The sequence below is a fragment of the Mycetohabitans sp. B8 genome, from assembly GCF_021991875.1.
Classification (GTDB): Bacteria; Pseudomonadota; Gammaproteobacteria; order Burkholderiales; family Burkholderiaceae; genus Mycetohabitans.
The window spans coordinates 173014-229972 of sequence record NZ_JAHLKR010000019.1; the positions used below are offsets into that span (position 1 = coordinate 173014).

Below are 56959 nucleotides of genomic sequence, written 5' to 3' on the forward strand. Positions count from 1 at the left end.
GTACTTCTGGATGATCGACTTGAGCCGGTAGGAGGACAGCAGCTCGTCCTCGCCCTCGCGCAGATGCAGCGTGATCGACGTGCCGCGCTGCGCGCGTTGGATCGTCTCGACGCTGAATTCGCCGTCGCCGGTGCTTTCCCAACGCACCGCCTGATCGGCGGGCAGGCCGGCGCGGCGCGATTCCACGGTGATCCGGTCCGCGACGATGAAGCCCGAATAGAAGCCAACGCCGAATTGGCCGATCAGTGCCGCGTCCTTTTGCTGATCGCCGGACAGCTTGGCAAAGAACTCCTTGGTCCCCGAGCGCGCGATCGTGCCCAGGTGCGAGACCGCGTCGTCACGACTCATGCCAATGCCGTTGTCGTCGATCGTGATCGTGCGCGCAGCCTTGTCGTACGCGATCCGGATACGCAGGTTCGGGTCGTCTTCATACAGCCCTGCATCGGCGATTGCCTCGAAACGCAGCTTGTCCGCCGCGTCGGACGCATTCGAAATCATCTCACGCAGGAAAATTTCCTTGTTACTGTACAGCGAGTGAATCATCAGTTGCAGAAGCTGCTTGACTTCCGCCTGGAAGCTCATGGTTTCTTGCGCCACGGTCTGGGTCCTTTTAGCGAGTTGACGTCAACGGCACGAAGCCAGGTTTATCCCTGTCCGTGCACATGGGGACGGCCCGCACCGAATTCAAGACTTGCTCACGTACCGCGATAGAAACGCGAACAGCCGCGGGTCCAGGTCGCCCTGCGCCACCGGCCGCTCATAGGCCTGGACGGCGGTAAAGCACGACACACCCTTGTCCAGCACAAGCTTGCGGATCGAAGGCATGCGCATCCCAGGCCGGAACACGCGCTCGTCGATCCGGCGCCCGACCCCACATCACCCACTGCTCCACCAACGTGAGTTGCGTCGAATCAACCGGAGCAGGTATCTTATCGGACGGGTTGATGGCAATGCCTTCCATCATGAGTCTGCGAACTGTACTGCACGGCATCTCATACAGGTGCCCCGCGACAACGGCTTGATCCCAGAGGCACTCGACACCGGGATCACCCAGCGCGCACGCCTGCTGTACAGCCAGCCGAACTTCTCGAACCCAACCGGGCGGTGCTTGCCGCCGGAGCGCCGCCGCGCGCTCGCGCAATAAGGGAGCGTGCCCGGCGCACCGTGCTATGCGAACGATGTACGGCGCGACACGTTACGATTGCCGTTCGTGACTGTGCCGCCCGCACAGATCGACGAGGGCGTTGCGTGCCTGGCCACGCTGATCCGGACCCAGGCCTGATCCAGCCCGGCTGGTCTCGCCCCTTGTATTTTTCTACCCTTTGGAGTCCCCATGTCGAATATATACGATCAACTGAAGGCGCTCGGCATCGAGCTACCGGCGCTCGGCGCACCGGCGGCCGCTTACGTGATGAGTGCACAGGCAGGCAAGACGGTGTTTCTGTCCGGCCATATCGCTAAAAGAAATGGACAGGTCTGGGCCGGCAAGCTCGGTGACACGATCGGCACGGAAGAAGGACAACAGGCGGCGCGCAGCATCGCCATCGATCTGATTGCGACACTGCACGCGCACGTGGGCGACCTGAACCGCGTCAAGCGCATTGTTAAGGTCATGAGCCTGGTCAATTCGACACCGGACTTCACCGAGCAGCACTTGGTGACGAACGGGGCGTCGGAGCTATTCGTAGCGGTGTTCGGTGAACGCGGCAAGCATGCCCGCTCAGCGTTCGGCGTCGCGCAGATTCCGCTAGGTGCCTGCGTGGAAATTGAACTGATCGCCGAAGTCGAATAACGGCATCCGCGCCCCGCCCCACGGCGCGCCGTTTCTTTTCCAGTACTTGGAGCAGCCCACGACAACGCAACGATTCGAATAGGTCAATCACGAAACGGGGACAACGCGTGATCCTGACGCGCGATGGCGGGGCGCGTCAAGAATGTGGGGCGCGAACCGCGGATCGGCAGCAATGCGCTAACGGCCATAGATCGAACTTTCTAGGCACGATTCAGCCGACTTCAGACAGATTTCTTACACATCCGGAGTAGGCGTCGTAGGCGTGCCGCCATTCTTCCCGCATAATCTGCTGGCGTCACAGGCAGCATCTGGGCGTTGTGCGTAGACCCAAGGTCGAGTCGTTTTGCGCGCGGCGCTGTTTTGGTCACCATCGTTTGAGCGCCCGCGCGGCACGGCCTTTGGCGGTTCTGTATCACGCCCCGCCATCGCATTGGACACGCCCACCGCACGGGGATATTTACCTCCTATCACGGCCTGGCTCCATGACTCTTCCGCTGACTTCCTCGGCACGCGAAGCGCGTTTGCGTCGTGACGCGGCGGTGTCCAGGCAGCGCTCTGTGTGGATCATCCCGTTTCTCGGATTACTGGTGCTGCTCCTGCTGTGGGGGGTAATCTATACGCGGCTGCAAGTCGAGCGGGACAATGCCCAGCGCGAAGCCACAGCCTCGGCCGCGCTGCTGTCCGCGGCTTTCGAACAGCATACGGTCAAGGCCATTCACCAGGTCGACCAGATCACCCGCTTCGTCAAATACGAATTCGAGAAGTCGCCGCAGCGCTTTAGCTTGGCCAGCACGATCGAGAAGGGCGTGATTCAGAGCGACACACTGATCCAGGTGTCGCTGGTCGATGAGCATGGCTACCTGATCGCCAATACGGAGGATTCACGGCCCAAGCCGCTGAACCTGTCCGACCGTGAGCATTTTCAGGTCCATAAGCACGAGACGTTCGACCAGTTGTATATCAGCAAGCCGGTACTGGGTCGCGTATCGCACCAATGGACGTTGCAACTCACGCGCCGACTCAACCATCGCGACGGCTCGTTCGCGGGCGTGGTCGTAGTGTCGGAAGATCCGAGCTATTTCACCAATGACTTCTATAACAGCGCGGCAATCGGCCGCAACGGCGTGATATCGGTAATCGCTGACACCGGCGCGGTGCTGGCGCGCCGCACTGGCAACACGCTGAACGCACCCGGCGCGTTTTCCGCGACCGGCAGCTATCCGCTGTCCGAGCATGTGTCCGGCACGTACCGCGACCCAATCGATGGTGTGATGCGCATCGTATCGTACCGCCACATCGACGGCTATCCGCTCGGCGTCATGGTTGGCCTGTCGCAAAAGGAAGAGTTCGCCGACTACGAACACACCCGCAATATCTATCTGTTGATGGCCGGTTGTATTTCGATCGCGGTCCTCGGCTTCTTCGGCGTGGCCACGGGCTTGGTCCGCAAGCTGCTCGGCCGCGAGCGCGAGATGACGCACCTAGTCGAGTATGACTTGCTGACCGGCTTGCCAAACCGCTACCAGACGCTGCAGATTCTGCGCACCGAAGTCTCGCAGCCGGCAAACGTTGGCCGGCTCGCGTTGCTGTTCATCGATTTGGACAATTTCAAGACGGTTAACGATACGCTCGGGCACAACGCCGGCGACATCGTGCTGCAAATGACATCGACACGGCTCGCGCAGACGGTCGATGGCAACGGAATCCTCGCGCGCATCGGCGGCGACGAGTTCGTTGTGATCGTCAAGGAGGATCACGCTGAACCGAAGGCGGTTCAGTTGGCCGAGGCGATTGCCGGCAGTTTCATGAGGCCGTTCGACGTGCGCGGCAGCTCATTCGTGCTGCACGCTAGCATCGGCATCGCGCTGCTCTCCAGTACCCACGAAAGCGAGATCGATTTGCTGAAAAAGGCCGACCTGGCGATGTACAGCGCCAAGGATGCCGGCCGCGGATGCTATCAGTTCTATTCGCCGCAACTCGCGCACCGTGCTGACCATTTGATGAAATGGGAGCAGCAACTGCGCGTCGCGCTTGCCGAGGGACAGTTGTTCCTCGCCTACCAGCCCAAAATCGACTTGACGCGCCGCTGCATCACCGGCTTCGAGGCACTGCTGCGTTGGAACCACCCGCAGCATGGCGAGATCACCGCAAGCGAGTTCATCACAATTGCCGAGTCCACCGGCCTGGTCGTGCCGATCGGCGAATACGTAATCGACAGCGCGTGCCAGCAACTCGCGCAATGGACCTCGCTCGGCTACGACACGCTGTCGCTGGCCATCAACATCTCGGCCGTTCAGTTCTGGCGCGGCGACGTGTTTGAGACCGTGGAGCGGGCATTAGACCTCTACAATTTGCCTGCAAGGCGCATCGAACTCGAGATCACGGAAACGGCGATGATAGAGTATCCCGAAATCGTGTCGGAAAAGGTCGCCGCGCTCAAGCGGCTGGGCGTGCGCATTGCACTGGACGACTTCGGCACCGGTTATTCGTCGCTGTCCTACTTGAATCGTTTTGCCGTCGACACACTCAAGATTGACCGCTCGTTCGTTCAAGCCATTCCCGCGGACCGCAATGTCTGCGTCATGGTGTCGGCAATCGTCAATCTGGCCCGCTCACTAGGGTTGACCGTGGTCGTTGAAGGCACGGAAACTGAAGAGCAAATCGCATGGCTGTCGGGACTGGGCAACATCGAGGTACAGGGCTTCCTGTTCTCGCGCCCCGTGCCGCCCGACGAGGTGCCTGCGCTGCTCGAGCGCTTCGGAGTTTGTTCACTTCCTAAACCAGGAGGCGTCGCAGCAACGCACGCCGCGCAACCACGTGTGTCCGCTTGAATCTCGTGCCGTGCCACAGAATCGATCTCATCTTCCGTCCGTCGTCTCCCCACCGGCCACGCCGGCGCCTTCGTCTGCCACCGGCGTTGACGGCGGAGCGCATCAGCCGCAGGCGGTGCAGAATGCGCCATCCCGCCAAGAGCCATTATGGTCGCTGCTGCTGGTCATCGCCGGGCTGTCATCCGTTTCATGGGGCGGGTTGTCACTGATCGCGCAACTGGAGCGTCATTATGTCGAGCGCAAGCAACTGTTTAACCGGCTCGACTATCTGAATCTGGTCGCGCTGGCCTGGCTGATTCCCGGGCCGGTCGGCTGCAATGTCGCAGTCCAGATCGGTGCCGCCTTACGGGGCTGGCGGGGCGCGTGGATGGCCGGTCTTGGCAGCGTACTGCCCTTCGCGATCGTGATGACTGTGCTGGCGATGTTCTATCGCACGCCGACCGTGGCGTCGCTCGCGTCGCAATCGCTGGTCACGCATTTCAGCGTCGTACTGGCATCGTTGATCGGCATGACTTGGATCAAGCAAGTGCGCACCCTGGTACAACGCCCGATCGACTGGGCCACGGCTATCGTGGCCAGCCTCACGCTGCTGTTCCTACATAGCCCGGCGGTCTATGTCGCGCTGCTTGGCGCCGCGTTCCTCCTAGGTTGGCTCACGAGCTCGGCGTCCGAGCAGCAGGCGAAATCCGCATTCGTGCTGCGCCGCGCCGACTCACTGCTACTAGCCTTGCTCGCCATGCTGCTCGGACTGTATGCATTGCCACTGCCGCTGCCACTGCCATCGAGCAGCGCCATGCTGTTGCTGTGGCCACGGCTAGCCGGTGCAGGCCTTACGCTGTTCGGCGGCGGATTCTCGGCGCTGCCGGTATTGAAGACGTTGTTCGTGCCGCCGATCTTAGATATCTCCGACAGCGAATTCACGTTCGTCTTCGCACTTTCGCCGGTCTCGCCCGGTCCGTTGTTAAACGTGGTACCGTTCTTCGGGTATCTGGTTGGACACATCCCCGGCGCGCTGCTCGCCACCCTTTCGGTATTCGTGCCATCGGCAACGCTGGTGGTCATTGCGCAGCGCAACTTGAAGTTGCTCGAATCACATCCGCGTTTCAAGTCCGCGATGGGGATGTTGCGCGTGGCGACCACGGCATTTCTCATATCGGCCGTCGCCAAGATCGTCTGGCAAATACCCATGGAGCCGATCTACGCGGTCACCGCCACGTTCGCGCTCACGTGCTTCTGGCGTGCCAAGCTACCGGTCTATGCGGTGTACGCGACCGTGGCAATCATCTACACGCTGGTCCGTTGGCAAACCGCGTAACGGCCGCGGTCAGAAACGCCCGATCACGCCCAGCGCCATGGCCACCACACCGAGCGCGAGGTTGACCGCCACCAGCCGGCGCAGGGCCGCGACGACGCAGGCGCCGTCCGGCCAGTTCTGTGCTTGGACCGCGCGCCGCAGCCGCGGATACAACACGAAGCGGATGTGGCCGAACAGTAGCATCATCAGCACACCGATCGCGGCCATCGCGTGCATCGGCCCGTTCGTCTGCATGCCGCCCAGCGTCATCCACATGAATATCCCAGTGGCCAGAATCACGACGATCGCCGCCGTGACCAGCCGAAAGAACCGGCCAAACACCGAATCAAGCAACGGCAGGCGCAATTGCGGCGACACGTCGGACAACGCCGGGCGCAGGCAAAATTGCATAAACGTCATGCCACCGACCCATGTCACCACTGCGGCAATGTGCAGAAACATCGCCACCTCCAACACTTTTAACACGCTCGTTCCTCCCTGATTCTCATGCCGGCTGCCCGGGCAACACTGGGCGCATGCCCGCCACCTTGAACTTGATCGCCGGCGACTTGCCACGACGCGCACGCTTGCCGACGTAGGGCGCGAGCGCCCCGCCAACCAGTATCTGCTGCTGCGGCTTGCCGCTCCGCCCCGCGCCACTGAGCACCAGCCCCGCCTGGCCGATCGCCAGCGCCTGGAGCAACTGCTCGTTGCCGTCCAGGCCAATCAATGTCACGCCACGTCCGCCGCTGGACAACATCTTCATTTCGTCCAGCCCGAACACCAGCAAACGTGTCTCGTCCTTCGCGCCGAGTGCCAAGCATGCGACCTGCGACGCATCCGACCACACGGGCATCGGCGCGAGCGGCCGCGCGCCGGCATCGATCGTCATGAACGACTTGCCGGCCTTCACGCGGCTAATCATGTCGCCGATCCGTGCGATAAAACCGAAGCCGTTGCTCGACGCGAGCAGCAACGGCTGCTCCAGCGGTGCAGCAAAATAGTGCATCAGATGAGTGCCGGCCTCCAACTCGATCAACGACGTGACCGGAACGCCATCACCACGCCCGCCCGGCAGCGCCGCGACCGGCACCGAATATACGCGGCCATTGCTGCCCCACGCCACCAGCGTATCAGGCGTGCGGCATTGGAACGCGGCATACAAACTGTCGCCAGCCTTGAACGTGAAGCCTGCTGCCTCCAGCCCGTGTCCCTTCAGCGCACGGACCCAGCCGCGCTGCGAGACGACGACCGTCACCGGCTCGTCGACGATCCGCGCCTCGAACGTCGCGCGCTTGTCCTGCTGGATCAGCGTGCGGCGCGCATCGCCAAACTGCTTCGCATCGGCTTCAATTTCCTTGATGATCAGCCGTTTCATCGCCACTTCGCTGCCCAGCAGTTCCTCGAGCCGGGTCTTTTCGTCGCGCAGCTCGCCCAACTCCTTCTCGATCTTGATCTTTTCCAGTCGCGCCAATTGGCGCAAACGGATTTCGAGAATGTCGTCCGCCTGCCGCTGTGAGAGCCCAAAGGCCGCGATGAGCGCCGCCTTCGGTTCGTCCGACTCGCGAATGATCCGGATCACTTCGTCCAGATTCAGAAAGACGATCATCCGGCCTTCCAGGATATGGATCCGATCCTGCACCTTGGAGAGCCTGAACCGCGTACGCCTCGTCACGGTCGCGAAGCGGTAACCGATCCATTCGCGCAGGATCTCGCCTAATCCCTTTTGCCGCGGCCGGCCATCGGCGCCGATCATCACCAAGTTGATCGGCGCGCTGGATTCCAAACTCGTGTACGCGAGCAACGTATTGACGAACTCGGTCTGGTCGATGCGGCTGGACTTCGGCTCGAACACGAGCCGCACCGGCGAGTCCTTGCCAGACTCGTCGCGCACCGCGTCGAGCAGCGCGAGTAGGCTCTGCTTGGTCTGTAGTTGCTCCGGCGTCAACGTCTTCTTACCAAGCTTGACCTTCGGGTTGGTCAACTCCTCGATTTCCTCCAGCACCTTCTGCGACGACGTGCCGGGCGGCAGCTCCGTGATCACCAGTTGCCACTGCCCGCGCGCCAACTCCTCGATCTTCCAGCGCGCGCGCACCTTCAGGCTGCCACGGCCGGTTTCATATGCCGCGGAAATCTCCGCCGGACTGGAGATGACCTGGCCTCCCCCCGGAAAGTCCGGGCCCGGCATCCGCGCCATCAGCGCGGCGTGATCCAGGCTCGGGTTGCGGATCAGTTCAATCGCTGCTTGCGTGACCTCACGCAGGTTGTGCGGTGGAATCTCAGTGGCCATGCCCACCGCAATGCCCGATGCGCCGTTGAGCAGCACGAACGGCAAGCGTACCGGCAACGACTTGGGCTCCTCAAACGAGCCGTCGTAGTTTGGAATGAAGTCGACGGTGCCTTGATCGATTTCATCGAGCAGCAGCCGTGCGATCGGCGTGAGCCTCGCTTCGGTATAGCGCATCGCCGCGGCGCCGTCGCCGTCGCGCGAGCCAAAGTTGCCCTGCCCGTCGATCAGCGGGTAGCGCATCGAGAAGTCCTGCGCCAGCCGCACCAGCGCCTCATACGCGGATGAATCACCATGCGGGTGGTATTTACCGAGCACATCGCCAACCACGCGCGCCGACTTGACCGGCTTCGCGTCGGCCGCCAACCCCATTTCGTGCATCGCATACAGGATGCGACGTTGCACCGGCTTCTGGCCATCGGTCACATCGGGCAGCGCACGACTCTTGACCACCGACACCGCATAGTCGAGGTAGGCGCGCTCGGCGTAGTCGCCCAGCGTCAGGTACTCGCCGTCGGGAGGCGGCGAAAAATCCAATTCCAGTTCTTCACTCATCGGGTGACAGCCTCAAATTCAAGTCCAGCGGGCATCGCGCGCAGCGGCCCCTAGCAGCATCGCACGTCGCACCCTGCGTCAGATGTCCGCCTGCGCCTCGTTGCCCTTTTCCTCGAGCCACGCGCGGCGGGCAGCGGCTTCGCCCTTGCCCATCAGCATCGTCATGCGCCCGATGGTCGCATCGAAATCTAGCCCGCCCAGTTGCATGGGCATCAGCCGCCGGGTATCCGGGTTCATCGTCGTGTCCCACAACTGCTCGGCGTTCATCTCGCCCAGCCCCTTGAAACGCGAAATCGTCCATGCAGACTCACGTACGCCATCTTTGCGCAGCTTGTCCACTATCGCGTCAAGCTCGCCTTCGTCCAGCGCGTAGAGCTTCTGCGCCGGCTTCTTACCCCGGGCCGGCGCGTCCACGCGAAACAGCGGCGGGCGCGCTACATACACGTGGCCGCGCTCGATGAGTTGGGGAAAGTGGCGAAAGAACAGCGTGAGCAACAGCACCTGGATATGCGAGCCGTCCACGTCCGCATCCGACAGGATGCAGATCTTGCCGTAACGTAGATTCGACAGGTCGATCGCATCGTCGCTCGCGTGCGGATCGACGCCGATCGCCACCGCAATGTCGTGCACTTCATTGTTGGCGAACAGCCGGTCGCGCTCCGTCTCCCACGTGTTGAGGACCTTGCCGCGCAGCGGCAGAATCGCCTGAAACTCCTTGTCGCGCCCCATCTTCGCCGAGCCGCCCGCGGAATCGCCCTCGACCAGAAACAACTCGTTGCGCGCTATGTCAGTCGACTCGCAATCGACCAGCTTGCCGGGCAACACCGCCACGCCGGAACTCTTGCGCTTCTCGACCTTCTGGCCGGCGCGGGTGCGCGCCTGCGCCTGCTTGATCACCAATTCGGCCAGCTTGCGTCCATGCTCGACATGCTGGTTGAGCCACAACTCCAGGCTCGGTCGCACGAACGAAGAGACCAGCCGGACTGCATCCCGGCTGTTGAGTCGCTCCTTGATCTGACCTTGGAATTGCGGATCGAGCACCTTCGCTGACAGCACGAACGAGACGCGTGCAAACACGTCCTCGGCGAGCAGCTTGACGCCCTTGGGCTGCAAGTTATGCAGCTCCACAAAGCTCTTGACCGCCTGGAACAAGCCATCACGCAGCCCGGACTCGTGGGTGCCGCCCGCCGGCGTCGGAATCAGGTTCACATACGACTCACGCAGCAGCGGGCCTTCCTCGGACCATGCGACGACCCACGATGCGCCCTCGCCCTCGGCGAACGTGTCGTCGGTCGTGCGTGACGACCCGGCGTACCGCTCGCCCTCAAACAGCGGGATCAACGTATCGTAGCCGGCCAGACCCTCGAGCAGATAGCCACGCAGCCCATCCTCGTATTTCCATGACTGCCGCTCGCCGGTTTTCTCGATGATCAACACCACCTCGACGCCGGGCAGCAGCACCGCCTTGGAGCGCAACAAACGCTGCAGTTCGGACTGCGGCAGGTTAGCCGAGTCGAAGTATTTCGGGTCGGGCCATGCCGTGACGCGGGTACCGGATTTCTTGTCCATGCGGCCATTGGCCGCGCGCACGGTGAGCGCACGCACCACGTCGCCGTGTGAGAAGCTGATGTCGGCCACCTTGCCGTCCCGCCACACGGTGACATCGAGTCGCTGCGACAATGCATTGGTCACGGACACGCCCACGCCATGCAAGCCGCCGGAGAACGTATACGCGCCACCGGCAGCCTTGTCGAACTTGCCGCCCGCATGCAACCGGGTGAACACGATCTCCACCACGGGCACCCCTTCTTCAGGGTGCAGGCCGAACGGAATACCCCGCCCGTCATCCTCGACGCTGACCGAACCGTCGGTATGCAGCGTCACGACGATTTGCGCGCCAAATCCGCCCAGTGCCTCGTCCGACGCGTTGTCGATGACTTCCTGCACGATATGCAGCGGATTCTCCGTGCGCGTGTACATGCCCGGCCGTTGTTTCACCGGCTCGAGCCCCTTGAGCACCTTGATCGACGCTTCGCTGTATGCGGGACCGGATTTCTTTGTAGCCATGTTCCGATAAATTCCGCCGTTGTCCACAGTTGTTGTGGACAAACGCGTGGACAATTCGTTGAGTTCTTGAAAAAGCCCTGCCGAAACAACTCGCTCGTCACGATGCCCGCGAATCGTGCGTGCTGCCGGCAGCCGGGGTGGGAACGGGCGCTATTTTACCGGCTTGCGCTTGGCCTCCAGCATCTCCCAGCGCTCGAGCGCGGCCAACAGTTCGTCGTCGATCGCCGCATAGCGCTCGGTGAGCCGCGTGCCTTCGGCCGGATCTGTCACAAAGATCGACCCGTCTTCCAGCCGCGCACTGATGGACTGCTGCTCCGCCTCGAGCTGCGTAATCCGCTCCGGCAACGCATCCAGCTCGCGCTGCTCGTTGAACGTCAGCTTGACGCTGCGCTTGTCGTTGCGCCCCGAGGCGGCGCTGGGCGCGTCATGCAATGCACCGTCGCCTCTCGGTGCAGCCGGGATGTTCGCGGCGACCTTCGCCGGCGGCGCGGCACTGGCTTGAGCCCGTGCATCGGCGCGCGCCTTCTGCGTCTGCCAGTCCGAGAAACCGCCAACGTACTCGCGCCACTGACCGTTTCCTTCCGCCGCGATCACCGACGTAACCACGTTGTCCAGGAACGTGCGATCGTGACTCACAAGCAGCACCGTGCCGTCATAGTCGGTCAACAACTCCTCGAGCAGCTCGAGTGTCGGGATGTCCAGGTCGTTGGTCGGCTCGTCCAATACCAACACATTCGCAGGCCGTGCGAACAATCGCGCCAGCAACAGCCGATTGCGCTCGCCGCCAGACAATGACTTGACTGGCGAGCGCGCGCGTTCTGGCGAAAACAGGAAGTCGCCCAGGTAGCTCATCACATGCTTGCGGGCGCCGTTGATCTCCACCCAGTCGCTGCCCGGGCTAATCGTGTCCGCAAGGCTGCGCTCCGGGTCCAACTGCGCGCGCATTTGGTCAAAGTATGCAATCTGCAGATTCGTGCCGGTGCGCATCCGACCTTCGTCCGGTGCAATCTCGCCGAGCATGAGCTTGAGCAACGTGGTCTTGCCCGCGCCGTTCGGACCGACGAAGCCAATTTTGTCACCGCGCATCACGGTGGTCGAAAAACACGCGACGACCGTTTGCTCACCGTAGCACTTAGTCACGTCGGTGAGCTCGGCGACGATCTTGCCGGACTTGTCGGCCTGGCTCACGTCAAGGCGCACGTTGCCCTGCACATTGCGCCGCTGTGCGCGCTCATTGCGCATCTGCACGAGGCGCGCGATGCGCCCGACGCTGCGCGTGCGACGCGCCTCGACGCCCTTGCGGATCCAAATCTCCTCCTGGGCGAGCAACTTGTCAAACTTCGCGTTCTCGACGGCTTGCACTTCGAGTTGCTGCGCCTTGCGGGTCTGATAGGCCGAGAAATTGCCCGGGTATGACAACAAGCGCCCGCGATCGAGTTCGACGATACGGGTCGCGACGCGATCGAGGAACGCGCGATCGTGCGTGATGAACAACACGCTGCCGCGCAGCGACAACAACAGTTCCTCGAGCCAGCGTATCGAATCAAAATCAAGATGGTTGGTCGGCTCGTCCAGCAGTAGCACATCGGGCTGCGTCACCAGCGCGCGTGCCAGCGCAACGCGCTTGAGTAGGCCGCCAGAAAGTTGATCCACCCGCGCGTCGCCCTCCAAACCCAATTGGGCGAGCGTAGTCGCGACCCGGGTGCGCCACGCCCATCCGTCATGCGCGTCCAGCGCACCCTGCAGCGCATTCATGCGCGTTAGCAACGCGTCATGTGACGAGCCCTCGGGCGTATCGGCTAGCGCGTGCGCAACGTGGTCATACTCGTCGAGCAGCACCCGGGTATGCTCCAGCCCCGCGGCCACCGCATCGAACACGTGCATGCCGGGGTCGAAGACCGGCTCTTGTGGCACGTAGACGGTAGTGAGCGCCTGCGTGCGAGTGATCAAGCCGTCGTCGGGCTTGGTCAGACCGGCGACGATTTTCAGCAACGATGACTTGCCCGCACCGTTGCGGCCGATCAGGCCCACCCGCTCGCCCGGCTCAATCGAAAAGTCCGCGTGGTCGAGCAGCGCGACATGGCCGAACGCGAGTTGCGCGCCGGTGATAGAAAACAGCGACATCGGGTCGGGAAAAGGACAGGAAAACACCCATTGTACCGGCCAGACGCGCGCCACCGCGCATGGACCCGCATCGGTCGAATGGCCGATGCGGGTCCACGCCATGCGTTACGCTAACAGCGTGGCTTTCCGAGCAGACCGGAAAGGGCCAAAAGTTGCAGTCGTGCCTGACGTGATTGAATATAAAAATTGGGGCTGCTTGATTTGCGGATGAATCTACAAGGTTGACGATACCCATGAGGCAAAAGGGCTACCGGGGCAAAAGGGCTGCCGGATGAAGGCATCGCACCCAGCACGCGTTTTGCCCATATCCCGACGCACGGGCGCTGTCCGTTGTGTGACGTCAGCCAGGCCGACTTCGCTGTGGTGGAATACTGAGCGTGACGCCGATGCGGCCCAGGGATCGCGCTCGTGGTATCCTTACGAACCCCGGGATCTCGACGACTCGCCCCGACGCACAGCCGTGCTGCCGGTGCACGGCTTCCGATGCGCCGCCGGGTCGCGTGTCATCGATGATGGCTCCCTCTCGCCGTAGCACAATGGATAGTGCACGCGCCTCCTAAGCGTGAGATTCAGGTTCGATTCCTGACGGCGGGACCATATTGCCTCACGGCGCGACGAGATAGCGACCACTTTGCCGCCATTTGTCTGCGCGCGCCGCTCCCAGCTTAACAGTGTCCACGGCCTTGCTTCGCCTCAGCAGGTTAAGATCTCCGAAGGTTGCCTCCACGACAACCGCCGCACGCCAGCGTTGGCCCGTGTACTCGTGATCTGCGGGCGCTTTGCATGCGGCACCGCGTCGCGACGATGTGGTGCATCGCACATAAATGATCTCCATCGGACGGTAAGGTGTGGCAAGCCCACTGCGATGCGCGGGTGCGAGCGCGCCGCGCGGTCCCTGCATGTCTCGGGCCGGGCAGTGTGACGCGAACCGCCTTCTCACGCCAGCTATGACTTTTTCCGGACGTGTATCCTCGAGCACGCTGCTGACCGTTGTCGTGCCCGTCTACAACCTCGAAGACTGCATCGCGAATGCGTTGCAGTCGATACTCAAGCAACGCCATCTCGACGAGATCACGACACTGGTGATCGACGATGGTTCGACCGATCGATCCCACGAGCGCATCGACGCGATCGTGCGAGCCCATCCGCACGCCGATATCCGGGTGATCACGCAGCCCAACGGCGGATGCAGCGCGGCCCGCAATACCGGCATCGCACAAGCGCAGTCGCCGTACCTAGCCTTCCTGGATGGCGACGACGCGTGGGAACCGGACTTCTCCGACAAGATCATTCCGATCCTGCGGACAGGGCGCGCCGACGTGATCGACTACAACATTTGGATCGTGGGCCGCAACGGCAAGCAATCGGACGAGTTGACGATGATCGGCGCCCAGTGGGCTGGCGAGCATCAGGTGGACGATCGGCTGCTACTGGATGTCGCGGCTACCTACGAGATGTTCGCGTGGGCCCGTATTTACCGGCGCTCGTTGTGGGATGGCATCGCGTTCCCGCCTGCCCAACTGTATGAGGACGCCGCGGTCACGCCCTATCTGTACTTGCGTGCCCGCACGGTGCATCGGCTCAGCGAGCGCCTATACAACTACTATCGACGCTCGGGCAGCATTACGCAGGTCATGAACACGCGCAGCGTGCAGGATCTGGCCAAGAATGTCGAGCGCGCGCTGTCGCAATGCGCTGAGCCGGCGCACCGGCATTACTGGATGACGCTCACTGCGATGGGATTCGCACACGCGCGTCGGGAAGCGGCCCGAGTCGACGGCCATGCGCTGGGCGATGCGCTGCGCATTATCGACACATTGGCTCAGCATTGCCGCGCCGTCGCGCAAGTCTACCCGGAATTGACCAAACACGTGTCATTCGACGGCTATCGCGGCGCGCTGTACCGGGAGCGCGCAGTGTTCCTGGCCAAGCGCGCGATCAAGCGACTGATCGGCCGAGAGCGGCGCCCGGGGACACCCGCTGCAGCGAGCAAAAAAACCTCGGCCGCGGTACCCGCGCTGCAAGACGACCGCTAAACGCAACGCTGCGGCACCTTCACTCAATGCCGCGCATGAAACACGCTCGCGTGTTGCCGCGCCAGCTAGCGCACCGACCGCAACGCGAACAGCATGCCCGTGGCAATCGCGCATTACAGCATCGCGTGATCGCGGGAAAACGCACCCCACTTAAGCAGTGTCGGCTCCTGGACAGCCGTGACCAGAAACAAGCCATGCAGCGCCGGCTCATAGATCGGCCGCCCGCAAAACGGCGGGTAATGATGCACCATCGATGCACCATCCGCCGCCCCAGGGCCAACGCGAGCAACCCGCTTGCCACGGCGGCCACCACGATCTGTTAATCTTGGCTGTAGTGCCACATTGGGCTGTAGTGCCGCATTGGCGATCCCGCCCGTACTGCGATAGTGGCGAAACGCGCGCCCACCAAGGCGACACCACCAGCACCAGGCCGTTTTGAACAAGTCTAAACAGGTCTACATTGGCCATCCGAGCCGCGTCGTGACATGGTGAGGCCTGTAGGACTCGGCGCGCCGGCGACCGCGCCACATGGGCATCGATAAATATATTGAATTGTCACGAAGCTGTGTTATGCGCGGCCGCGCCCTTGGTCAGGCAATTGTCGGCGTACGGGTCGCCGCGGCCAAATCCATTAATATTGTCGGTTTCGCCGTTACCTTCCCCTCATATCGTCATGACCGTGCATCGCGAACCGCTCAGTGTGATCATCATCACGCTCAATGAGGCCCACGACATCGAAGCATGTCTGGCGTCCGTGCGCGGCCTGGCCGATGAGATCGTCGTGGTCGACGCCGGCAGCACCGATGCGACGGTGCGGATCTGTGAGCGCTTCGGCGCAAGGGTCGTCACAGCAGACTGGCCGGGATTCGGCCCTCAGAAGAATCGGGCACTTGCGCTCGCTACCCGGCCGTGGGTACTGTCGCTGGATGCCGACGAGCGCGTGACACCGCAGTTAAGGGAATCGATCGAAGCGGTACTGGCCGGGCGCGGCCCGTCCGGCTGTACGGGGTACGCGATGTCCCGCCGCTCGCAATTCCGAGGCCACTGGGTCCATCACTCGGGCTGGTCGCCGGATTGGGTGGTCCGGTTGTTCCGCCGCGAAGCGGCTAGATTTTCGGACGATGCCGTACACGAGCGGCCCATCGTCGAAGGCCCCACCGGACGCCTCAACGGCCGGTTGCTGCACTATAGCTATCGCTCTGGCGAAGAGGTAGCGGACAAGACACTGGCCTACGCTCGCGCCGGCGCCCAGATGTTGCGCGCACGCACGCGCCGCATCAGCGCATTGGCCCCCCTCGCGCACGGCGGCTTTGCTTTTATACGCACGTTCATGTTGCGTGCTGGATTCCTCGATGGGTTGACGGGGCTGAGCATCGCGCGGATGAATGCGCGGGCGACGTTCCTGAAGTACCACTATGCGCGGCACGCAGACTCGTCAGCGCGCGGCGTCAGCGACACTGGCGGCTCTGGCGACACCTGGCGGGGACTGCGCATCGGTTTGTCGTGCCAGGCGTTGCGCCACGCCGGCGGCTTCGAGCGCTACGCGCGCGACATTATTGGCGCAATGGCAGCGCGGGGCGTTTGTCCCGTCGTCTTCGCCCGAAAATTCGATAAAACGCTACCCGAGTACAGACTCGTCGATGCGCAAGCCATCCGGGTCAATTGGCTGCCGCGCGCGCTGCGCGATGCGGCGTTCTCCTGGCGGCTGCGCGCGCGCCGGACACGCAGTCAGGTGGATCTCGTGATCGCGTGCAATCGGGTCGACTCAGCCGACATCGTCGTATGCGGCGGCACGCATCCGGGCGCATTGCACCATGGTCGCAACAAACCAAAGTGGAACGACGGCTGGCAAACCGCGCTGGAGCGCCGCACTTATCACAACGCGAGCGTGGTCGTCGCCCACTCCAGAATGATGGCGCAAGAAGTGCAGCAGTATTTCGGCATCGCGCCGGACAAGATCCGTGTCATCTATCCGCCGGTGCGCAGCGACTGCTTCGCGCCGATGGCGCCGGCACAGCGCGATGCGATGCGGGCGCAGCTCGGCATCCCCGACGGACACGCCGCATTTGTGTTCGTGGCCAACACCGGCAAAGGATTCGAACTGCTGCGCGCGTACTTCGAGGCGAGCGCTGAGCCGGTCTGCCTGTTGGTCACAGGCCGCCCGGTCGCCAGCCCATCGCCGCGGATCCGCTCGCTCGGCTATCGCAAGGACATGCAATGCGTGTTTGGCGCGGCCGACTTCACGATCGTGCCGGCACCCTATGAACCGTTCGGGCTAGTGGGCATCGAATCGATCCTGTGCGGCACGCCGGTGCTCACCGCCAGCAACGTCGGCTGCGCCGAAGTCATTCGCGACGACGCGCAATGGCGCTTCTCGCACCTGGACGCGGGCAGTTTTGCCACGGCGGTCGAACAGGCGCTCACGCGCTGGCGCGCCGGCACCGCGCGGCTCACCCGGCCCAGCGAGCACCTGCTGTACGACCACGACGTGGCCTCTCATACCACACACTTGCTGGCGCTAGCTTCGGAGTTCGCCGGCCGCCGCGCGTAGCGCCGCATCTCGTCGCACAGCGCGCGGCGCCCCCTAGCACGCCACGCGTGATGCTACACTCGCTGGTCTAGCGCGAACGCTGCGACACGCGCGATGCACGGCAATGCCATGCGGCCGCCGTCACGTCGCTGCATCGCGCGTGGTCAACCTACCGGAGCAACGTCCATGGCTGAATTTCGCATTTGGTCCGATCGGTTCTCGCATAATGGATTCATGCCCAAGCAGCAGGAATACGACGACCGCTCGTTTGGCGTCGATGGCGGCAACATGTCGCCCGCGCTGCAATGGGCCGGCCCGCCCGCCGACACGAAGAGCTTCGCGCTAACCGTGTACGATCCGGACGCGCCGACCGGCAGCGGTTTCTGGCATTGGGTTCTCGTCAATATTCCGGCGCATGTGCGCTCGCTGCCGGATAGCGCCGGCAAGGCCGATGGCAGTCTGCTGCCAGCCGGTGCGCTGCAGCTACGCAACGACTATGGCACGGTGGGCTTTGGCGGCGCGGCGCCACCACGTGGCGATAAGCCGCATCGGTACGTGTTCCGCGTCCACGCGCTAAAGATTGACGCGCTACCGATTGGCACGGACACGACCAACGCGGTGGCACGCTTCATGATTCACTTGAACGAAATCGACTCGGCCACCTATACAGGTCTGTACGAATTGAAGTAATTGAACGCGCACGCAGGACTTAACGAGCGCTTGCCACCGTCGTCGCGCTGCTAGCCACGCTCGGCGCGCAACCGACATCGTGTCGCGCATGGCGCTATGTGGCTTCGGCCTGTTCCGCTCGCGCAACAACCGCACCCTGCTCGTCTCGGCGCCACACAAGCGCGACGGCGGCGGGGTGTCATACTCGGCACGGCGCGATTGACCGGCCAACCTGTCGACGCTCCCCCTCATTGCGCTGATTTTCAACATCACCGGCAACCAAGGAGCCTTCTCCATGCTGACGATGGCGGCTACCTTTTCAACGCTGGCGACGCTGATAAGCCGTGTACGGCAACGCGGCGTGGATCCGTTGCATCGCGGCTGATTAGCTACAGGCATGCTGCTTGCTATAAAAAGGGCATGAACGTACCCCCTGAACCATCACCGCATATCACTTTCGAGGACGCGCCACCCTCCTTCGATGGCGCACGGATGATGCTCGACTTCACCGCGTCCGTTGATGGGCGTCTAGTGCAGTGCTCGGTGAGCGCCGAAGCCCTCGAGGACCACTTCGGCGCCGCGTCCGCGCTCGAGAGCGAATTGCTGCAGGCGTTCGAGCGCGGACGCGGCCGCATCCATCGAGTCGCCCGGCTCGCACTGGAGGACAACGACGGTCAACCCGTCGTGCTGCACAGTGGCCTGTTCCGGATCTCGGCAACCTAGCGCTGCCAGGTAATCTGCCCATTCATCCTGCAAAGGAGGTTTCATGTCACTAATCGTTGCGGGACGCTTTAACTCGTTCCCTCAAGCCGAACGCGCGTCGCAGGCCCTGTTCAAGCACGGTTTTGCCCAAGAGGACGTTACCCTATTCTTCGTCAATCCACCCGGCCAGCACGCGCGCTTGCCGACCGGTGGCGACGTATCGACCGACCCCGGCGCACGCGAAGCGCCGAAGGGGGCAGCCAAGGGCGTCGCGCTGGGTGCTGTCGTGGGCGCGGTCGTTGGCGTTGCGGTCTTTACACTGGTGAGCGCGCCGATGCTCGTATCAATCATCGCCGCCGGGGTCGGCGCTTACGTCGGCTCGATGATCGGCGCGATGAGCCACACTCGGCGTGCGCTCGAGCAGCATCCCGGGCGCGAGCGGTTCGTTGACCGCGAGGCGCGTGACGCCGGCGTGCTGGTTGCCGTGCACGTGGACGCGGCCACGCAGGAGAACGCCTCGCGTGTGTTGCGCGATGCAGGTGCGCTGGATATCGAGCGCGCATCCGGACGCTGGCGCGACGGACGCTGGGCTGACTTCGACCCGACCCGCGCGCCGCACGTGGAGCGTGACAGCCAGCCCGATCTCAACGAGCGGCACACTTAGTGTGCCGCATTGGAGGGTGGCGACCGAGTCACCGGTAGCCGGACGAGGGCCACTGGTAGCCGAGCAGGTGGGATAGCCCCCTGCATACCGGATCTGCGCGGTGCGCAGTTTCCGATCAACCACAACCAACGGAGGTACGCGATGGCAACTCATATTGTTTCCGTTCTAAACAATCTGATCGAAACGTCCAAAGACGGCGAAGCCGGCTTCCGCAAGGCGGCAGAGGATGCGTCGAACCCGGAATTGAAAGCGCTGTTCGTTAGTTGCGCGCAATCGTGCTCGCAAGCGGTCAGCGAGTTGCAAGCCGCCGTTCATTCACTCGGGGGCAAGGCCGAAGATCACGGGTCTGCGTCCGGGGCGCTACACCGTGGCTGGATGGACCTGAAGTCAGCGATCAAGGGCCGCAGCGACCACGAGATCCTAGCAGACTGCGAAAAAGGCGAAGACGTAGCAAAGAAACATTACCGCCAGGCACTGGATGAAGCGTTGCCCGCGGACATCCGGATGCTCGTCGAGCGGCAATACGAAGGTGTACTCAAGAATCATGATCGCGTACGCGAATTGCGCGACACCACGGCATGATAGTTTGACTGCCCCGGATGCGGCGACATACACCGCATCCGGGGGGCGCTGCGTCTGGCGGGCGCGTGGAAGAGGTCTATTAAGCTATTTCGCCGCAGGCGTGGCACGTCGCCACACGATGCCTGAGCGCGTGGCGAGATAGCGTTAATTCGCGATGCGCAGGTCGTTGTGTACGCGGGTCACGCCATCGACTGTCCTAGCGGCTGCTGTAGCGGCTTCCTTCGCCTCACGGCTGGGTACGGTACCGGTCAAGCGTACCGCGCCAGCCGTGGTCTTCACGTGGATATTCTGAAAGCCTTTCACGCCCTTTGCGTTCAGCAATGCGGCCTTAACCTTCGTGGTAATGGCACCATCGCTAATTTTCTCGCTAAACGTCTCAGAACCCGAGGATTGCGCGGTGCTGTCGCTGCGGCCCTCGGTCCGCGCGGCCAGCCCGGCCACATGAGCCGCACAGATGATGCCGATGGCAACGCGGATCCATGGTGTCGTTTGCATTGTCTTCTCCCGGATTGAGGTGGCAAGGGTACCGCAAGGAACATGCCCGCACTTAATGCGCGTCATGGCGTCGGCGCGCAGTGGTCGCGGTTACCTCCGCACCAAGCAGGAACACCGACGACGAGAAATACAGCCACATCAGCAGCACAGCGAGGGAGCCTGCGGCACCAAACGTGTTGGCGGTGCCCACGTGTGCCAAGTAAAACGCGAAGATCTTCTTGCCGCCGGAGAACAGCAGTGCCGCCGCCAAGCCGCCCGCCAACGCATCACGCCATTGGATCGACGCATCGGGGACAAACTTGAGCATCGCGGAAAATGCCAGCCAGAGTGAACCGAGTGTGGCCACATGCTGCACCGCATTCGCTATTAAGTACGAAGCGCTTTGCGGTCCCCAGAACCAGTGCCCAATCACGCTGATCGCCGTGTCCAAAATCAATAGCACGACGATCAGGAATGCCACGCCAAGCACCAGGCCAAACGAAATCAAGCGCACCCGCACCACGCTGAGCAAGCTGGCGCGCGTATCCGATACCGGCGCTGGCCAAATCGCGTTCAACGCGCTGTTCAGCGTCGAAAACGTAGCGGATGCGCCAATCACGATACCCAGGATCGACACCGTGGTCGTACGCGTTGCCATATCGGCATGCCACGCGTTGGCCACGATGGCTTGCACGCCTTGCGCAGCTTCGTCGCCGACCACGCCGCGTATTTCGCCGAACAACCGGCCTTGCACCGCGTCCTGTCCGAAAAAAAAGCCGGCCACCGCAATGACAATGACCAGCGTCGGCGCAAGCGAGAATGCGGTATAGAACGCGATCGACGCCGCCATCGTCGGACAGCGATCGTTGATCCAGTGCGAAAGCGGCTCCGATACCCAAGCCAGCAGGTCCCTTGTGCGCGAACGCATCGATTGAGCGCGGGCCTCGAGGGTCGGTTTGGTCATACCCATGTTCCCCATCGTGCAACAACGTGGAGCGTACGTCGTCGCCGCCCAACGCCATCATGTGGAGCAACAGCGCGGCCGCGCAGCACGCCAACGCGGCGGTGCATAGCCGCCACCCTCATTGACTTCAGCTTATCAAGACAACGTGCTGGCAGGTAATCGCACCGGCACACTGGGGCGGGCGAACGCCGCCGGCTGCACCCTCGCGCGCAGGGGCAACGCGTCGTCGCGGTCCATCACGTCACGCAGATCGCGCATGAATGAATCACGCCATACAGACAGATCGTTTTGCCGCAATACCGTCATCATCGCCTGGTGCCGCTGCTGCCTGTCCACCAAAGGCATCGACAACGCGCGACGCATCGCGTCGGCAACCTGCACTAGGTCAAAAGGATTGACAATCAATGCGCCCGGCAATTGGTCCGCCGCGCCGGCAAATTGTGACAATACCAGCACGCCAGGATCGGCGGGGTCTTGCGCCGCGACGTATTCCTTCGCCACCAGGTTCATGCCGTCGCGCAGCGGCGTCACGCACCCGACTTGGGCCGCGCGGAACAGCGCCATCAGCAGGTTGCGTTCATAGTTACGGTTTAGGTATAGGATCGGGGTCCAGTCCAGTTGGGCAAAACGGCCGTTGATCCGACCCGCCTCCGCCTCCAGGTGCTTGCGAATCGACTGGTAATTTTGCACGTCGGTACGCGTAGGCGGTGCGATCTGCATCAGTGACACGTGCCCGGCCAGGCTCGGCGAATCCAGCAACAGCCGTTCGAATGCCTGAAACCGCTCGGCGAGCCCCTTCGAGTAGTCGAGCCGATCTACACTGATGATTAGCTTGCGCTCGCGCATATTTTCGCGCAGCCCGACCACCTGCTTGCGGCTGGCGTTTTGCTGCGCGGCTTTCGCAATGGCATCCGGGTACACGCCGATCGGATACGCAGCGGCCTTGAACCGGTGGTCGAACGCGTGGACCATTCCGTTGCGAAGCAACTGCCCGCCGAATTCACGCTGCACGATGTCGGTAAAAGACTGCAGGTCGCTGTCCGTCTGAAAGCCGACCACGTCGTAGCTGCATAGCGCCTTGAGCAGCGTGGCGTACGGTGGAATTGTATGCAGCACCTCGGGTGCCGGAAACGGAATATGCAGGAAAAACCCAATCGGATTGCGCATGCCGAGTTCGCGGCAGGCCTTGCCAAACGGGATCAAGTGGTAGTCATGCACCCAGATGAGGTCGTCCGGCCGGACCAGCTTCTGCAACTGCCGGGCAAGCATCCCGTTGACGCGCATGTAGCCTTCGTAGTCGGCGCGGTCGAACCGCGTCAAGTCATTCCGATAATGAAAAGCGGGCCACAGCGTCGCGTTCGAAAAACCGCGATAGTACTGGTCATAGTCGCGCCGACTGAGACCGACCGTTGCGTAGGTCACATTGCCCCGGATCTCGATCATTGGCTTGCCCGCGTCATCGCCAATCTCGCCACTCCAGCCAAACCATACGCCGCCGGCCTCCTTCAGCGCATCGTAGACGCCGATTGCCAGCCCCCCGGCCGCGGGACGGCCCTCCTGCGCCGGGGCGACCCGATTGGATACCACGATCAATCTGCTCATAGGGATTGCCACCTGCTGTCTGTTTAAATGACGTTACCGACACGATCGTGCAATTTTCATGCCAATTTCCGCAGTGCACAAAAAAAGGCCGAACGTATTCGACGCGTCGAAAGGCGCAATGACGCAAGGCCCCGACGGATTGACTGGGATCGCGTTACGCGTCCTGCTCTGTCCCGATTTCTCGCTGATAGTCCAGGCCAGCACGGCGGATGCCGCCCTGGTTGTCGACGCCATCTGCCGGCGCGTCGGGTGCGGGCCGGTTTTGTCCGGCCGATAGGCTGTTTTCGTGGTCGCCCGCATGACCCGTGCCGGTGGACGGCAACCGGTCCGACCATTGGCCGGCTTGTGTGTTTGGTCGGCTCATTGCGCCTCCAACTTGCACTGCGTAGTCGCTAATTGTACCGTGCCCGTGCGGCTAAGCTTCACGCCGCCTTCGCATAGCACGGTAAGCGTTACGCCCCGGGTTGTAACCCTTACAGTGACAGGTGAGCGGGCCGCTTTTCAAGGACACCGCGACCTGTGTCGTCGGCATCTATCGGCTGGCCCCCTATTCACGTCGGTCCATTGAGCCGCGCGGACCGCCCGCACAGGCGAGGCCGGCGAGACGTATAGAACGCTGGCGCCCCCACGTGCGGCATGTCCGGGCCTTGCGGCGGCGGATCGCCGATCGGCGGCATGTCAGGCCCGGGCGGATCACGCGTCGGGTCAGGCGGCGCTTCGTCCGGCGGCATGTCCGGCGGCGGCACCTCGGGCGGACGCGGCGGCGTGGGCGTGGATGGATCGGGCTGCGGCGCATGAACGCGCCATTCGAGCGTTGGCATAGGTCGCTTCCTTGAAGGAGACAGTATGGACCCAGCAACACGTATGCCGGCTACGCCCTGCTAAAGAACCTGCCGGTGAATCCCGCTCACGCCCGGGCGCCTGTTCATTCATGAACGGACAACGCTATCCGTTAGCTACCGGCGTACTTCGCCCCAACGTTCTCTGGCGCCTCATCGCTGTCGCCGGTGTCCTCGCCCGAAGCGTTGCGCGCGTCATCGCCATATTCAACCAAGCGGTTGTACAACGTCTTCAGGCTAATGCCGAGGATCTCCGCAGCCCGCGTCTTCACGCCACCGCATTGCTCCAACGTGGCTAGAATCAGTTGGCGGTCCGCGTCGGCCAGCGACGTGCCGAACGGGATGGTCACCGCAGTGCCGGCGGACGGTTTAGACAGCGAGACTTGCAGCGGCACCGATGCGGTCGTGGGCGCATCAGTCGGCGCCATGATGTAGGCGCGCTGCACGTAGTTCTTGAGCTCGCGCACATTGCCGGGCCACGTGTACGACAGCATCGTTTCCTTGACCGAAGGCGGAAAGTGCTTGTCCGTGCCGTAGCGTTGGTTAAGCTCGTCCAGAAAGCTCTGCGCGAGCAACTCGACATCCTTGCCGCGCTCGCGCAGCGGCGGCAAGCTGATCGGAAAAACGTTGAGCCGATGATAGAGATCTAGCCGCAGCTTGCCCTCGACCACTGCCTGCTCGGGATCGCAATTGGTCGCCGCGATCAACCGCACGTCGGTCTCGATCTCCTTGGTGGTGCCGACCCGCATGAATACGCCCGTCTCGAGCACGCGCAGCAGCTTAACCTGCAACTCGATCGGCATCTCGGTGATTTCGTCCAGAAACAGCGTACCGCCGCTGGCGCGCTCGAAATAACCCTTGTGCTGTCGGTCCGCGCCAGTGAACGCGCCCCGCTCATGACCGAACATTTCCGACTCGATCAGCGTCGGCGACACCGCGCCGCAATTGATGGCCAGAAACGCCTGCTTGCGCCGCAAGCTCAACTCGTGCACGGTCTGCGCGGCCACTTCCTTGCCGGTGCCGGATTCGCCGACCAACAGCACTGAAGCGGATGTCGGCGCCACCCGATTGATCTGGTCATAGACTTGCTGCATCGCCGCCGAATTGCCTAGCATCAAGCCAAAGCGCCCAAAGCGGCGCAGTTCGCCACGCAGCGTACCAATCTCGGCGCGTAGGTCGCCAGTACGCGGGATCCTGCTAAGAATCGCCTTGACCCGTTGCACATTGATCGGCTTGACGAGGTAATCCGTTGCGCCCATCTTCAGCGCACTGACCGCGGACTCTACGGTGGCGTGCCCAGTAATGACGACGATTTCCACGCCGGAGCGCAGGTCCAGATCGTTGAACAAATCCACACCGCTGCCATCCGGCAGCTTCAAGTCAGTAAAGACGACGTCTGGCACCTGCCTAACGATTTGGATACGCGCCTCGCGCACGTCGCCGGCCATCGCGATGGTCAGACCATCGCCCGTGATGATCTCCGCCAACGCATCACGGGAATTGGGGTCGTCATCGACTATCAGTATATGCGGCATGAGAAAGGAATCGTGTCCGGAAAATAAGCGGCAAGTCGGCAGCCCCCACGGACGTTACGTCAACGCGCATGCGACGTGCCGCCGCCCTGCCAAATCGGAAAAATTTGCGCGCTTCATCCAGGACTATTACGCCAATCGCGTAACAATTGCCATGTAGAAGTCTTATTTGGTGCGTATAGTTGATTATAAAGAATAAACGACACGCTCGGGGCACGGCAGTGTAACCGCTTCAAACCAGCCGCTCGAAACGTAATTCGTTTACGCCAAAACGTCTGACGTTTCAGAATAAGTAATTGCGGCTGGGTTGGCCCGGGTGGTTAAATAGGGCTTCTTTGCACCAGAAAGCAATACACCATGTCGTCAAGCGAGGCGGACGCACCTGTGGCGTCCGATGAACAGCCATCACCCAAGATCCCGCACCCGAGGGTGCCGGGCCTGAAGTCGTTCGGCCTGCTGTATGGCTCGTCCGACGCCATGCTGGAACTGTACGAGCAAATCGAGCGGGTCGCAGCCACCGACGCAACCGCGTTGATCGTCGGCGAGTCCGGAACCGGCAAGGAGCTGATCGCGCGCACGATCCATGACACCAGCCACCGCAAAGATGGCCCGTTCGTCGCGGTCAATTGCGGTGCCATCCCGGACAACTTGATCGAGGCCGAGTTGTTCGGCCATGAAAAGGGCAGCTTTACGGGCGCCGTACAAGGCCGCATCGGCTACTTCGAACATGCGCATGGCGGCACGCTGTTTCTGGACGAGGTCACCGAGATGTCGCCGGTGCGTCAGGTCAAGCTGCTGCGTGCGTTGGAGACCGGCACGTTCTATCGGGTCGGCGGCAACGAGTTGATCAGCGCCAACGTGCGCGTGATCGCCGCGACCAATCGCGACCCAGCGACCGCGGTCAAGGAAAACGGGCTGCGCGAAGACCTGATGTACCGGCTTGCGGTTTTCCCGTTGCGCGCGCCGCCGCTGCGCGAACGCAATGGCGATCGCGAATTGCTCGCACAGTATTTTTTGGCCGAGTTGAACGCACGGGAAAATACCAGCAAAGCATTCAGCAAGCGCGCGCTCGACACGCTGCGCACTTATTCGTGGCCGGGTAATGTGCGCGAATTGAAAAATGCGGTCTATCGTGCGTTCATTCTGGCGGAGAAAACCGTCGAGATTCAGCACCCTCATCTGGCGTCGCGGGCCAAGAAGCCGGTGCTGCAAGGCGATGCAATGAGCATCTGGATCGGCACGCCGCTTGCCGACGCGCAAAAGCAAGTCATCTTGGCGACCCTAAAGCACTGCGGCGGTGACAAGCGGCGTGCGTCCCAAACCCTGGGCATCAGCCTGAAGACGCTATACAACCGTCTGGGCGCGTACGAGGCGCAGGCGTGCGCGGACTCGCCCGGGAACAACGAAGGCTGAGCCGCTTATTCCGCTTACCCTTGTTCACATTGCCGCACGCACCTAAGCGAAGTGCCTCTATCATTGCGGCTTGCACAACAAATTAGCCGCGCGCGGGGCGCGGCGGCCCTCCCCCGATGCCTGATCCGCAACGCGTACCGCCGCGCCGCACGTGGTCCGGCCACGCCGCACTGGAGGCACGGCAATGATCGTTCGCGCGCGTGTACGCGCCGGCTGGCATCGCGACGCTGGCCGCCGTATGCACGCTGTGCGGCTGTCAGTCGATTGGCGGATTCGCCTGCGCGTGCCAACAAGACGGGCATTGGGAGTGGACAGTCGCCGAGCGGGCCGTCGAGCATTGAGGTTCGCTGCAATAGCCGCCGCGCTCAAGAAGACTTGACGCCTACTGAGGCTCAGCACCTACCGAGACTCAGCACCTACCGAGACTCGGCGCTTATCGAGACACGACATCCATCAGGATTCAACATCCTCCAGGCTGAAGATCTCAGTCTGGTCGTTGTACGAGAAGATCTCGCCGTAGCGGCCCCAATTGATGACCGCGTCGAGCGTTTCCTCCGCGGCACTGTCCGACAAGTAATCCTCGAGTTCCTGCTCAAAACGCACCCGCGGCGCACGATGGCCGGGCCGTTCATTGAGGACCCGCTTGATCCGCGCCGCCAGCGGCACGTGGCGCAGCAGATGATCGGCGAACATCATCTTGCGCTCCTGCGTGCCACATTCGGCGAATACCCGGGCCGGCGGCGTCAGGAAGATATCGCCCTCGCGCACGTCGGCAAAGCCCAGCCATTGCAGCACTTCGGCAATGGGGAACAGGTCGTCAACCTCCAGGTGCAACGTGCGGGCAATCTCGGGCATGTCCGCTCGGCCGTGGTACGGCGCGGCCGCCAGCGTCTCGATTAGGCCGGCCATCAAGTTGGTCGACACGTGTGGCAACCAGCTGTGCAGCTCCAAGCCCTTGCGCGGCGCGCCGGCGCTCGGACGCGCCGTCATCTTCGCGTAGATGTCATCGACCAGACGGCGGAACGCCGGATCGAGCCGGTTGCGCGGATGCTTGAACGGCACCTGAATCTCGGCTAGCACGCGTCCCGGGTTGGACGACAGCACTAAGATCCGGTCACACATGAACACCGCCTCTTCGATATTGTGCGTGACGATCAGCACGGCCTTGATCGGCATGCGGCCTTGCGTCCACAAGTCCAGCATGTCGGTGCGCAACGTCTCGGCAGTGAGCACGTCCAGCGCCGAGAATGGCTCGTCCATCAGCAGCAGCGTCGGATCCACCACCAGCGCACGGGCAAAGCCCACGCGCTGGCGCATCCCGCCGGACAGCTCGCGCGGGTACGCGTTCTCGAATCCGTCCAGCCCGATCAGGTCGATCGCAGCCAGCGCGCGCTCACGCCGGATGCGCACGGGTACGCCCTGGGCCTCCAGGCCCGCTTCGACGTTTTGCAGCACGGTGAGCCACGGGAACAGCGCAAAGGTCTGGAAAACCATCGCGATGCCTTCCGCTGGACCCTGCAGCGGCTGGCCACGATAGGTCACCTCGCCCCCGGACGGCGAAATCAGCCCCGCGATGATGCGCAGCAGCGTGGACTTGCCGGAGCCAGAGCGCCCAAGCAAGCCGACGATCTCGCCCTCGCGGATCGACAGGTTGACGTCGTCGAGCACCAGCAGTTCGCCCTGGGTCTTCTCAAACCCACGCCGTACGTGGTCAACAGATAAAAGGACATCTCCGGGCGTGGGCGCGCTCATGGCGGGCGCTACCGTGACCGGCGCAGCGGCATTCGTGGGATCTTGCATAGCAACCACCGTATCGATCAATCCAGGCGCAGCTTGTTCTCGGCATAGGCGTACATCGGACGCCACAACAAGCGATTGAAGAGTGTGACGAACAACGACATCACCGCGATGCCGAGGATGATCTTGCGATAATCGCCGTCCGTGGTCATCCGCGCGATGTAGGCACCGAGCCCATGCGCGATCACGTGTGTATCGCCCCATTGCACCGCTTCGGACACGATACTCGCATTCCACGCACCGCCGGAGGCGGTGATCGCCCCCGTCACATAATACGGGAAAATACCCGGCAGCATCACCTGCCGCCACCATTGCCAGCCACGAATGCGAAAATTGGTCGCGGCCTCTTTAAAATCGTTCGGATACGCGCTCGCGCCGGCGATCACATTGAATAAGATGTACCACTGCGTGCCAAGCACGATCAGCGGGGAAAGCCAAATGTCCGGGTTCAGCCCAAAACGCACGATCACAATCACGAATACCGGAAACAGCAAGTTGGCCGGGAACGCCGCCAGAAACTGCGCGAGCGGCTGGAGCTTCTCGGCCAGCGCCGGGCGCAAACCGATCAGCACGCCCAATGGGACCCACACGAGCGAGGCGATCGCGATCAGCACGAGCACGCGCGCCAGCGTAATGCATCCCATCGCGAGCACGTGCCCAACCTCATCCCACGTCACCCCAGTGCTCACATAGCCGATTACGCGCCACAACAGGTACACCGTGCCAGCCAGCACCAACCCACCCCAGGCGAGATCGCCAAGCCGTGAGAGCTCGCGGCGCGGCCCCCTCCCGGGCCCGACCAACGGCAGCTTGCGCCAACGCATCGGCAAGCGCGCCATGCGCGCGAACAACCATCCGGCCGGCACCAGCAACTGGTGAATCAACCGAGTGCGGCGCACCAGGTCGAGCAGCCACGATTGGGGCGCGCTCGCCGACGCGGTGTTCTCCATACGGAACTTGTCAGCCCAGGCGACCAGCGGCCGGAACAGCAACTGGTCGTATGCGAGGATCACGAGCGTCATCGTCAAGATCACCCAACCGATCGCCGGCAGGTCGCGCTCGGCAATCGCCTGCGCCAAGTACGCCCCCACGCCGGGCAGCGTGATCGTGTGGTTGCCGACGGTAATCGCCTCAGAGGCGACGACGAAGAACCAACCGCCGGACATCGACATCATCATGTTCCAGATCAGGCCCGGCATCGAAAACGGCACCTCGAGCTTCCAAAAGCGCTGCCAACCTGTCAGGTGAAAGCCACGTGACACTTCGTCCAGGTCGCGCGGCACCGTGCGCAGCGACTGGTAGAAGCTAAACGTCATGTTCCAGGCCTGGCTGGTGAAGATCGCAAAGATCGCCGCGCACTCCGCTCCCGCAACCCGCGTCGGGAACAGCGCAATAAAGAAGGTGACCGTAAACGAGATATAGCCGAGCACCGGCACCGATTGAAGAATATCCAGAATCGGCACCAGCACTTTCTCCGCTCGCCGGCTTTTTGCGGCAAGCGTGCCGTAGGCAAGTGTGAACACGAACGCGGCGAGCATCGCGGCAAGCATCCGCAACGTGGTGCGCAGCGCATATTCCGGCAAATGAATCGGGTTCAGCGAGATCGCCTGAGTCTTCAGCGTCGAGATCGGCGCCATCGTCTGCTCGAAGCCGATCGCGGCCATCGCGATCAGGCCGATGATCAACGGAAAGGCCACGAAATCCCACCGATTGGGCAACAAGCGCCAAGCGGACGCCGTGGCGTCGCGCTTCGGATCGAAGCGAAAACCGAAATTAAAACCGAAATCCATCAGACAAACTCCCCGGCGCTCTCGGGCATGCGGATGGACCGCACCGCCGCGCCGGAGCGCGATGGCAAACGCCGCCCATTTTTAAGACCGCCCCGACACTACACCAAGCACCGTGACCGTTACAACCTTTTAACGTGTTTAACTGGTTTCGTCGTTGCGCGGATGCGGCACGCGCGCCACGTAGCCCAGTTGGGCCAGCCGCACCGATTACCTTACGCGCCGCCCCCCGACGCGGCGCGGCGGCCGTTAACGGTTATCATGATGGGTCAATGAATGATTGCAGGAGGCCGCATGAAGGGAAATCTCGTCATCATCTGTCGTGACCAGAACGCCCATGAGTTCGACGCACTGATGGCCGAATACGGCGCCTTTCAGACGAGGCTATCGTCGACAGCGTGGTACCTAAAGTTCGACACGGCGCCCGACGTGATCCAGGAGGAGATCTTGTCACGGCTGGGCAAGTACACCACGCACTATATCTTTGAGGCCAACAGCGTCACGTACAATACGATCGACAGCGAAGCCGCCGCGGCATTGAATGCCCTGTTCGGTAATTGAAGCGGTCACGCCGGCCTCGCACGCGAAGATGCATGCCACGGGTCAGCGCTGCACGGCGCCCGACTGAGCCGGAAACGCCAGTTCGACGCGCAGGCCACCGCGCTCGTGGTTGCCAATCCGGCATTCGCCGCCCAGCCGGTTCGTGAGCCGCTCGACGATGGCCAACCCGAGCCCGCTATGACCATTGCCACCGCGCGCTGGATCCAGTCGCACGAACGGGCGGCTTGCATTGAGCAGGTCCTGGGGCGAAATGCCGCCGCCCTGGTCGTTGACCGTCAACGTGAAGCCTCGCGCCGTGCGGGCAGTTTCGATCGCCACGGGCGGCGCGCCGTAGGCATGCGCGTTGTCCAGCAGGTTGGACAGCACGCGCTCCAGTGTCGCGGCCGGCAGCACGAAGTCCGGGCCAGCGCGCAGGTCGGTGCAGACCGCGTGCGCCGACGGCGACACCGCGCGATAGGTCCGCGCGATACGGTCGCACTGCTGATCCACGCCCACCGGCTCGCTGCGATCGGTGCCATCGTGCGCAAACACTAGGAACTGGTCGACAATGTGGGTCATCGAGTCGACGTCGCGCACGACGCCGTCACGCGCCTTCGCATCGTCGAGCATCTCCGCGCGCAGCCGCAACCGCGCCAGCGGCGTGCGCAAATCGTGCGCGACGCCAGCAAGCATCACATTGCGATCCTTGTCGGTCTGCGCAAGGTTGCTGACCATCGTGTTAAAGCCGCGCGTGAGCTGACGCAACTCGAGCGGGCCGCGTTCACGCACGGGGGTAACGGGCAGGCCGCGACCAAACCGACCGACAGCCTGCGCCAGCGTGCGCAACGGGCGCTGCAATTGCCAGGCGGCGAACAGCGCCGAGAGCACCGCGCCGGTGAAAATCAGCCCAAGCCACATCAGCGTGCGGTCCAACGGACGGCGCGGCGCACGCAACGGTTGCAGTGGCACGACGATCCAGCGCTTGACCCCCGGTTCGAGCACCCACAGGCTGGATGGCTTGTTGCCACCCTTGGCTCGGATCCGCGTGCCGGGCGGCAAGCGCTCCTCCAGTTCGGACAGGAAATGCTCGACCGGTAGCGGCACGTGCGGGTCCGCCACAGGCGCCGCGCCCGGACTATCGGGCACCACCTTGACTCGCGGCGGCAGCGGCTGCTCGGGCGTGCGCTCGACATGCTGGCGTACCGCCTCGATCAGGAACATCGTTTCCTCGACCGCATAGCGCGCCTGCCACTCGCTGCGCTGCAGCCGGATCAGCGCGAACCATGCAAAGTGCGCGAGCAGTAGCACGCCCACCACCAGCAATGCCAGCCGTCCGAACAACGAATCAAACGGACGCCGCATGGCCTTCGCCGTCCGGCACGAATACGTAGCCACGGCCGCGCACTGTTTGGATGAAACGCGGCGCGGATGGATCGGTCTCCAACGTGCGCCGCAACCGCCACACCTGCACGTCGATTCCGCGGTCGGTACCGTCGTACTCGGGCCCGTGCAACAACTCGAGCAACCGCTCGCGCGTCAGCGTGCGCATCGGATGGTTGACAAAGATTTTCAACAATGCGAATTCGCTGCCCGACAAGGCCACGGGCCTGCCGTCTTGCATCAGTGAGCGGGTCTGGAAATCAAGCGCGAAACGACCGAAGCCGAACGGCTCGCGCTGCTCCGGCGCGGCCGACGGAACGCTGCGGCGACGCCGCAGCACCGCCTGCACACGGGCCAGCAACTCGCGCGGGTTGAACGGCTTGCCGAGATAGTCGTCCGCGCCCAACTCCAGCCCGACGATACGGTCGACGTCGTCCGCACGCGCGGTCAGCATGATCACCGGGATGTCGTCGCCCGCGGCACGCAATTGCCGCAGCGCCGTCAAGCCGTCCACGCCAGGCATCATCAGGTCAAGCACGATCAAGTCGGGCCGTTCCCGCTCGAGCCGCCGCTCCAGCGACGTGGCATCGTGCAGTACCGATACTTCGATACCCTGCCGGGTCAGATAGTCGCGTAACAGATCGCGCAACTCCTGATCGTCGTCGATTACGAGGATTTGAGTAGCCATGAGCAGCAGTTTAACCGTTACCGTCGGACCGGGTCGCCGCGGCAATGCGTATCCGCTGTTACCGGTTGTTACTGCGTCAGCCGGACGTAATCGCGCGTAACAAACGCTACGCCGTGAGTAACACGATCTCCGCAGCCGCCGGCTGCCGCCGAGGGGCAACCCCAATCATTGCCCCTGCCCGGCCGGCGCCGCGCTGGCCAAGCCCGCCCCGCCCCGTGGCGGTCCTCGTGCGCCATTGAGTTAGAATACCGCCCTTCGCGTACCGGGTATCACGCAGACAGGCTGCGTACCGGCATCGTGTCGCGCGCATTTTTGCACCGCCTAACATGGGCGGCATCCCAAAGTGCGTCGGATATTCGATCCATCATTAGACTTACTGACTTCACCATGTTCCTGCAAGGGTATGGCCCCGTCATCGCAGCGGGCACGTGGCAAACCATTCAATTGTCGCTGCTCTCGCTCGCGGTCGCTTTTATGATCGGACTGCTCGGCGCCGCGGCCAAGCTCTCGCGCCGCCGCATGCCGCGCGTAGTCGGCACGGTCTATACCACGCTGATCCGTGGCGTGCCCGATCTGGTGCTGATGTTGCTGGTGTTCTTCAGCATGCAGATCTGGCTGAATCACTTGACCGACCTGATGCAGATCGACCAGATCGACATCGACCCATTCACCGCTGGCGTACTCACGCTGGGCTTCATCTACGGCGCATACTTCACCGAGACATTCCGCGGCGCATTCCTGTCGGTGCCACGCGGCCAGATGGAGGCGGCGGCGGCGTACGGCATGACAGGCTGGCAGGCGTTTTCGCGAGTCATGTTCCCGCAAATGATGCGCTTTGCGCTACCCGGCATCGGCAACAACTGGCAGGTACTCGTCAAGTCGACCGCGCTGGTATCGATCATCGGTCTTGCCGACGTGGTCAAGGCGTCGCAGGACGCCGGCAAGGGCACGATGCGCTTTTTCTTTTTCACAATCATCGCCGGCGTGATCTACTTGGCGATCACGACGCTTTCCAATCTCGTACTGCTGTCCTTGGAGCGCCGCTATTCAACCGGCGTTCGCCGTGCAGATTTCTGACACCCGGACGCGACGATGATCGAACTGCTGCATACCTACTGGAAAGCCTACCTGTTCACCGATGGCTACAACATCACCGGCGTGGCCATCACATTGTGGTTGCTGGTCGTGTCGATCAGCATCGGTTTCTGCCTGTCGATTCCGCTTGCGGTCGCGCGCGTATCTCGGCACAGCTGGATCAGCGCCCCGGTTTGGCTGTATACCTACATATTCCGCGGCACCCCACTCTACGTGCAGTTGCTGCTGTGCTACACCGGCATCTACAGCCTAGAGCTTGTGCGTTCGCACGACTTTCTCAATGCGTTCTTTCGGCAGGGAATGTATTGCACCCTGCTGGCGTTCACGTTGAACACCTGCGCCTACACAACCGAGATATTTGTCGGCGCGATCCGCGCGACGCCGTACGGCGAGATCGAGGCCGCGCGCGCGTACGGCATGTCCGGCTTGGCACTTTACCGGCGCGTGATCCTGCCTTCGGCGCTGCGCCGGGCGCTGCCGTACTACAGCAACGAAGTGATCTTGATGCTGCACGCCACCACGGTCGCCTTCACCGCGACGGTGCCAGACATCTTGAAGGTCGCACGCGACGTCAATTCGGCCACGTATCAATCGTTCGAGGCGTTCGGCATCGCCGCGCTGCTCTATCTGGGCATTTCGTTCACGCTCGTGGGTCTGTTCCGGCGCGCCGAGCAGCGCTGGCTAGCCTACCTGCGGCCGCAAGATCAATAAGTTTAATCCGCGAAAGGCTTAACACGCGATGAATTCGCCCATGTCCAAGTTGTTCGTTGATGATCTGCACAAGCGCTACGGCAGCCAGGAGGTGCTCAAGGGCATCTCGCTCAAGGCCAAGGCCGGCGACGTGATCAGCATCATCGGTTCGTCGGGCTCCGGCAAGAGCACGTTCCTGCGATGCGTGAACTTTCTGGAGCAGCCCAACGCTGGCCGGATCTATGTGGACGGCGTCGAGGTCAAGACCGCGCCGGATCGCGAAGGCAACCTGAAAGTCGTCGACACCCGGCAGTTGCAGCGCATGCGCACCAAGCTGGCGATGGTCTTCCAGCACTTCAACCTGTGGTCGCATATGACGGTGTTGGAAAACCTCACCGAGGCACCCGTGCACGTGCTAGGCCTGTCGCGCGCGCAAGCGCAGGAGCGGGCGCGCCAGTACCTGGATAAGGTTGGGCTCGGCGCATCAGTCGAGAAAAAATACCCATCGCACCTATCCGGTGGGCAGCAGCAGCGCGTGGCCATCGCCCGCGCGCTGGCGATGCACCCGGATGTGATGCTATTCGACGAGCCGACTTCGGCGTTGGACCCTGAGTTGGTCGGCGAAGTGCTGAAGGTGATGCAGACGCTGGCCGAAGAAGGCCGCACGATGATTGTCGTGACGCACGAAATGGCGTTTGCTCGCAACGTGTCAAACCATGTGATGTTCTTGCATCAAGGCCGCGTCGAGGAACAAGGGCCGCCGCATGAGGTATTCGGCCGCACGAAGAGCGAGCGGCTCAAGCAATTCCTATCTGGCAGCCTGAAGTAGTCGTCGGTTGGCCCGTCCCCAGCAGCCGGCTTGGTAGGGGCCGATCTACAAGCGCGACGCCGGCCAGCACCGGATTTCGATGCCCACCTGCGCGCAATACCGGGGTCACCGGTCGCTAACCCACGCCGGCTCGCCTGGGTCCGGGCATCGACCCAGCGCCGTCGCGACACGCTGCTGGACATCCCAGATCGCCACCGTGCGCAACAGCGAGACCGCGAACTTTGGCTTGGACGCCAACAACGCGGGGCCGGGCGGCCCGCAGACCAACGGCGGATATAACGAGAACCCGATCCCGGGCCACAGCCAGAGCGGCGTCTACGCGGCCATCCAGCACGTGTTCTGACCGACTGGCGCGACAACGACAAAGGGGGCCGCCGCCACGCCGGCGGGCAAACGCGGAACGGCCCCCGGGGTTTCTCGCGGCCAGAGGCGCGCATCGGTGCAGATTCGGATGGATCGCACCGTTTTTTATTGCGTATCGCGCCGCTCCAATGCCGCGCCGTGGCTGAGCCAGTCCAGCACCGCCGCGGTGCTTTCGTCGGCATGCCCGCGCGCCGCCTCGACCCCCTGCTGCATGCCCACGTCAGGTAACGCGCGCCGGATCGCGACGCCGACCGCCAATATGTCGATCACCAGCAGGTGCAGCACGCGCGAGATCATCGACAGCTGCGAATCACGGATCTCGATAGGGTCCGTTTCCAGCGCGACGCTCGCACGCTTGGCCAGCGGCGTGTTGCTCGACGTGATCGCAATGACTTGCGCGCCAGCCTGCATCGCCCCCTCCAGCACGCGCAGCAACTCCGGCGCCTGACCGGACTTGGAGACAGCGACGATCACATCGCCCTTGCCCAGTAACGCGGCAGACGCGGCCTGCATGTACAGGTCGCCGTATGCAATGGTTGGGATGCCGAAGCGGAAGAATTTGTAGTGTGCATCCTGAGCGACGATGTTCGAATTGCCCAGGCCGTAAAACTCGATGCGCCGCGCGCTGTTCAGCATATCGATCGCGCGCTCGACGTTGTCGAAGTTCATGTGCTCGCGCAGCTGCAGGAGGGCCGACACGGTGTTGTCGAGCACCTTCGCGCCAAAGTCGGTCGCCGAGTCGCTCAAGTGGACCTGGCTGTGGCTAACCGAGTGCGTGCCAGTTAGGCCAGTGGCCAGCTTGAGCTTGAAGTCAGACAGTCCCTGGCAGCCAAGCGAGCGGCAGAAGCGGATCACGGTCGGCTGGCTCACATCGGCCTTGCGCGCAATGTCGATGATTGGATCGTTGACGATCGAGCGCGGGTGGTTCAACGCCAAGTCCGCTACGCGCCGCTCGGCCGGCGTGAGCACGTCGCGCATCTGCCGGATGCGCTCGAACACGGCTGATCCGCCGCCGGCACGATGCCCGAGTTGCTCGGCCAGGATCGCGGACACGCCGAGGAAGGCCGGATATTGCGCGGTAATCACAAAGGTCGGGATGTTCGCCAAGTACGCCTGGAAACGGCCCTTCGCCTCGAACCGTGCACGAAACGGCGAAGTCGAAAACAACTTACCCAGATGGGGGATGACACCACCGCCGATATAAATGCCGCCCAGCGCGCCGAGTGTCACTGCAATATTGCCGGCAAATGTGCCAAGCACCGCGCAAAAGCACTCCACGGCCGCCAGCGCGAGCGGCTCGGCCGCCTGCGCGCGCCGCACCACGTCGGCCGGCTCGAGTTGCGGGTCAAGCCGTTTCTTGTCGCATGCGGCCAGTGCATGGTAGATCAGTGAGAGCCCCGGTCCTGCGCAAACCCGCTCGAACGACACATGCGGCCACTTCTTGCGCGCATAATGCAACACCCGATCCTCGCGCTCGTCCTGCGGCGAGAAGGTGGCATGCCCGCCTTCACTGCCCAGCGCGATCCAGCGCTCGTTTGCGGGAATCAAACCTGACACACCCAAACCCGTGCCTGGCCCAAGCAGCCCAATCACACTATTCTGCCGGCGCACGCCGCCGCCAATCTGCGTGCGTTGCGCATCGGACAAGCTCGGCAGCGCCATCGCCAACGCGGTGAAGTCATTGACCACCAACAGCGTATCGAAGCCCAATGTGCGGCGCGTGGCCTCGATCGAAAAACTCCAATTGCGGTTGGTCATCTGCACCTGGTCGCCATCGACGGGATTGGCGATTGCAATGGCCGCGTGGTTCACGCGAGCGACCTGGCTGTCCTTCAGGAATTTGCGGATCGCGGCAGCGATACCCGGATAGTCGGCGCAAGGATATACCCGGATATCGTCAATCTGTCCCGGTCCGAATTCCAGTGCGAAACGCGCATTGGTGCCACCTACGTCGGCAAGCAGCCGCGGGCCATCCGGATGTGGACTCTCGCGCGCAAGCACTGCTTTAGGCGCACCAGTAGGCATCGACGTTGACTCCCGTATCGTTGGCTAGCTTGGAAATGGCGTTGTGTTGTGGATGCTCGATCGCGGCGTGCAGCACGTCCAGCTTGCGCTGCCCGGAGACCAACAGAAACAGCCGGCCGATTTGCCTGAGCGCCGACAGCGACAAACTGACCCGCAGATGCGGCGCCTGCCGAGGCTCGACCAGCACATAGCGCTCGTGGGTTCGTGTGGCCACATCCCACTGCGGCGCGTCGGCAAAGATCGATGCCGTGTGGCCATCCTCGCCCATACCGAGCACAGCCACGTTGGGCAGCGCGCGCGAGGCATCTGCGTTCAGTGCCGCGATGTGGGCAGCGGGCGCCTGCTCAACGTCGACCAGTGGCCAGAACACGGCCTTGCGCGCCGCGTGCTGCAGCAACGTGTCGCGCACGAGTCGCGCATTGCTGTCGGCATGCATCGGCGAGACCCAGCGATCGTCGACCAGGGTGACGTCGATGCGCGCCCAATCGAGCGCGCGCCGTGACAAAGCCTGCAAAAACGGCCGTGGGCTCGTGCCGCCCGATACCGCGAGCGTGGCACGAGCCGCGCCGGTACGCGCGGCCAGCGATGACTGCAACGCGTCGCCGACCGCCTGCGACAGCGCGTCCTGCTGGGCGCGCGGATTGTCAAAAGCGTGAAGCTTGATCACTTCTCCTCCGTAGACTCCCTGCGACCGCCCACCGACATTGCGGGCGGGCCGGTCGCTACTACTCGAGCAAGCGCGACGCACCTGCTAGTTCTCTTCTTCAAGCCAGCATGTACCATGCTGGGCGAGCATCGCGCTCGCCGCAGCCGGGCCCCATGTCCCCGCCGCATATGGCTTAGGCGACGTGCCGGGACGAGCCCATTCGTCCAGGATCGGCTCGACCCACTTCCACGCCGCCTCTTGCTCATCCCGACGCACGAACAATGCCAGCCGGCCGTTGATCACGTCCAACAACAGGCGCTGGTATGCTTCCATGCGATCTTCCTTGAAGAACTGGTCGAACGCCAAGTCCAGGTGCACGCTTTGCAGGTTCATTCCCTCGCCGGGCTGCTTGGCCAGGCAATATAGCCGGATCGATTCGTTGGGCTGCAGCCGGATCACCAGACGATTGGCGCCATTGCGCAGCGCCATCGGGCCGAGCGCCGAGTGCGGGACCGTGCGGAAATTAACGACGATTTCCGCGACGCGATCGGCAAGCCGCTTGCCGGTGCGCAGGAAAAACGGCACGCCGGCCCAGCGCCAGTTCTCGATCTCGGCCTTCAACGCGACGAAGGTCTCGGTCGTGCTCGATGCGCTCACGCCATGCTCGCTCACATAGGCGGGCACCGCACTACCCTTGACCACGCCCGCATGATACTGACCGCGTACCGCGACGCGACTGATGTCGCGCGGCTCGACGGGCTTGAGCGCGCGCAGCACGCGCAGTTTTTCGTCACGCACCGCGTCGGCATTCATCGAGTGAGGCGGCTCCATCGCCACGATCGACAGCAGTTGCAGCAGGTGGTTCTGCACCATGTCGCGCAACGCGCCGGTATTGTCGTAGAAGTCGCCCCGTCCCTCGACGCCCAATTCCTCGGCAATCGTGATTTGGATGCTCTCGACCCACTCGCGGCGCCACAGCGGCTCGAACAGTGTGTTGCCGAAACGCAGCGCGAGCAGGTTCTGAACGGGTTCCTTGCCCAGGTAGTGATCGATCCGGTAGATCTGGCCTTCCGCGAAGATCTCGCCGACCGCGTCGTTGATCGCGTTGGATGACACCAGGTCGTAGCCCAGCGGCTTCTCCAGCACGATGCGCGCGCCCTCACTCAAGCCTACGGACGCCAGCGCACGACAGATCGGCACGAATAGCGACGGCCCGGTAGCCAAGTAGAACACCCGAATGCCGGGCAGTGGCGCAATCGCGTCGCGTAGCAGCGCATAGTCGTCCGGCTGTCCGAGGTCGATCTGCACGAATAGGATGCGTTCAAGAAAGCTGTTCCACGAGGCATCGTCGCCGGCCGGCTTCACGTGCTGGCGCACATGCGTGTGCATCCATTGCACGTACGCGTGGCGCTCGCCGATGCCACGCGCGACCGCCACGATCCTGCCTGCCGCAGGCAGCATGCCGCCGCGGTGCGCGTGGTACAACGCCGGCAAGATCTTGCGCATCGACAGATCGCCGGTGCCGCCGAAAAGGACGAACGTAAAGCCTGAATCAACTTGCATGGTGTGTTGACGGTGACGTTGGAAACCTGGCGCGGGCAGGCCGTCGCGCGAGGCGCACAATCGACCGTAGCCCGATAGAAATATTCTTAACACTCAATGTAGTCTAACTACAATTCCAATTAAGCGATACATTCAGTACAACACAAACATCACCATAACAATGCGTTGCGGTACGATCTAACGGTTCGGCAAAGGTAAGCGAATGGTTGCTCGACACCATTCGTCACAAAGCGTGCGACCAGGCAATCTTCTGCGTGGTGATCGCCGCAGTGTGCCCGTCAACCGGGTTCGTGATGGCGCTGTTCCTGGCCGGCTTGCGCGGCGTGGACAGCGAGATCGTCAAGGCCGCGCAAGTCAACGGCGCGACACGGCCCACGATTTACCGCAAGATCGTGATCCCGAGCATGCGCCTGGTGCTCTTTTCAGTACTGCTGATCTTGTGCCCTATCACGATCAAGACGCTCGGCCTGGTCATCGCGCTGACTGCCAACGGGCCGGGCACATTGTCGTCGCTGCCGGCCATTTTCATGTACACGTTCTCGTTCAACCGGGGGCAATTCGGCATGGGCGCCGCATCGTCGATGATGATGCTGGCCACGGTGATCGCGGTATTCATGCCGCTCCTGTATTTGGAGTCAACGAGCACTCGCAATGCAGCCTGACCCGCACGCCTGGCGCGTATTGATCTACGCAGTCCTGATCTTGTTCATACTGTATTTTCTATTCCCATCTATTGGATGGTGTCCACGTCGTTCAAAGACATCGACTGGTTGCACACTGGCAACCTGCGCATACCGCCCTCGACGTGGCGCTTCGCGACGTGGACCAAGACGTGGAGCCACGCATGGACTGGCGTGCGCTGCGAAGGTATGCAGCCGTTGTTCATGAACTCGGTGAAGAGGGTGATGCCCTCCGGGTTGATTTCCTCGATCATCGGTGCGTTCAACGGCTATGTGCTCACGCATTGGCGTTTTCGCGGCGCGGACGCGTTGTTGACAATGCTGCTGATGGACTGTTTCATCCCGCTCCAGACCATTCTGCTGCCGAGGACTACATTGCTGTTATCCCGATCGGCACGATTGACGACAACATCGGACACCACGCATGAGCACTGCGTTGTGGAACGTATAATACGGTGCTTCGCCACACGCTTGACTCCACACGACGATGACCGGTGAATTTGACCATCGCAACCTTGCGATGCTCCTACTCCAGGCCCGCGAAAGCGTCATGGGCATGTTCCGCCCGGTGCTCAAGCAATTCTCGCTGACCGAGCAGCAGTGGCGAATCATACGCGCGCTGAACGACCACCCGCGTCAGGAAATGGAAGCTGGGCAGATCGCGCGAGTTTGCTGTATTCTCAGTCCGAGCCTGACCGGGGTGCTTGAACGGATGGATCGGGACGGGCTGATTTGCCGCTCGCGCGTCGCGTCCGACCAGCGCAAGGTGATCGTGAGTTTGACGCCGCAAAGCCAGGCGCTCGTCAAACGGATTAGTCCGCTGATCGACGAACAATACCGGTCATTGGAACACAAGATCGGCGCAACGACACTGGCCGAGGCCTACCGCCTGCTGGACACGTTGATCGAGACGCTACCCGGCGATGCACCCGCTGACAGCGGCAGCGACGCGTCGCGTTGGACCAAGCGCGCGATGAGCAATACGGCTGACTGAAACCCGCTTGGCCGGACCGTCGCCGGCCCCTTTCGCCGCTGGCGCCCTTGTGCCTTGTGCGCCTGCTGCCGCTGGCCGGCACTCGACCGTTAGCGGGCCTCACCCCATCTCCAATAGCCGGTGCGAGCGGGCCACAAGCCGATATCCGACATAGGTCAACACGCCGCAGGCGCCGATCACGATCCCCATCGCGCGTGGCGAGCCATCCTGCAAGCCGCTGACCGCCAGGCTCGACAACGCGCCGAGCGCCAATTGCATCGCGCCAAACACCGCCGCCGCCGCACCGGCGTTGCGCGGATAACGGTGCATCAGATCAGTCGTGCAGTTCGCGCCGAGCACACCCACCATGCTAACCACGAAAAATAGCGTCACGACAATCGAGCGCAGGCCGCCCCAGCCGGTGGTGCAGACCACGAACACCCCGAGCGAGGCGAGCAGATACACCTGCGACGAGGCCGAAATCATGCGCAGCGTGCCGAGTGCGGCAACCAGCCGTACATTAAGGAAATTCCCCGCCATGACACCGACGACGTTCAGCGCAAAGAACAACCCATAGGCCTGCGCCGACACATGGAAGTAATCGATGTAGATGAACGGCGTGGCCGTGATGTAAGCGAACATGCCGGCGAACGCCATGCCACCACAGAGCATGTGGCCCCACGTCACCGGGTCGGTCAGCAAGCGCCCGTACACGGCGAATGACGCGGTGAGCGTGTTCTCGTGCCGCTTGTGCGACGGCCACGTTTCCGGAACCTTGCGCACCGCCATGATGGCACAGGCTGCGCCGAACAGCGCCAGTGATACAAACACTGCGCGCCAGCCGCCGAGCAGCAGCAGCTGCCCGCCCACCAGCGGTGCGAGTAACGGCCCGATCGAGGTAACGATGGCCAGCATCGACAGCACACGGGCCGCATCGGTGGGGCCATGCACATCTCGCGCGATCGCGCGCGCGAGCACCGACGCAGCGCCGGCGCCCAGCGCCTGCAGAAAGCGCACCGCGATCAGCCAGCCGATCGACGACGCGAGCGCACAGGCAATGCTGGCCAGCCCATACAGCACGATGCCACCGATCAAGATCGAGCGCCGACCATAGGCGTCGGACAGTGGGCCATACAGCAGCATGCCAATTGAAAAGCCCAGCATAAAGCTGGTCAGCGTCACCTGTGCGGCCGAGGCGCTGATGTCGAAAGCCGCTGCCAGCGACGGCAGGCTCGGTAGGTATATGTCGATCGAGATCGGGCCACACGCGGCGAGCGCGCCAAGCAAGAGGATCAAGCGCCAATCGAGCCGGCGGCGAACAGTCTGGGAAACGGGCATGGAGACACTGCGAGAGGCCGCGCGCACGGCCTTTCATACATTAACAAATTCATTGTACGCGACGGCGTCGCGCGCCGCTCCGGTACAATGCCTAAATGTCATTGCTGCAACGCGGGATTGATTCGATGTCCAAGAGCCAACTTCTTTTCGAACGGGCCCAACGCTCGATTCCGGGCGGCGTCAATTCGCCGGTGCGCGCTTTCCGCTCAGTCGGCGGCACGCCGCGCTTCATCGCGCGCGCACACGGCCCGTATTTATGGGACGCAGACGGACAGCGCTACATCGACTACATCGGTTCGTGGGGCCCGATGATTCTCGGGCACCTGAATCCGGACGTACTGGCCGCGGTCCAGCGCGCGCTCGCGTCGGGCTTCTCATTCGGCGCGCCGACCGAGGCGGAGATCGACATCGCCGAGCAGATCTGTCGCCTTATGCCATCGATCGAGCAAATCCGCATGGTCTCGAGCGGCACTGAGGCCACGATGAGCGCGTTGCGGCTCGCCCGCGGGTTCACCGGGCGCAGCCGCATCGTCAAGTTCGAAGGCTGCTATCACGGCCATGCCGACAGCCTGCTCGTGAAGGCCGGGTCCGGATTGCTGACATTTGGCAACCCCACCTCGGCCGGTGTGCCGCCCGACATCGCGCATCACACAACCGTGCTCGAGTACAACAACGTCGAGCAGTTAAACGAAGCATTCAGCGCATTCGGCACGGAAATCGCAGCGGTCATCGTCGAGCCGATCGCCGGCAACATGAATCTCGTGCGAGCGTCGGCTGAATTCCTCGCCGCGTTGCGCAAGCAGTGCACCGAGTACGGCAGCGTGCTGATTTTTGACGAGGTCATGTGCGGTTTTCGCGTCGCGCTTGGCGGCGCGCAGCAGCTGTTCAATATCGTGCCGGATCTGACCTGCCTGGGTAAGGTCATCGGCGGCGGGATGCCGATCGCCGCGTTCGGTGGCCGGCGCGACATCATGGCACACCTGGCGCCGCTGGGCGGCGTCTACCAAGCCGGCACCCTATCAGGCAACCCACTCGCGGTCGCTGCCGGCCTTGAAACGCTGCGCCAGATTCAAGCGCCCGGCTTCTATGACCGTCTGTCCCAGCAGAGCGCGCGGCTCGCCAGTGGGCTGCAGGCCGCCGCGCGCGACGCGGGCGTGCCGTTCAGCGCGGACTCGCTGGGCGGCATGTTCGGCCTATATTTCGCTTCACAAGTACCGCGCAGCTTTGCTGAGGTGATGCGCTGCGACGTGCCCCGCTTCAACGCGTTCTTCCACGCGATGCTCGATGCCGGCGTGCATTTCGCCCCATCGGCATACGAGGCCGGCTTCGTGTCGATCACGCACGACGACGCGATCATCGATGAAACGCTGTCGATCGCCCGCACCGTGTTCGCTGCGCTGCAGCGCTGAGCGCCGGTTCCCCTGCCATGTTCTCAGACTTTGATCGCTTGCAAATGCAGCGCGCGCTCGTGCTCGCCGAGCGTGGGTTGTACACGACGTCGCCGAACCCGCGCGTGGGATGCGTACTCGTCAAGGATGGCGAAGTCATTGGCGAAGGCTTCACGCAGCCGGCCGGGCAAGACCACGCGGAAATCTGCGCACTGAAAGACGCCCGCTCACGCGGGCACACCCCCGCCGGCGCCACCGCCTATGTGACGCTTGAGCCTTGCAGCCACTTCGGTCGCACGCCACCCTGCGCGAACACGCTGGTCGAGGCCGGCATTGCGCGGGTGATCGCCGCGATGGAGGATCCCAACCCGCAGGTCAGCGGCCGTGGCCTGGGCCTCCTGCGCGATGCGGGCGTGGACGTGCGCTGCGGACTGCTTGCGCATGAGGCGCAGGAGTTGAACGTCGGCTTCGTATCGCGGATGACGCGTGGCGTGCCATGGGTGCGGCTCAAGATCGCCGCGACGTTGGACGGTCGCACCGCGTTGCCGAACGGTCAAAGCCAGTGGATCACGTCGAGCGCCGCGCGCACGGACGGGCACGCATGGCGCGCTCGCGCGTGCGCGATCCTAACCGGCATCGGTACGGTGCGCGAGGACGATCCGCAGATGACCGTGCGCGCGGTGCCCACGCCTCGCCAACCACTGCGCGTGCTGGTGGACAGCCGTCTGGACGTGCCGCTGGATGCAAGGATGCTAGCCGGCGCACCACCGCTGGTCATCTGCGCGCACGACGACGGAGCATTCGCCCCGCGCGCGCATGCGTTGCGCGCGGCCGGCGCCGAAGTGATTGCGTTGCCGAACCGCTCCGGTAAGGTTGACCTGCCGGCTGCGCTACGGCTGCTCGCTGCGCGTGGCGTCAACGAATTGCATGTCGAGGCGGGCTACAAGCTCAACGGCTCATTGTTGCGCGAAGGCTGCGTTGACGAACTGCTGCTCTACATCGCCCCGGCCCTGCTCGGCAACGCGACCGGCATGTTCAACCTCGAGCCGCCGCCGGCGCTCGATCAGCGGATACGGCTACGATATCATTCGATCGAGCGAATGGGCGAGGATCTACGGGTCCTCGCCAGGCTCGTTGCAGCCGAATCCGACAACGCCCCGCAAACGGGCGATCCGCGCTCACAATGAAGGGATTCTTGTATGTTCACAGGCATCGTCGCGGCGATCGGCCACATTGAATCGGTCACCCCGCTGGGCGTGTCCGTCGAGGACGGCGTGCGCCTGTCGATCGCCGCCGGCACGCTCGATCTGTCCGATGTCGGATTGGGTGACAGCATCGCAGTGCAAGGCGCGTGCTTGACGGTCGTCGACAAGACATCGACGCAGTTCGAAGTCGACGTGTCGCGGGAAACGCTGAACTGCACTGCCGGGTTTGCACAGCCTGGCGAAGTGAACCTCGAAAAAGCACTGCGTGCGCATGAACGCCTGGGCGGCCACCTGGTCAGCGGACATGTCGACGGGCTCGGCCAGGTCAGCCGCTTCGAGCCGGTGGGCGAATCGCATGAATTGTGCATCGTCGCGCCGTCCTCGCTCGCGAAGTACCTCGCGTACAAAGGGTCTGTCACGATCAACGGTGTCAGCCTGACAGTGAATGTCGTGCAGGACCGGGACAAGGGATGCGAGTTCTCGATCAACGTGATCCCGCACACGATACAGATGACCACACTGCAGCACCTGCGCGTTGGCGACGCGGTCAATCTCGAAGTCGATATGATTGCGCGGTATGTCGAGCGGATGCTCAGCGCGTCTCAGATAGGTGATTGACATTTAAAAAAGATAAGAGAGCGCGCCTGCGTCGGTTATCGCCATGTTCGTCCCGCTGCACGACGTGCGTCCGACCGCCCGGTGACACGGTCAACCGTCGCGAAGCTCTGCGCTGCCCGTACCGACGCACGACTGACATAGAACCGACGTAAAACCAGCATCGGAATCGGCTTTTGACGCGGTGCTGACGTAAAATAGCGGTTTTCCTATCGCGCCACCATCGTCCACCATGACACTCGCTTCCACGCAAGAGATCATTGCCGAACTCAAAGCCGGCAGAATGGTCATCCTCGTTGACGAAGAAGACCGCGAGAACGAGGGCGACTTGGTGCTGGCCGCTGATTTCGTCACACCGGAAGCGATCAACTTCATGGCTCGCTATGGCCGCGGGCTGATTTGCCTGACGCTGACGCAGGAGCGCTGCCGCGCATTGAATCTGCCGCTCATGACGCAGCGCAACGGCACGCAATACGGCACGGCGTTCACGGTCAGCATCGAGGCCGCGGAAGGCGTGACCACCGGCATCTCCGCTGCCGACCGTGCACGCACGGTCCAGGCGGCCGTCGCGCGCGACGCTCGAGCTGAGGATATCGTACAACCGGGACACGTGTTTCCGATCATGGCGCAGCCCGGTGGCGTGCTGGTGCGCGCCGGCCATACCGAGGCCGGTTGCGACCTGACGGCGCTGGCCGGGCTCACGCCGGCATCGGTGATCTGCGAGGTGATCAAGGACGATGGCACGATGGCACGCTTGCCTGACCTCGTCGAGTTCGCCGCGCAGCACGGGTTGAAAGTCGGCACGATCGCAGACTTGATCCAATACCGCAGTCGCACCGAATCGATCATCGAACGCGTGGCGCAGCGCACGATGCATACCGCGCACGGACCGTTTAATGCGGTACTGTTCCACGACAAGCCGAGCGGCGCACCGCATCTGGCGCTGGTGCGCGGGCAACCCTCACCTGAGGTCGAGACCCTGGTACGGGTACACGAGCCGCTGTCGATCCTCGACTTGATCGAAACGGGTGTCAGTACACACTCCTGGACATTAGATGCGGCGCTGCGCGAAATTGCCCAGCGGGAAACCGGCGTCGTGGTGTTGCTCAATGTGCACGAGTCCGGCGAGCGGCTGCTGGACGTATTCGAGGCATTCGAGCGGCAGGATAAGGCAGCCGAACTCAAGCGCCGTCCGGTCGATTTCAAAACGTACGGCGTCGGCGCGCAGATCCTGCATGAGTTGCATGTCGGCAAAATGCGGGTCTTGTCGAATCCGCGCAGGATGGGCAGCATGTCGGGGTACGGCCTCGAGGTCACCGGTTTCGAGCCCATGCCGGCAGCAGCACACAGATTCGCGGGCAGCGGTCCGCATTCGCACGAATAGGGCGACGCGCGCGGTATCTGCCTATTCTGGATCATGGCCCGGCGGCCGGCGTCCCGCCTCGCCCAACACATCAACGGAACATTTATGGAAATCGGACAATATCAACCGAATCACGAGGGTGACGGACTGCGCATCGGCATCGTCCAATCCCGCTTTAATGAGCCGGTCTGCAATGGGCTAGTCGACGCCTGTGTCGAGGAACTCGAGCGCCTTGGCGTCGCGGGCGAGGACGTGCTGCTCGTCACGGTGCCCGGCGCACTGGAGATTCCGCTCGCGCTGCAAAAGCTCGCCGAAAGCGGCCAGTTCGACGCGCTGATCGCGCTCGGCGCGGTGATTCGCGGCGAGACCTATCACTTCGAATTGGTGTCCAACGAGAGCGGCGCGGGTATCAGCCGAATTGCACTGGACTTCGGCGTGCCGATCTCCAACGCGGTGTTGACCACCGAAAACGACGAGCAGGCGATCGCGAGAATGACCGAAAAAGGCCGCGATGCGGCACGCGTCGCAGTGGAAATGGCAAACTTATCATCCGCGCTCGACCAACTCGGTCAAGATGACGACGAGGACGAGGATGAGGACGAAGAAGACGAAGCGGCAAACGAGGATCGGGCATGACAACGAGAAGTGCTCGCCGTCGCTCGCGCGAGTTGGCCACGCAAGGGTTGTATCAGTGGCTGCTGTCGGGCGCGGCGCCGGGCGAGATCGACGCGACCATGCGCGAGCAGCCCGGTTTCGACAAAGCGGATCGCGACCATTTTGATGCGCTACTGCATGGCGTGATCAAGCAGTCGGCGACGCTGACTGAAGCGCTCATGCCCTTCCTGGATCGCCCGATTGACCAACTGTCGCCGGTTGAACGGGCGGTACTGCTGATCGCGGCATACGAATTCCAGCATCATCTCGAGATCCCGTACCGAGTCGTGATCAACGAGGCCGTCGAGTTGGCTAAGACATTTGGCGGTGCCGACGGCTACAAGTACGTAAACGGCGTCCTCGACAAGCTTGCGGTGACCATGCGCGCCGACGAAGTCAAGGCTCGCGGTTGAATGCGTGCTGCCGCGTCCGCTAGGAATGCTGGATGACCGACACCGATTCCATGCCCAACCCACTCGACACCACCCGGGCCGATCGGCTTGCTTCACGCATTGACCGGATCGCGCCATTTCATGTCATGGAATTTGTCAAGCAGGCTACCCGCCTCGAGCAGGCAGGCCATGACGTGATCCACATGAGCATCGGCGAGCCCGATTTCACGGCGCCACCCGCCGTCGTCGAGGCGGCGGCTTCGGCCCTGCGCCGAGGCCTCACGCAGTACACGCCGGCGCTGGGCATCACGCCGTTGCGCGAAGCCATTGCAATGCATTACCGGCGTATGTACGGCATCGATGTCGAACCGGCACGCATCGTCGTGACGGCCGGTGCCTCCGCGGCGTTGTTGCTCGCTTGCGCGGCGCTCGTGGATCGCGACGACGAGGTGCTGATGCCGGATCCAACCTATCCGTGCAACCGTCACTTCGTCACTGCCTTCGAGGGCCGAGCGGTTCTAGTGCCGAGCGACGCGGCACAACGCTTTCAGTTGAGCGCGGCGCACGTGCAGCAGCATTGGGGCACGAACACACGCGGCGTGCTGCTCGCGTCGCCGTCGAATCCCACCGGCACATCGATCGACGCGGGCGAGTTGCAACGCATTGTCGATACGGTCCGCGCTCACAACGGTTTCGCAATCATCGACGAAATCTATCAGGGACTGACCTATGATGCGCCGCCCGTCTCGGCGCTGTCACTGCACGGTGCACACGATCATGTCGTGACCGTAAACAGTTTTTCGAAGTACTTTAGCATGACGGGCTGGCGCCTGGGCTGGCTCGTGGTGCCGCCACACTGGGTGCCGGCCTTCGAGAAGCTCACGCAGAACCTATTTATCTGCGCGTCCGCGCTCGCGCAACACGCGGCGCTCGCGTGCTTCGAGCCCGCGTCACTTGAGATCTACGAGCAACGGCGGCTCGAGTTCAAGCGACGGCGCGACTTCCTGGTACCGGCGTTGCGCGAATTGGGTTTCGACATACCGGTCCTACCGGATGGCGCGTTCTACGTCTATGCGAACTGTCGCAGCATCGCGCACCGGGCCGCGTCGGATAGCGCGACGCTCGCGTCCGTGATGCTTGAAGAAGCGAAGGTCAGCATGGTGCCGGGTCTGGACTTCGGCGTGCATGCGCCGCACGACTACCTGCGAATTTCATACGCGACGTCGTACGAGCGGCTGCAACAGGCTATTGCTCGGCTGCACGCCCTGTTTGATGCGTCGTGAATGGGCGCGGCCACCGCCTCTTCCGACCGGCCGTGCAGCGCCCGCGACCGATCAAGCGCCGATGTCAGCCAATTGCTCGGTATGTTTCGACACGGTTCTGGCGCTGGCTTCGTCCTGCGCATGCGTATCGGCGCCGGCAGGTGCCTTCTGTGCGACCATCGGGTGCTCAGCGCCCAGCTTGACCTGCACCCGTTGTGTCGATGCATGGGTCTGCCGCGTCGTCGATGCGAGCATTGGCGCAGGCGATTGCGGTGCGTGAACCGGCACCTTGCGTCCGCGGGCGATATCCCGCAGCCGCGCGCGTTCAGCCAGCACCTTTGCGCCATAGCCCCCATCGTTCGGCGATGTCGAGCCAACATAGCGCCGCAAACCACCCGCCACGGAGCCGCCACGGGCAATGCAGTCCTTGAGCACCAGAGCGCCAACCTTGATGTTGGCCAACGGCTGCAGCGCAGCGTTCTGTCCCCCGAAGTAATCGAACTTGTCGGAATGCACCCTGGACATCACCTGCATGAGGCCCTTGGCGCCAACGCCACTTTCCGCATATGGGTTGAAGCCCGATTCGATTGCCATCACCGCCAGCAATAGCAGCGGGTCGAGCCCGACCTCGCGGCCGGTGTTGAACGCTGCCTTGACCAACTGGCGGACCGGCTCCTGCGCGACACGATAGCGCCGCGCAATGTAAGCGGCGACCAGCGCTTGCTCATGCGCCGACACTAACACGCGATCGTCGCGCGCATCGGAGGCAACACGCTCGGACGGGATGAGCCGGGCCAACGTGCCGACCGACGGCAGTGTGCGCGGATCGAACCCATTGAGCGTGGCCGGACCCAGGCCGGCCCCGCCGGGCAAGTTGCCATATCCCAAGCCGAGCGTCGCCGTAAGGGACCCATTGCCGCCGGGCGTAGCGAACGAGGACGTCATCTCCAGCGATGCGGCGTCGCCATCCGGTCTGGCGTGCGGCGCGAACGGCGGCAACGGCTGGCCGGACAGCAATCGCGCCGGGCCGTTATGCACCGCCTCTACGATCAACGGCATCACCTTCGCGGCCAAGGTGCCGCGCAGCGCCGGCTGCCACCACAACGCCAAACTCGTGAGCACCGCCAGCGCGCCGACGAGGCTCAACAACATGGAAGAAAGCCGCGTGCCGCGGCGTAGTAGTTCGCGTACCGTTTGCACGACATCGCGCTTCGGTCGCCAACCTAACCAAGTATTCATACTTCACAAGCTCCCATGGTTCATGGCCGGTCGCGCCGTGCTTTGCAGCGACGACGACAGCCGTGCGAGCAAGCAAGCGCAGTCGCAGCCGATGTGCACGACAGGCCGAGGCATCGCCTGCGTGGGTTAGCCGCGGGACGATGCCGGGAAGAGATGGCGAGGCGCCATCTGCGGGGACGGGGGGCGTCAGGACTTGAGACACACATTGCGCGCGCGTCATCCAGCCGCGCGGGCCACCCGCACCAAAAAGCCGGCGTATTGCAGCCAGCCGATATCAGTTTGCGCCGCCCTTAGCGGGATGGGTCGGCGTGACGCGAAGCGCCAAACAAGATGGCGGACTACAAGGCAGTCCCGCCACTGACGAGGTCGGATTCTAGCAGGGTTTTATAAAGCGTCAATGCTAAGGATCCGAACAAACCATACCTTTAGTTATAAAGAAACGGTCCATAGACGGGAACGAAGCACACCGCGTGCCCTGGCCGGTAGGGGGTCCGATTTGCAATAAAATATGTCTCGCACGCGCACGCGCTAAAATGCACCCTTTGTGCTCGGCATGGCCGGCGACGTTCGTATAGTGTGATGAAATACAAAGACCTGCGTGACTTTGCGAGCCGGCTCGAAGCATTGGGAGAACTGCGAAGAGTGCGCGCCGCCGTCTCGCCAGTGCTCGAAATGACCGAGCTATGCGAGCGCGTGCTCAATGCGGGCGGCCCCGCGCTGCTGTTCGAGAATCCGGCTGGGCACACGATGCCCGTGCTCGGCAACCTGTTTGGCACGACACGTCGTGTCGCGCTCGGCATGGGCGTTGATGCCGATGCCGACGACGCGGCCCTAACGTCGCTGCGCGACATCGGTCACCTGTTGTCGTCGCTGAAGGAACCGGAGCCGCCGAAGGGCCTGAAGGATGCGACACGGCTGCTTTCGCTGGCCAAGGCCGTCTGGGACATGGCGCCCCGCACGCTCAGCGCGCCGCCTTGCCAGGAAATCGTGCTCGAGGGTGGCGATGTCGACCTGGCGCGGCTGCCGGTCCAAACCTGCTGGCCGCACGACGCGGCGCCGCTGATCACCTGGGGCCTCACCGTCACGCGAGGTCCGAACAAGCCACGTCAGAACCTGGGCATCTATCGGCAACAAGTGATCGGGCGCAACAAGCTGATCATGCGCTGGCTCGCCCATCGCGGCGGCGCGCTGGATTTTCGCGAATTTGCGCTGGCCCATCCTGGCCAACCCTATCCGGTCGCCGTCGCGCTCGGCGCCGATCCGGCGACGATCCTCGGCGCCGTCACGCCGGTACCCGACACATTGTCCGAATATCAGTTCGCCGGCTTGCTGCGCGGCGGCAAAACCGAACTGGCCCACTGCTTAACGCCCGGACTGGCGCATCTGCAGGTGCCAGCCCGCGCAGAAATCATCCTGGAGGGGTTCATCCATCCCGATGCAGGCGACACGCAGGACGTCCCGGCACAGCCGGGACCCGTGTCGCCGCGCGCTCGCGTGGCCGGCCCGGCCGGCCGCTACGAACATGCGCTGGAGGGCCCCTATGGCGATCACACCGGCTATTACAACGAACAAGAGTGGTTTCCGGTGTTCACCGTCGAGCGCATCACGATGCGGCGCGACGCAATCTACCATTCGACGTACACGGGCAAGCCACCGGACGAACCGGCCGTGCTCGGCGTCGCGCTGAACGAGGTATTTGTGCCGCTGCTGCAAAAGCAGTTTCCGGAGATCACCGACTTCTATTTGCCGCCAGAAGGATGCAGCTACCGGATGGCCATCGTGCAGATGAAGAAAAGCTACGCCGGCCACGCCAAGCGCGTGATGTTCGGCGTCTGGAGCTTCTTGCGGCAATTCATGTATACGAAGTTCATCGTCGTGGTGGACGACGATGTGAATGTGCGCGACTGGAAAGATGTGATTTGGGCCCTGACAACGCGTGTGGATCCAAGCCGCGACACGGTACTGGTGGACAATACGCCGATTGACTATCTGGACTTTGCGTCGCCGGTGGCCGGACTCGGCTCCAAGATGGGCATCGACGCGACGAACAAGTGGCCCGGCGAGACCTCCCGCGAATGGGGCCGGCCGATTGTGATGGACGCAGCGGTCAAGCGGCGTGTCGATGCGCTATGGACGGAGATCGGCCTGGGATAGCGATGGCGCCAGCGAGCATGCGCGCGGCAACCGGCATCATCACGACGACAGACCTGCCGTGCGCTACCAGCGCCGGTAGTAACCGCCGTGCCAATGAGGATGCGGATACCATGGCCGATCATAGCCGCCGTAGCTGCCCACAATAACCGCAGGCGGCGGCGCATAGACTACTGGAGGCGCAGGCGCGTAGACCACGGGAGGCGGGGGCGGCGCATAGACGACCGGCGGCGGCGTATAAACTGGAGTAGCGTATACCGGAGCGGGAATTCCGATCCCCACGCCGATCGACACATGCGCTTGCGCAACGCCCGCTCCCGCCATCAGCATGGCGGCACCGACTAGGACCGGAATGACCTTTTTCACTACGCGCTCCTGAACACAATGCCGCCTATTACGGCACTAGCCGTGCAATGTACCGAAAATTCGCGCGCACGCCCGGATCCAATTGTTGCAAAATGCAACGATGGCGCGAGCGTGACAGGCGGCCAATGGGTATGATCGGCAGCCTCGAAGTCCGAGCGCGCGGCGGTTGGCACGTGGAGCGGGCAGCGCCGGGCCAACCCGACACGCGCGGCGCGCAATATTGGCTGACCGGCGTGCCGCAAGTCGTTAAAGTTTATTTACAAAGACATTGGATCACCGTGGCGCCCGTCGCCTACAAGCATTTTTCGTCAAGCTCAACCGGGGACATCCCATGCGCGTGGCGTCCTAGGCCGGTTCGACCAGCACACGCCGTGGCGAATCGTTCCGGGCCTTCCTGCCGGGCACGCGCGCCGGCGGCGCACTGCCCGCTCAACGACTCGACAAGCAGCGCTTGACGCACGCGCCGTGATCAACGTGAAGGGGCATGCCCACTAAAAAGGCCACCTACTCCACGTGCGCCTCCAACCGTTGACCTGCCAACTGTTAACCTGCTAGCCGTTCATCCACCAGCCGGTGCTCGCCGCGTACCCAGCGTACGCCCGCTACGGGGCGCCGCACCATCAGCCCACTTTTACATAAGCGAACTCGCGGCTTACGTTCGGCGGCACATACAGGCCACTGATCCGCACGCGCGGCGTCAAGCGCATTCTTTGCTCCCACCACAAGCGGCGCTGGACAGCATTGAGGAATCGCAAGTGTTTCCGATACGAAAAGAGGTTCATGGCGCAAATCTCCCGGTCAGGTGTTTTTTGATTGAGTTGTGGCCGGTAACGAACCGCGACGCTGCTCGCCGCGGCCGCCCGTCACCTCCGGCCCACGTCTCGTCCCTTTGACAAACGCCTTGCATGGCAACAATTAACGCGCAAGCGGCAATCAAGGGCACACCAAGTGCGTCGCTATAACGCTTGACGCGAAGCAATTCACGGTTGGTCTATCATGGACACCGTTCTCGTAACTTAAGCATGAACCATGCCTTTTCCGCCTCAACCGACCCTTGGCTTCATCGGCGCCGGACGGCTCGCCCGAACCCTTGCAGCAGCATGGCATCGACGCGGCTACCGGATTGCCGCGGTCGCGAGCCGCTCAGAAGAATCGTCCAGACAACTGGCCGAGCGGGCAGGACAGTGCCAAATCGTCTCAGATCTGAGACACGTTATCGAGGCCGCCACGCTGGTCTTCGTGACGGTGCCGGATGATGCGATCGGCGCGGTGGCTGCCCAACTGTGCTATTCCCCTGCGCGGGCCGGCTCCTGTGCGCTCGTGCACTGCAGCGGCGCATCCAGCGTCGAGTTGCTCGAGCCGGCCCGAGCCCAGGGCGTCTTGACGGGCGGCTTCCATCCGCTGTACCTGTTCACCGGACATGCGGCCGACGTGGACCGGCTGGCGGGCTGTTCCATCACGATCGAAGCTCCGGCGCCGCTGGACGCCGCGCTGCGCGCGCTCGCCGGCGCCCTGGACTGCGTGCCGCTGTCGATCCCATCCGGTACGCGCATGCTCTATCATGGCGCGGCGAGCTACGCGGCAAGCTTCGCGGTGGCGTCGCTGTATGAAAACGTCACACTCTGGAAACATATCGGATTAGACGAGGACGCCGCACTGGCCGCATTGCTGCCCATGCTCGAGCGCACCCTTCAATCGGTGCGCGACAAAGGCCTGTCCGGCGCGATCGCGGGTCCAGTGTCGCGCGGCGACGTTTCAGTGATCCGCAGCCAGCTCGACACCTTGGCCGCGTTGGGCGAAGATCACATGGCGCTCTATGCGATGCTCACGCGCAGAGTGACCGCGCTGGCACGCCGACGCTCGCCGGCGCCGTCCGGGCTCGACGCGATCGAAGCCACCGTCAATGCCGCGCTGCAGCGCGGCACAGACGCACCAGCGCCCGACGATGGCGCGGTACAGTGCTTCAGCCGCGTGCCGCCGCGCCCTTGACACGTCACGTCCGGTACCTTACAACTCATCGGCTGCGCCACTCGAAGGAAAACAAGATGTTCGGGGATATTGCCCGCTTTCTGCTCAATACGATTTTCACGTTGTTCGGTGCCGCGCTGCTGCTGCGCGCGTGGTTGCATGTGGTTAGGCTCACGCCGTACAACCCGGTATCGCAAGGCATCTTCCAAGCAACCAACTGGCTCGTGCTGCCGTTGCGCCGGGTCATTCCAGCCGCGCGTGGCATCGACTGGACGAGCCTATTCGCCGCCTGGCTCACCGCGATCGTGTTCATCGTCCTGATGGTAGCCGTCTCTGGTGGTGACCCGGCCTCGCTGTTGCCCGCTGGATTCGTCATCGCGCTATTAACGATGGTTAAATGGGCGTTGAACCTGACGATCTGGCTGACGCTGATCATGGCGCTGCTCTCGTGGATCAACCCGCGCTCCCCGGCGATGGCGATCCTGCTGCAATTGACCGCACCGTTGCTGAACCCGCTGCGCCGCGTGGTGCCCACGCTCGGTGGCTTCGACCTGTCGCCGTTGGTGCTACTCGTGATCGTCGAGGTGTTATTGATGATCGTCACGCGCATCACCGTATCGGTGACGATGTTCGGATTTTGACCGGACATCGGGCGGCCGGAGACGAGGGAGAAATCGTGCCGCTGCCCATAGTGGAGGCATGATTTGCCAAAGCAAACGCGATTTTCTCGGGAGCGCCAGTAACGGTATTGCGACTGGCCGCTCACTTGGAACATGGATCCAATCACGGATCGATTCGCGTGCGTGCGCGCACCTTCGCCTATGCCGCGTCCTTTCCACGCGGCTGTGGAAAGTTTGTTGTTCGCGTAACCACGGGATTGACTGTGAAAATTCCATTTACGAATTGTGAGGTCAAATGGCACACTCCAGGCACGCCCACTGACCACTCGGCTTCGCGCAGGCAGGCGCGTAAGACATTACCGGGGAGCGTGACAAATGCGTTTTT

The 56959-nt window shown here is 62.9% G+C and carries 49 protein-coding genes, 1 tRNA gene and 6 pseudogenes (2 of these 56 running past the window's edge); 33 read left to right on the plus strand and 23 right to left on the minus strand.

Annotation, left to right across the window (positions count from 1 at the left end):
• Positions 1-597, minus strand: the 5' end (the start) of a protein-coding gene (gene htpG, locus KQH60_RS11495; RefSeq protein ID WP_237576577.1) for a molecular chaperone HtpG. It extends 1302 nt beyond the left edge of the window; only the first 597 of its 1899 coding nucleotides appear in the window; the start codon lies at positions 595-597; its stop codon lies beyond the left edge, outside the window.
• A gap of 126 nt (positions 598-723) precedes the next feature.
• Positions 724-961, minus strand: a pseudogene (locus tag KQH60_RS11500) (PLP-dependent aminotransferase family protein); the annotation flags it as partial.
• 36 nt (positions 962-997) lie between these two features.
• Between KQH60_RS11500 and KQH60_RS11505 the strand changes: the two are divergent.
• The 5 genes and pseudogenes from KQH60_RS11505 to KQH60_RS11520 all read left to right on the plus strand — a co-directional run.
• Positions 998-1138: pseudogene (locus tag KQH60_RS11505) on the plus strand (PLP-dependent aminotransferase family protein); the annotation flags it as partial.
• A 12-nt stretch (positions 1139-1150) separates the two neighbouring features.
• Positions 1151-1282, plus strand: a complete 132-nt coding sequence (locus tag KQH60_RS14850) for a hypothetical protein (protein ID WP_255779116.1) — start codon at positions 1151-1153, stop codon at positions 1280-1282.
• Positions 1283-1333: 51 nt separating this feature from the next.
• On the plus strand, positions 1334-1792 hold the full coding sequence (locus KQH60_RS11510; protein ID WP_237576578.1) for a RidA family protein: 459 nt from the start codon (positions 1334-1336) through the stop codon (positions 1790-1792).
• Between the two features lie 482 nt (positions 1793-2274).
• Entirely contained in the window at positions 2275-4623 is a 2349-nt protein-coding gene (locus tag KQH60_RS11515) for an EAL domain-containing protein (protein WP_237576579.1), read from the plus strand.
• Positions 4624-4738: 115 nt separating this feature from the next.
• The gene (locus tag KQH60_RS11520; RefSeq protein ID WP_237576768.1) at positions 4739-5938 is read left to right on the plus strand and encodes a chromate transporter; all 1200 of its coding nucleotides are present in this window, start codon (positions 4739-4741) and stop codon (positions 5936-5938) included.
• Positions 5939-5947: 9 nt separating this feature from the next.
• On the opposite strand, the gene KQH60_RS11525 is transcribed toward KQH60_RS11520, so the two are convergent.
• The 4 genes from KQH60_RS11525 to KQH60_RS11540 all read right to left on the minus strand — a co-directional run bounded on the left by KQH60_RS11525 (position 5948) and on the right by KQH60_RS11540 (position 12950).
• The gene (locus KQH60_RS11525; RefSeq protein WP_237576580.1) at positions 5948-6403 is read right to left on the minus strand and encodes a DUF4149 domain-containing protein; all 456 of its coding nucleotides are present in this window, start codon (positions 6401-6403) and stop codon (positions 5948-5950) included.
• Positions 6404-6422: 19 nt separating this feature from the next.
• Positions 6423-8759: a DNA topoisomerase IV subunit A gene (gene parC, locus KQH60_RS11530; protein WP_237576581.1), complete on the minus strand. Its 2337-nt coding sequence runs from the start codon at positions 8757-8759 to the stop codon at positions 6423-6425.
• Between the two features lie 78 nt (positions 8760-8837).
• Positions 8838-10826 (minus strand): DNA topoisomerase IV subunit B, encoded by a 1989-nt coding sequence (locus tag KQH60_RS11535; RefSeq protein ID WP_237576582.1) that lies wholly within the window; start codon positions 10824-10826, stop codon positions 8838-8840.
• 150 nt (positions 10827-10976) lie between these two features.
• Positions 10977-12950 (minus strand): ATP-binding cassette domain-containing protein, encoded by a 1974-nt coding sequence (locus KQH60_RS11540; RefSeq protein ID WP_237576583.1) that lies wholly within the window; start codon positions 12948-12950, stop codon positions 10977-10979.
• 211 nt (positions 12951-13161) lie between these two features.
• On the opposite strand from KQH60_RS11540, the pseudogene KQH60_RS11545 reads away from it, so the two are divergent.
• The 3 genes and pseudogenes from KQH60_RS11545 (at position 13162) to KQH60_RS11555 (ending at position 14986) form a co-directional block, all read left to right on the plus strand.
• Positions 13162-13325: pseudogene (locus KQH60_RS11545) on the plus strand (rubredoxin).
• Between the two features lie 147 nt (positions 13326-13472).
• Positions 13473-13547: transfer RNA gene (locus tag KQH60_RS11550), tRNA-Arg, on the plus strand.
• Positions 13548-13897: 350 nt separating this feature from the next.
• A complete protein-coding gene (locus KQH60_RS11555) occupies positions 13898-14986 on the plus strand; it encodes a glycosyltransferase (RefSeq protein WP_237576584.1) in 1089 nt (362 codons plus the stop codon).
• Positions 14987-15099: 113 nt separating this feature from the next.
• Here the strand turns inward: KQH60_RS11555 and KQH60_RS11560 are convergent, their stop codons facing one another.
• Complete coding sequence (locus tag KQH60_RS11560; RefSeq protein WP_237576585.1) at positions 15100-15237, minus strand: hypothetical protein; 138 nt, start codon at positions 15235-15237, stop codon at positions 15100-15102.
• A 422-nt stretch (positions 15238-15659) separates the two neighbouring features.
• On the opposite strand from KQH60_RS11560, the gene KQH60_RS15080 reads away from it, so the two are divergent.
• The 5 genes from KQH60_RS15080 (at position 15660) to KQH60_RS11590 (ending at position 20133) form a co-directional block, all read left to right on the plus strand.
• Positions 15660-17537, plus strand: coding sequence for a glycosyltransferase (locus tag KQH60_RS15080; protein ID WP_368669346.1), 1878 nt, complete (start codon positions 15660-15662; stop codon positions 17535-17537).
• Positions 17538-17702: 165 nt separating this feature from the next.
• Complete coding sequence (locus tag KQH60_RS11575; protein ID WP_237576586.1) at positions 17703-18206, plus strand: YbhB/YbcL family Raf kinase inhibitor-like protein; 504 nt, start codon at positions 17703-17705, stop codon at positions 18204-18206.
• Between the two features lie 399 nt (positions 18207-18605).
• Positions 18606-18908, plus strand: coding sequence for a DUF1488 domain-containing protein (locus KQH60_RS11580; protein ID WP_237576587.1), 303 nt, complete (start codon positions 18606-18608; stop codon positions 18906-18908).
• 43 nt (positions 18909-18951) lie between these two features.
• Complete coding sequence (locus KQH60_RS11585) at positions 18952-19551, plus strand: glycine zipper domain-containing protein (protein WP_237576588.1); 600 nt, start codon at positions 18952-18954, stop codon at positions 19549-19551.
• A gap of 141 nt (positions 19552-19692) precedes the next feature.
• Entirely contained in the window at positions 19693-20133 is a 441-nt protein-coding gene (locus KQH60_RS11590) for a PA2169 family four-helix-bundle protein (protein WP_237576589.1), read from the plus strand.
• A gap of 144 nt (positions 20134-20277) precedes the next feature.
• Here the strand turns inward: KQH60_RS11590 and KQH60_RS11595 are convergent, their stop codons facing one another.
• From KQH60_RS11595 to KQH60_RS11620, 6 genes are all read right to left on the minus strand, one after another.
• Positions 20278-20628 carry a BON domain-containing protein gene (locus tag KQH60_RS11595; RefSeq protein ID WP_237576590.1) on the minus strand — a complete coding sequence of 117 codons (351 nt, stop codon included), beginning with the start codon at positions 20626-20628 and terminating at the stop codon, positions 20278-20280.
• 52 nt (positions 20629-20680) lie between these two features.
• Complete coding sequence (locus KQH60_RS11600) at positions 20681-21571, minus strand: YihY/virulence factor BrkB family protein (protein WP_237576591.1); 891 nt, start codon at positions 21569-21571, stop codon at positions 20681-20683.
• 135 nt (positions 21572-21706) lie between these two features.
• Positions 21707-23173, minus strand: a complete 1467-nt coding sequence (otsA, locus tag KQH60_RS11605) for an alpha,alpha-trehalose-phosphate synthase (UDP-forming) (RefSeq protein ID WP_237576592.1) — start codon at positions 23171-23173, stop codon at positions 21707-21709.
• 154 nt (positions 23174-23327) lie between these two features.
• A complete protein-coding gene (locus KQH60_RS11610) occupies positions 23328-23537 on the minus strand; it encodes a hypothetical protein (protein WP_237576593.1) in 210 nt (69 codons plus the stop codon).
• A 187-nt stretch (positions 23538-23724) separates the two neighbouring features.
• Complete coding sequence (locus KQH60_RS11615) at positions 23725-23994, minus strand: hypothetical protein (protein WP_237576594.1); 270 nt, start codon at positions 23992-23994, stop codon at positions 23725-23727.
• 131 nt (positions 23995-24125) lie between these two features.
• On the minus strand, positions 24126-25547 hold the full coding sequence (locus KQH60_RS11620; protein ID WP_237576595.1) for a sigma-54 dependent transcriptional regulator: 1422 nt from the start codon (positions 25545-25547) through the stop codon (positions 24126-24128).
• Positions 25548-25901: 354 nt separating this feature from the next.
• On the opposite strand from KQH60_RS11620, the gene KQH60_RS11625 reads away from it, so the two are divergent.
• On the plus strand, positions 25902-26957 hold the full coding sequence (locus KQH60_RS11625; protein WP_237576596.1) for a sigma-54-dependent Fis family transcriptional regulator: 1056 nt from the start codon (positions 25902-25904) through the stop codon (positions 26955-26957).
• Positions 26958-27410: 453 nt separating this feature from the next.
• Here the strand turns inward: KQH60_RS11625 and KQH60_RS11630 are convergent, their stop codons facing one another.
• Together KQH60_RS11630 and KQH60_RS11635 are read right to left on the minus strand one after the other, a co-directional pair.
• Entirely contained in the window at positions 27411-28709 is a 1299-nt protein-coding gene (locus KQH60_RS11630) for an AAA-associated domain-containing protein (protein ID WP_237576771.1), read from the minus strand.
• Between the two features lie 65 nt (positions 28710-28774).
• On the minus strand, positions 28775-30544 hold the full coding sequence (locus KQH60_RS11635) for an ABC transporter permease subunit (protein WP_237576597.1): 1770 nt from the start codon (positions 30542-30544) through the stop codon (positions 28775-28777).
• A gap of 291 nt (positions 30545-30835) precedes the next feature.
• On the opposite strand from KQH60_RS11635, the gene KQH60_RS11640 reads away from it, so the two are divergent.
• The gene (locus KQH60_RS11640; RefSeq protein WP_237576598.1) at positions 30836-31102 is read left to right on the plus strand and encodes a hypothetical protein; all 267 of its coding nucleotides are present in this window, start codon (positions 30836-30838) and stop codon (positions 31100-31102) included.
• Positions 31103-31144: 42 nt separating this feature from the next.
• Here KQH60_RS11640 and KQH60_RS11645 read toward each other — a convergent pair whose 3' ends face one another.
• A complete protein-coding gene (locus KQH60_RS11645) occupies positions 31145-32443 on the minus strand; it encodes an ATP-binding protein (RefSeq protein WP_237576599.1) in 1299 nt (432 codons plus the stop codon).
• Positions 32427-33149 carry a response regulator gene (locus KQH60_RS11650; protein ID WP_237576600.1) on the minus strand — a complete coding sequence of 241 codons (723 nt, stop codon included), beginning with the start codon at positions 33147-33149 and terminating at the stop codon, positions 32427-32429. Before KQH60_RS11650 ends, KQH60_RS11645 begins: the two co-directional genes overlap by 17 nt.
• A gap of 387 nt (positions 33150-33536) precedes the next feature.
• Between KQH60_RS11650 and KQH60_RS11655 the strand changes: the two genes are divergently transcribed.
• From KQH60_RS11655 to KQH60_RS11670, 4 genes and pseudogenes are all read left to right on the plus strand, one after another.
• On the plus strand, positions 33537-34226 hold the full coding sequence (locus KQH60_RS11655; protein WP_237576601.1) for an ABC transporter permease: 690 nt from the start codon (positions 33537-33539) through the stop codon (positions 34224-34226).
• Positions 34227-34241: 15 nt separating this feature from the next.
• On the plus strand, positions 34242-34955 hold the full coding sequence (locus tag KQH60_RS11660; RefSeq protein ID WP_237576602.1) for an ABC transporter permease: 714 nt from the start codon (positions 34242-34244) through the stop codon (positions 34953-34955).
• Between the two features lie 28 nt (positions 34956-34983).
• A complete protein-coding gene (locus KQH60_RS11665) occupies positions 34984-35763 on the plus strand; it encodes an ABC transporter ATP-binding protein (protein ID WP_304611069.1) in 780 nt (259 codons plus the stop codon).
• 162 nt (positions 35764-35925) lie between these two features.
• A pseudogene (locus tag KQH60_RS11670) lies at positions 35926-36106 on the plus strand (porin); the annotation flags it as partial.
• A gap of 125 nt (positions 36107-36231) precedes the next feature.
• Here KQH60_RS11670 and KQH60_RS11675 read toward each other — a convergent pair.
• The 3 genes from KQH60_RS11675 to zwf all read right to left on the minus strand — a co-directional run bounded on the left by KQH60_RS11675 (position 36232) and on the right by zwf (position 40360).
• Positions 36232-38151 (minus strand): bifunctional transcriptional regulator/glucokinase, encoded by a 1920-nt coding sequence (locus KQH60_RS11675; protein ID WP_237576604.1) that lies wholly within the window; start codon positions 38149-38151, stop codon positions 36232-36234.
• On the minus strand, positions 38132-38818 hold the full coding sequence (pgl, locus tag KQH60_RS11680) for a 6-phosphogluconolactonase (RefSeq protein WP_237576605.1): 687 nt from the start codon (positions 38816-38818) through the stop codon (positions 38132-38134). Before pgl ends, KQH60_RS11675 begins: the two co-directional genes overlap by 20 nt.
• 84 nt (positions 38819-38902) lie before the next feature.
• Positions 38903-40360, minus strand: coding sequence for a glucose-6-phosphate dehydrogenase (gene zwf, locus KQH60_RS11685; protein WP_237576606.1), 1458 nt, complete (start codon positions 40358-40360; stop codon positions 38903-38905).
• Positions 40361-40596: 236 nt separating this feature from the next.
• Between zwf and KQH60_RS11690 the strand changes: the two are divergent.
• The 3 genes and pseudogenes from KQH60_RS11690 to hpaR form a co-directional block, all read left to right on the plus strand.
• Positions 40597-41022: pseudogene (locus tag KQH60_RS11690) on the plus strand (carbohydrate ABC transporter permease); the annotation flags it as partial.
• A pseudogene (locus KQH60_RS11695) lies at positions 41012-41406 on the plus strand (carbohydrate ABC transporter permease); the annotation flags it as partial. The pseudogenes KQH60_RS11690 and KQH60_RS11695, both read left to right, overlap by 11 nt.
• Before the next feature lie 121 nt (positions 41407-41527).
• Positions 41528-42034 (plus strand): homoprotocatechuate degradation operon regulator HpaR, encoded by a 507-nt coding sequence (hpaR, locus tag KQH60_RS11700; protein WP_237576607.1) that lies wholly within the window; start codon positions 41528-41530, stop codon positions 42032-42034.
• 99 nt (positions 42035-42133) lie between these two features.
• Here the strand turns inward: hpaR and KQH60_RS11705 are convergent, their stop codons facing one another.
• Positions 42134-43351, minus strand: a complete 1218-nt coding sequence (locus KQH60_RS11705; RefSeq protein ID WP_237576608.1) for a Bcr/CflA family multidrug efflux MFS transporter — start codon at positions 43349-43351, stop codon at positions 42134-42136.
• 125 nt (positions 43352-43476) lie between these two features.
• Here KQH60_RS11705 and hemL point away from each other — a divergent pair, with 125 nt between their 5' ends.
• The 7 genes from hemL (at position 43477) to KQH60_RS11740 (ending at position 50251) form a co-directional block, all read left to right on the plus strand.
• A complete protein-coding gene (gene hemL / locus KQH60_RS11710; protein WP_237576609.1) occupies positions 43477-44760 on the plus strand; it encodes a glutamate-1-semialdehyde 2,1-aminomutase in 1284 nt (427 codons plus the stop codon).
• 17 nt (positions 44761-44777) lie between these two features.
• The gene (ribD, locus tag KQH60_RS11715) at positions 44778-45926 is read left to right on the plus strand and encodes a bifunctional diaminohydroxyphosphoribosylaminopyrimidine deaminase/5-amino-6-(5-phosphoribosylamino)uracil reductase RibD (protein WP_237576610.1); all 1149 of its coding nucleotides are present in this window, start codon (positions 44778-44780) and stop codon (positions 45924-45926) included.
• A 12-nt stretch (positions 45927-45938) separates the two neighbouring features.
• A complete protein-coding gene (locus tag KQH60_RS11720; protein ID WP_237576611.1) occupies positions 45939-46562 on the plus strand; it encodes a riboflavin synthase in 624 nt (207 codons plus the stop codon).
• Positions 46563-46791: 229 nt separating this feature from the next.
• On the plus strand, positions 46792-47943 hold the full coding sequence (gene ribBA / locus KQH60_RS11725) for a bifunctional 3,4-dihydroxy-2-butanone-4-phosphate synthase/GTP cyclohydrolase II (RefSeq protein ID WP_237576612.1): 1152 nt from the start codon (positions 46792-46794) through the stop codon (positions 47941-47943).
• A gap of 84 nt (positions 47944-48027) precedes the next feature.
• On the plus strand, positions 48028-48558 hold the full coding sequence (gene ribH, locus KQH60_RS11730) for a 6,7-dimethyl-8-ribityllumazine synthase (RefSeq protein WP_237576613.1): 531 nt from the start codon (positions 48028-48030) through the stop codon (positions 48556-48558).
• Complete coding sequence (nusB, locus tag KQH60_RS11735; protein WP_237576614.1) at positions 48555-48989, plus strand: transcription antitermination factor NusB; 435 nt, start codon at positions 48555-48557, stop codon at positions 48987-48989. The genes ribH and nusB overlap by 4 nt, the downstream gene beginning before the upstream one ends.
• 32 nt (positions 48990-49021) lie before the next feature.
• Positions 49022-50251 (plus strand): pyridoxal phosphate-dependent aminotransferase, encoded by a 1230-nt coding sequence (locus tag KQH60_RS11740; RefSeq protein WP_237576615.1) that lies wholly within the window; start codon positions 49022-49024, stop codon positions 50249-50251.
• A gap of 51 nt (positions 50252-50302) precedes the next feature.
• On the opposite strand, the gene KQH60_RS11745 is transcribed toward KQH60_RS11740, so the two are convergent.
• Positions 50303-51469 carry a lytic transglycosylase domain-containing protein gene (locus tag KQH60_RS11745; protein WP_237576616.1) on the minus strand — a complete coding sequence of 389 codons (1167 nt, stop codon included), beginning with the start codon at positions 51467-51469 and terminating at the stop codon, positions 50303-50305.
• Positions 51470-52048: 579 nt separating this feature from the next.
• Here KQH60_RS11745 and KQH60_RS11750 point away from each other — a divergent pair.
• Positions 52049-53623, plus strand: a complete 1575-nt coding sequence (locus KQH60_RS11750; RefSeq protein ID WP_237576617.1) for a UbiD family decarboxylase — start codon at positions 52049-52051, stop codon at positions 53621-53623.
• Positions 53624-53686: 63 nt separating this feature from the next.
• Here the strand turns inward: KQH60_RS11750 and KQH60_RS11755 are convergent, their stop codons facing one another.
• Positions 53687-53986: a hypothetical protein gene (locus KQH60_RS11755; RefSeq protein WP_237576618.1), complete on the minus strand. Its 300-nt coding sequence runs from the start codon at positions 53984-53986 to the stop codon at positions 53687-53689.
• A gap of 1029 nt (positions 53987-55015) precedes the next feature.
• On the opposite strand from KQH60_RS11755, the gene KQH60_RS11760 reads away from it, so the two are divergent.
• The 3 genes from KQH60_RS11760 to KQH60_RS11770 all read left to right on the plus strand — a co-directional run.
• On the plus strand, positions 55016-55975 hold the full coding sequence (locus KQH60_RS11760; protein ID WP_237576619.1) for a Rossmann-like and DUF2520 domain-containing protein: 960 nt from the start codon (positions 55016-55018) through the stop codon (positions 55973-55975).
• Between the two features lie 56 nt (positions 55976-56031).
• The gene (locus KQH60_RS11765; RefSeq protein WP_237576620.1) at positions 56032-56595 is read left to right on the plus strand and encodes a YggT family protein; all 564 of its coding nucleotides are present in this window, start codon (positions 56032-56034) and stop codon (positions 56593-56595) included.
• Between the two features lie 242 nt (positions 56596-56837).
• Positions 56838-56959 carry the 5' portion of a hypothetical protein gene (locus tag KQH60_RS11770; protein WP_237576621.1) on the plus strand. It continues 835 nt past the right edge of the window, so the window shows 122 of its 957 coding nt (coding positions 1-122); the start codon lies at positions 56838-56840; the stop codon falls past the right edge of the window.

What these genes read in the sequence shown, in the direction of transcription:
- KQH60_RS11625 (WP_237576596.1), top strand. Translation starts at nt 25,902, where the DNA reads ATGTCGTCAAGCGAGGCGGACGCACCTGTGGCGTCCGATGAACAGCCA.
- KQH60_RS11675 (WP_237576604.1), bottom strand. Translation starts at nt 38,151, where the DNA reads ATGCCTACTGGTGCGCCTAAAGCAGTGCTTGCGCGCGAGAGTCCACAT.
- otsA (WP_237576592.1), bottom strand. Translation starts at nt 23,173, where the DNA reads ATGAGCAGATTGATCGTGGTATCCAATCGGGTCGCCCCGGCGCAGGAG.
- KQH60_RS11745 (WP_237576616.1), bottom strand. Translation starts at nt 51,469, where the DNA reads ATGAATACTTGGTTAGGTTGGCGACCGAAGCGCGATGTCGTGCAAACG.
- KQH60_RS11615 (WP_237576594.1), bottom strand. Translation starts at nt 23,994, where the DNA reads ATGCCAACGCTCGAATGGCGCGTTCATGCGCCGCAGCCCGATCCATCC.
- KQH60_RS11650 (WP_237576600.1), bottom strand. Translation starts at nt 33,149, where the DNA reads ATGGCTACTCAAATCCTCGTAATCGACGACGATCAGGAGTTGCGCGAT.
- ribD (WP_237576610.1), top strand. Translation starts at nt 44,778, where the DNA reads ATGTTCTCAGACTTTGATCGCTTGCAAATGCAGCGCGCGCTCGTGCTC.
- KQH60_RS11640 (WP_237576598.1), top strand. Translation starts at nt 30,836, where the DNA reads ATGAAGGGAAATCTCGTCATCATCTGTCGTGACCAGAACGCCCATGAG.
- KQH60_RS11560 (WP_237576585.1), bottom strand. Translation starts at nt 15,237, where the DNA reads ATGGTGCATCATTACCCGCCGTTTTGCGGGCGGCCGATCTATGAGCCG.
- KQH60_RS11510 (WP_237576578.1), top strand. Translation starts at nt 1,334, where the DNA reads ATGTCGAATATATACGATCAACTGAAGGCGCTCGGCATCGAGCTACCG.
- KQH60_RS11750 (WP_237576617.1), top strand. Translation starts at nt 52,049, where the DNA reads ATGAAATACAAAGACCTGCGTGACTTTGCGAGCCGGCTCGAAGCATTG.
- KQH60_RS11555 (WP_237576584.1), top strand. Translation starts at nt 13,898, where the DNA reads ATGACTTTTTCCGGACGTGTATCCTCGAGCACGCTGCTGACCGTTGTC.
- KQH60_RS11655 (WP_237576601.1), top strand. Translation starts at nt 33,537, where the DNA reads ATGTTCCTGCAAGGGTATGGCCCCGTCATCGCAGCGGGCACGTGGCAA.
- KQH60_RS11720 (WP_237576611.1), top strand. Translation starts at nt 45,939, where the DNA reads ATGTTCACAGGCATCGTCGCGGCGATCGGCCACATTGAATCGGTCACC.
- KQH60_RS11610 (WP_237576593.1), bottom strand. Translation starts at nt 23,537, where the DNA reads ATGAGCCGACCAAACACACAAGCCGGCCAATGGTCGGACCGGTTGCCG.
- hemL (WP_237576609.1), top strand. Translation starts at nt 43,477, where the DNA reads ATGTCCAAGAGCCAACTTCTTTTCGAACGGGCCCAACGCTCGATTCCG.
- hpaR (WP_237576607.1), top strand. Translation starts at nt 41,528, where the DNA reads ATGACCGGTGAATTTGACCATCGCAACCTTGCGATGCTCCTACTCCAG.
- KQH60_RS11740 (WP_237576615.1), top strand. Translation starts at nt 49,022, where the DNA reads ATGACCGACACCGATTCCATGCCCAACCCACTCGACACCACCCGGGCC.
- ribH (WP_237576613.1), top strand. Translation starts at nt 48,028, where the DNA reads ATGGAAATCGGACAATATCAACCGAATCACGAGGGTGACGGACTGCGC.
- KQH60_RS11765 (WP_237576620.1), top strand. Translation starts at nt 56,032, where the DNA reads ATGTTCGGGGATATTGCCCGCTTTCTGCTCAATACGATTTTCACGTTG.
- KQH60_RS11620 (WP_237576595.1), bottom strand. Translation starts at nt 25,547, where the DNA reads ATGCCGCATATACTGATAGTCGATGACGACCCCAATTCCCGTGATGCG.
- parC (WP_237576581.1), bottom strand. Translation starts at nt 8,759, where the DNA reads ATGAGTGAAGAACTGGAATTGGATTTTTCGCCGCCTCCCGACGGCGAG.
- KQH60_RS11630 (WP_237576771.1), bottom strand. Translation starts at nt 28,709, where the DNA reads ATGAGCGCGCCCACGCCCGGAGATGTCCTTTTATCTGTTGACCACGTA.
- KQH60_RS11580 (WP_237576587.1), top strand. Translation starts at nt 18,606, where the DNA reads ATGAACGTACCCCCTGAACCATCACCGCATATCACTTTCGAGGACGCG.
- KQH60_RS11595 (WP_237576590.1), bottom strand. Translation starts at nt 20,628, where the DNA reads ATGCAAACGACACCATGGATCCGCGTTGCCATCGGCATCATCTGTGCG.
- KQH60_RS11535 (WP_237576582.1), bottom strand. Translation starts at nt 10,826, where the DNA reads ATGGCTACAAAGAAATCCGGTCCCGCATACAGCGAAGCGTCGATCAAG.
- KQH60_RS11645 (WP_237576599.1), bottom strand. Translation starts at nt 32,443, where the DNA reads ATGCGGCGTCCGTTTGATTCGTTGTTCGGACGGCTGGCATTGCTGGTG.
- KQH60_RS11665 (WP_304611069.1), top strand. Translation starts at nt 34,984, where the DNA reads ATGAATTCGCCCATGTCCAAGTTGTTCGTTGATGATCTGCACAAGCGC.
- KQH60_RS15080 (WP_368669346.1), top strand. Translation starts at nt 15,660, where the DNA reads ATGACCGTGCATCGCGAACCGCTCAGTGTGATCATCATCACGCTCAAT.
- KQH60_RS11515 (WP_237576579.1), top strand. Translation starts at nt 2,275, where the DNA reads ATGACTCTTCCGCTGACTTCCTCGGCACGCGAAGCGCGTTTGCGTCGT.
- KQH60_RS11705 (WP_237576608.1), bottom strand. Translation starts at nt 43,351, where the DNA reads ATGCCCGTTTCCCAGACTGTTCGCCGCCGGCTCGATTGGCGCTTGATC.
- ribBA (WP_237576612.1), top strand. Translation starts at nt 46,792, where the DNA reads ATGACACTCGCTTCCACGCAAGAGATCATTGCCGAACTCAAAGCCGGC.
- KQH60_RS11600 (WP_237576591.1), bottom strand. Translation starts at nt 21,571, where the DNA reads ATGACCAAACCGACCCTCGAGGCCCGCGCTCAATCGATGCGTTCGCGC.
- nusB (WP_237576614.1), top strand. Translation starts at nt 48,555, where the DNA reads ATGACAACGAGAAGTGCTCGCCGTCGCTCGCGCGAGTTGGCCACGCAA.
- KQH60_RS11660 (WP_237576602.1), top strand. Translation starts at nt 34,242, where the DNA reads ATGATCGAACTGCTGCATACCTACTGGAAAGCCTACCTGTTCACCGAT.
- KQH60_RS11760 (WP_237576619.1), top strand. Translation starts at nt 55,016, where the DNA reads ATGCCTTTTCCGCCTCAACCGACCCTTGGCTTCATCGGCGCCGGACGG.
- zwf (WP_237576606.1), bottom strand. Translation starts at nt 40,360, where the DNA reads ATGCAAGTTGATTCAGGCTTTACGTTCGTCCTTTTCGGCGGCACCGGC.
- KQH60_RS11585 (WP_237576588.1), top strand. Translation starts at nt 18,952, where the DNA reads ATGTCACTAATCGTTGCGGGACGCTTTAACTCGTTCCCTCAAGCCGAA.
- KQH60_RS11575 (WP_237576586.1), top strand. Translation starts at nt 17,703, where the DNA reads ATGGCTGAATTTCGCATTTGGTCCGATCGGTTCTCGCATAATGGATTC.
- KQH60_RS11635 (WP_237576597.1), bottom strand. Translation starts at nt 30,544, where the DNA reads ATGGATTTCGGTTTTAATTTCGGTTTTCGCTTCGATCCGAAGCGCGAC.
- KQH60_RS11590 (WP_237576589.1), top strand. Translation starts at nt 19,693, where the DNA reads ATGGCAACTCATATTGTTTCCGTTCTAAACAATCTGATCGAAACGTCC.
- KQH60_RS11540 (WP_237576583.1), bottom strand. Translation starts at nt 12,950, where the DNA reads ATGTCGCTGTTTTCTATCACCGGCGCGCAACTCGCGTTCGGCCATGTC.